We start from the raw sequence: 53,730 nt of genomic DNA on the forward strand, positions 1-53,730 counted from the left end.
GAGTCAGGTAACAGACTCGGTGGCCCGCCTTGCCAAGGGCCGCCGCGAAGGCGCGCATGGCGGCAAAGAAGGCCAGCACCTTCTGACGGTGGTGGCGACAGTAGTCGGTCTCCTGGCGCAGCTCCGCCATCAGATAGCAGATTGCCGGATCCAGGGTGCGAAACCAGCTGTGACCGGCATTCAGCTGATCGCCGAGAATCAGGCGCAGCTCCATCAGACTCGCTCCCCCTCAGGTTGCTGGCTGCTGTGACGAGCGTGGCGACAGCGCTCGCTGCAGTAGCGAACCTCCTCCCAGCTGCGCGCCCACTTGCGCCGCCAGCTGAAGGGGCGCTGGCAGACGGGGCAGATCTTCTCGGGCAGATGGGGTTTGCGATGCATGATGGCTTCCGGCCTTGGCTGATGGGGGATGTGGCGTGTGGGTAGGGAGAATAACGAACCGGGGGCGTGGACGGATCAACCTCACTGCCAGTTTGCCGCGCAGATGTGCACTTTGTGAGCGGGCGCACAGCCTGTCAGAGCATCTCTTGTTTGCAAATTAACCAGCCGTTAACGTGGCGAGGCTGCCGTTGGCAGCATCCATCAATGGATCTTGTTGGCCACCGACTGTCTACAACCGATATGGAGGGGAGTGATGCCAATCATGACAGCTACGCCCCGGGCAGCTTGCCTGCTCGCCCACTGGTATACCCGGGATCCCATTCTCACCTTCGACTTTCCTCACCGCTGATTGGCGGCACCCGCCGTTTGAATGTGTCAGCCGGACGACCCTGATCGCCCCGGCCTCTTTGCCAATCCCGATTTCATACACACTGGCCTAGCGCCGGTGAGGAGTCTTTTATGCGTCGTATACCCGAGCCGTTTCGTATCAAGATGGTCGAGCCCATCAAACAGACCACTGGCGCCGAACGCCGCGCCGCCCTCGAGGCCGCTGGCTGGAACCCCTTCCTGCTGCTGGCCGAAGATGTCTATATCGATCTGCTGACTGACAGCGGTACCGGTGCCATGTCCGATCGTCAGTGGGCCGGCATCATGATGGGGGATGAGGCCTATGCGGGCAGCCGCAACTTCGTCGAGCTGGAGCGCACGGTGCGCGACATTTTTGGTTACCAGCATGTGATGCCCACCCACCAGGGGCGCGGGGCCGAGCAGATCCTCTTCCCCGAGCTGGTCAAGCGCTGCAAGGGCAAGGCACCGGTCTTTATCTCCAACTATCACTTCGACACCACCAAGGCCCATGTGGAGTTGGCTGGCGCGCGGGCCATCAACCTGCTCACCCCGAAAGCCCTCGACACCACGGCCCTTTATGCCTGGAAGGGGGATTTTGATCTTCCTCGCCTGAGCGACACCATCGAGACCCTGGGGGCCGACAACGTGGCCGGTGTCATCATCACTGTGACCTGCAACAGCGCCGGTGGTCAGCCGGTCTCCATGACCAATATGGAGGCGGTCTCCGAACTGGCCCGTCGCCACCATATTCCGGTGGTGATCGATGCCGCCCGCTTTGCCGAGAACGCCTGGTTTATCAAGGAGCGGGATCCGGCTTATGCGAAGTGCGGCATCAATGAGATAGTGCGCCAGATGTTCGCGCTGGGGGATATCTTCACCATGTCGGCCAAGAAGGATGGGTTGGTCAATATCGGCGGGTTGTGTTGCTTTAAAGAGGATCTCGACCTGTTTCGCGCGGTGCAGGTGCGCTGCGTGGCGATGGAGGGGTTTGTCACCTATGGTGGCCTTGCCGGACGGGACATGGCGGCGCTCGCCATTGGCCTGCGCGAGGGGATGGATGAGGAGTATCTCACCTATCGTATCAGTCAGGTGGCCTATCTCGGCGAGCGGCTGGCCGAGGCGGGTATCCCCATTCAGACCCCCACCGGCGGCCATGCGGTGTTTGTGGATGCCAAGAAGCTGCTGCCCCATATTCCGGCCGAGCAGTTCCCGGCCCATGCGCTTGCCTGCGAGCTCTATCTGGAAGGGGGCGTGCGCGGGGTGGAGATAGGCTCCTTGCTGCTCGGGCGCGATCCCGCCACCGGCAAGCAGGAGGCGGCGGACTTCGAGTTGTTGCGGCTCACCATTCCGCGGAGGGTCTATACCCGGGATCACATGGACTATGTGGCCGACTGTCTGATCGCGGTGAAAGCGCGGGCCAGCGACATTCGCGGGCTCACCTTTGACTACGAGCCGCCGCTGCTGCGCCATTTCACCGCACGGCTGAAACCGGTCTGATCAGCAACCGGTCAGACGGGGTGATCAACCGCGCCAAACCGTGAGAATCACTGGCCGCTCCCGGTTAAACGGCACAGTAAAAAAGCCCCCGCACCAAGGTGCGGGGGCTTTCGTTTATCGAAGCGAAGCGGGGGTCAGACCGCCTGATACTCCAGCTCGACCGAGCCCAGCGCCTTAAGAGTGGACTGGGCGGAGTCACGCTGGCTGATCTGGCCGTTTTTATTCTCCAGCAGCACGGCGCGGCGGATGGTGGCGAGATCTTCGCCGTTAAGCACCGCATGGGCGCAGGCCATCTGCATCGGCGGCAGGCTGGGGTTGAAGGCGGCATTCTCGGCGTAGCGGCCAGAGAAGATGCGGCCATCGGCAAACTGCAACGCCACCGCGGCATAGCCTTGGCTATAGGGGGCATAGCTTTGACGGGCGGCGGCCAGCGCGGCTTGCCACAGCGGGTCTTCGCTTTGAAGCTCAAGCTCTGCGTGATCCTGCGGGCTCATCAGCGCATCCGTGATGTCGAGATCCGCCGGGCCAAACGAGTGGGGCAGGAAGGATTGCAGGGCACTCAGGTCATCGGGCAGAGAGACTTTCAGGATCTTGGCGGTGCTCAGCTCGTTCATGAACTGACGGCAGTGGCCGCAGGGGGTGTAGTTGACGGTGATTTCAGAGATCCCGGTCTCGCCGCCCAGCCAGGCGTTGGAGATGGCGGACTGCTCGGCGTGGACCGAGTGGAACAGACCTTGCCCCGCAAACTCCATGTTGGCACCGAAGTACCAGGTGCCGCTCAGGCCGCAGGCGATGGCACCGACGTAAAACTTGGAGATGGGTGCCACCGAGCAGGCAGCAGCCAGCGGCAACAGGGCGAGGCGCAGTGCGCGATCATCGAGACCTGTGGCGGCTTTCAGGGTGGCGACTTGCTCCGGCGTGAAGCGGGCGTTGAAGTCGGCACTATCCAGCATGGGCTGCACGGCTGCTTTGAGCGGGGCAGAGAGGGTATCGAATGGCTTGGCAAAACGGGGATGCATAGTGTGTCCTCAAAGGCCAATTGGGCGGCCATTGTAGGGAGCAAGCTCGGGTAAATGTGTGAGCAGGCTCACGCCCTGACGGGCAAACGGAGGGGGATGGTAATGGAAACGTTTGTCTTGTGCAAATTGTGCGGCAGGTCGCACCCCGACAGCGCTGCAGAGCTGTCGGGGTGGCTAATCATCGGTCAGGTGAGCCAGTGATAGATGGCAAAGAGGAGGGGAGCGACGGCAGCGGTGAGAATGCCGCACACCACCATGGCGAGCGATGCAAAGGCGCCCTGGGTGATCCCCTTCTCGGCGGAGGTGGCGGTGCCGATGGCGTGGGCACAGGCCCCCATGGCGAGCCCTTGAGCTTCCGGGTCGGTCACTTTCAGCAGTTTGAGCAGCGGGTAGCCGATCAGGGCACCGACAATCCCCACCACCACCACCACGGCGGCCGCGATGGCGGGAATGCCGCCGATGGACTGGCTGACGCTCATGGCGAGCGGGGTGGTAATCGATTTGGTGGCAAGCGAAGCGAGCAGTGCCGGATCTGTGCCCATAAAATGACCGATCAGCAGAGTTGTGCACACCGAGATCAAGACGGAGGCGAGGGTACAGATTAGGATAGGCTTGAGCTTGGCCTGGATCTGGCGCGCCTGCTGATAGAGCGGTAGCGCCAGCGCCACCACGGCGGGCTCCAGCAGCATGGTAATGGGGCTGCTGCCGCGCTCGTACTGCTCAAGGGGCAGATCGAGCCAGAGCAGCAGGCCAATGATCACCGCAGTCGGCACCAGCACCGGATTGATGATGGGCCAGGGCAGGCGTCGATAGAGGGCGCGGGTGGCGAAATAGAGCGCCAGGGTCAGGGGAATTGCGAGCCAGAAGATCATTTGTTCATCCTCTGGTAGAGCCGACCGACGGTGGCGAGGATCAGGACGATCCCGAGCACGATGCAGAGCATGATGACGCCGAAGGATTGGCGCAGGGGCTCAAGCCAGGCCACCAGTCCGACCGCAACCGGCACGAACAGCACACCCATGTGGCGCAGCAGCAAGCCTGCCCCCAGCTCAACCCATTGCAGCTTGATCAGTTGCAGGGAGAGCAGCACAAACAGCAGCAGCATGCCGATGATGCTGCCGGGAAAGGCGAAAGGCAGGATGGCTGCCACGGCTTTGCCTGCCAGCAGGCAGGCGACGATGACCATAAAGTCACGAAAGTACAGCAAGGCGCGTTGCGCGATCACGTGAACCTCATCGACTGGGAAGAAAAACCGCAGTTTACCAGAGAGGCCGGGTCGCGGCATTAAAACAATAACAACTGAAATCAGTTCGTTTGAAGCTGATTTGATTGGCATTTTTTGAAAAGTGCTTGATAGAACCCTGTTCGAACTACAAGGAGTAGTGATGACATCCCTCTTGTCCCGAGTTCGCCAGCTGGCGAACGATACTGCGTTGCCACCCCATCTGCTGCAAACCCGTCAGTGGGAAGGGCCCCTGTGCCGGGTGCGACTCGACAACACCGGCGCTGATGCCACCCCGGTTGAGCGCTGGGTGCTGTTTGACGGCAAGCTTGGTCTGCCGGTGGAGAGCGCCATCTATGGCGAAGGATTCCAGATGCTGGCCCAGACCATGGGGTGCTGGCAGTCACCACAACATGTCGGCCGTTGCCCCGATGCCAGCGTCTATCGCATTACCGATGACAACGGCTATCACACCATTCACAACCTGTTGCTGGTGGAGCATGGCAAGGGGTGGCTGCTGCTCGCCTTTGCCAGCTGCCACCGTTTTGGCGGGGAGTTTCGCCTCTACCCCGATGGTCGCTTGCAGATCCTGATGAACTGCGAAGGGCGGGAACTCGCGGCCGGTGAGCACTGGCAGAGCGAGGCACTGATCTGCCTCGAAGGGGCGGAGCGCGAGGATCTGCTGGCCGAGCTGGCACGGCTGATCGAGGTCGAACATGGCTCGCTGATCGGCAAGGTGAGTGAGCGCCCGAGCGGCTGGTGCTCCTGGTATCACTACTACGCCGAGGTGAGCGCCGCCGACATTCGCGAAAATCTGCAGGTGCGTGCCGAGCGTTTCCCGGCCCTGCGCTATGTGCAGATCGACGACGGCTATCAGGCCAAAATGGGCGACTGGCTCACTCCGTCGGCCAAGTTCGAGCAAGGTGTAGCCTCACTGGCTGCGGAGATCAAACAGGCTGGCTGCGAGCCCGCCCTCTGGGTCGCTCCCTTTATCGCAGAGCCCGGTTCGCAGGTGTTTCAGGATCACCCCGACTGGTTTGTGAAGGGGGATGACGGCCTGCCGCTCCCCTCCGAGCGTGTCACCTATGGCGGTTGGCGTTGTACTCCCTGGTATGTGCTGGACGGTACCCACCCTGAGGTGCAGGCGCACCTTGAACAGGTGTTTCGTACCCTGCGCGAGCAGTGGGGCATCCACTACTTCAAGCTGGATGCCAACTTCTGGGGCGCCATCCACGGTGGTCGTTTCCACGAGCCGGCAGCCACTCGGGTTGAGGCCTATCGGCGCGGCATGGCCGCCATCCTGTGTGGTGCAGGTGAAGGGGCCTTCCTGCTCGGTTGCAACGCCCCCATCTGGCCAAGCCTTGGCTTGGTGCACGGCATGCGGGTGAGCGATGACGTGGAGCGCAATGGCCACCGCTATCGCCAAATTGCCCGCGAGGCCTTCTGCCGTGCCTGGCAGAACGACAAGCTCTGGGCCCTCGACCCCGACTGCATCTGTCTGCGGGATCTGCCAAGCCAGCAGGCGAGCCAGGCTGAATACAGCTTCCATCTGGCAGCGCTGGTGGCGAGCGGCGGCATGATGCTGGCGGGTGATCGGCTGCAAGATCTCGATGAGGAGCAGGCGGCGCAACTGCGCAAGTTGCTGGCGCTCTGCGCCGCCCGGGCACCCTCTGCCCGTTTCGAGTCGATGGACTTTGCCTGTGGCGAAGTAAGCCTGCCCGAGGGCGGCACTCTGCTCTGCCTGTTCAACTGGGAGGGGCAACCACAGGAGTTTCTGCTGCCGGAAGGGGGAACCGATTTTTGGCATGGGCAGGCAGTCGGCACAACCGTGACCCTGCAAGGGGGCGAGGGGCGGGTGATCCACTACACCTGATCACAGCGTCACCATAAACAATTCAGGCTCCATCACGGAGCCTGAATTGTTTCAATCAGCGGTTATCAGCCACGTTTTTCAGTAACGCCACTCAAAGCCGACGGCGTATTTGGCTGAGCCATAGCCCGGGATATCGCTGCCGGAGGCGATCGCCTTGAGGGTCAGCAACGGGGTGATGGGTACCCCCAGACCAAAACCGATGGCCAGCTGATCATTGGGGTTCCCCATCAGATCGACCCGCATCACCCGATAGAGGGACATATCCTCGCTCAGGTGCATATAGGCTTGCGAAGCGCGGTTATAGACCTGACCAAACACCTCCAGCTGGAAACCTGACTGTGCGCTGATGGCCAGCGGTACCCCGACAAACTTGTAGAGATGGGAACCGTTGAAGTAGCTGTTGGTGATCAGGGGAGTGAAATCAGTCTGCTGATAAAGGGTGTTGAAGTTCTGTTCTACGATGCGATAGGTCTGCTCGGGCAGGCGAGCAAGATAATCCGGCACATCGAACCGGTATGCGGCGTTGGCTGCCAGCGGCAGCAGGGCCAGTAATCCGAGCAGTGCGTGGTGACGAGGCATCAGCAAATGGCTTCCGTTCGGCCAAAAAGATCTCTTGCTTGGGAGACATCCGCTCAGGATGTTGCAAGATATTGGTTTTTGGGGAAATCCCCTTCGTCATTATGACCTGAAGAAGGGGATGAGAGGGAAGGATTTATTGTGAAACTACTCACAACTCATAAATCTTCCAGATAGTGGTAGAGACTCTTTAGAATCGCAAAGTTCCGTTCGTTACTCTGGTTCTGCTCGGCCAGCGCCTCGAGAAGGGGCACGTAGTCCGGCAGACGGCGGCTGAAGTAGTCGCTGCAGTGCAGGCGCCAGCGCTTCTGCTCTGCTTCGCTCAAGGTGTGTGGCCAGTTGCGGGCACGATAGCGGAACAGCATCTCCGGCAGCCGGGAGTCGGTAAAGGCGAACTCCCGCTCACCCAGCAGATCCGCGGGGGTGGCACGCACCAGATCCATGGTGGACTTGTCGCCATGGCCAAAGAATCCGGCGTAGAGCTGGGTATCGGGGTCGCTCTCATTGCTGCCGGCGAACTCCTGATTGAACACTTCCACCAGTTTTTCCCGTACTTCGGGGTGGGCGCGCAGCAGATCCAGGCTCTTGCGGCACTGCTCCCGATTGATGCCGAGCTCGTCGGCGCGCTCCGCCGTCAGGGTGGCGGCCGGCGCCAGTACCGGGCACTTGTTGATGTGTACCAGTTTCACCGGAATGCCCGCCAGATCCCCCAGCTCCTCTTTTTTGGTATAGAGGCGCTCGCGGATCTCCTCGCTGGTGAGCTCGATAAGCGGGGTGGGGTCACGGGTCAGATCCACCATGATCACCGCGTTCTGGTTGGTGGGGTGCCAGGCAAGTGGCGAGACCCAGCTTGCACAACCCTGCCAGGGGGAGAACATGCCGGAGACGTGCACCAGCGGCTTCATGGTCACCACGTCAATCAGCGCCTTCACCTTGTTTTTGTTACGCAGGTCAAAGAGATAACCAAACAGCTTGGGTTGGGCTTTTTTCACCAGCTTGGCCATCTCGATGGTGGCCAGCACGTCCGAGAGTGCATCGTGAGCATTGGCGTGGGCGACGCCGTTGGCGACCGTCAGCTTCTCCAGCCGGAAACTCGGCTTGCCCTCATCGTCAAACGCCCACTCGATCCCCTCCGGCCGCAGGGCATAGCAGGCTCGCAGCATGTCGAGAATATCCCAGCGGGAGTTGCCGTTCTGCCAGCTGTAGGCATAGGGGTCATAGAAGTTGCGATAGAGGGTGTAGCGGGTCACCTCATCATCGAAGCGGATGCTGTTGTAGCCAAGCACACAGGTATTCGGCGTGGCGAATTGCTCGTGGATCTGGCGAATGAAATCCGCCTCGCACAGCCCATCCTTCATCGCTTTCTGTGGCGTGATACCGGTGATAAGGCACGCCTCCGGATCTGGCAGGTAATCTGCCGGAGGCTTGCAATAGATGACCAGCGGCTCGCCAATGATGTTGAAATCCGCATCGGTACGAATACCGGCAAACTGCGACGGCCTGTCCTTGGCGGGGCTGATGCCGAAGGTTTCGTAGTCGTGAAAGTAGAATGTGGGCTGTGTTGTTTGGTTCTTGGGTGTGCTCATGTGTTCTTGTTTTATCGCCTAAGCTTCTGATTATATGGTTCTTAATGATGTGTTCAGCTTTGTCTGAGCACCCAATAAATTCTTTGCTGTTTGTGTCTGTCTGCCTATGTTCACCATCCAATTAGTACAACTCAAAGTACAAAACATGGTATTTTGTTAGTACAAAATTTTATTGGGTGAGCTATGGCAATTACAGACAGCTGGCTGCGAGGCGTCAATGGTAAACCATACTCCGGCCAGAGCGAAGTCACTGACGGTGATGGGCTTGGCATAAGGGTGTCACCTAAAGGTCTGATCACCTTCCAAGTGCGTCATATGCGTGATGGGAAACAAGTCAGAACCACGATTGGCCGTTACCCTACGGTGACTCTTCGGGATGCCAGGATCAAGGCCGCGGAAATCAAGGCAGGCCCTGAGCAAATTGTTAAAACCAGTGAAGAGCCTACACCAGCTGCTCTCTTTGAAGAGTGGTTCGAGAAGTATGTGATGCGGGAGTGTCGTGAAGGCACGCAGAAGAACTACCGCTACACCTTCTCTTCGGTTAAGAACCGGTTACCAGACAAGCCACTCAATCAGATTTCTATGGACATGTGGCTGAGCTATTTCGATGCCATAAGCGAAAGAGCACCTGGTGTTACCCGTTCGGTCATTACCGGGTTGAAAGCATGCTTCAACTGGCATATCCGCCGCGGCACGATCAACGTGCCCAACATGATGAGCTTACGGGCTCGGGATGTCGGGGCGCCTGCTAAGACCGGGCACCGGGTGTTGACGGTAGCCGAGGTTGCCAAGATCTGGCGAGCTATTGAGGCGAGCAGGGCAGGCACCGGTAACAAGGTGATCCATTTACTTTGTCTGGTCTATGGGTGCCGCCTGTCCGAGGCCAGAATGCTCAAGCGCCAAGACCTGGATTTCGAGTCTATGGTCTGGACGGTGCCGGCGGAGATCAGCAAGACCGGTAAGCCTATTCGTCGCCCCATCACATCAGTAGGTAAGCAACTGTTCGAACGGGCTGGGATGGCGTCGGTGGACTCTGTCTATCTGTTCCCTGGGCAAGGGGAGGGGAATAGTCCTCTGGAGATCCACTCGTGTAATCGGCTGGTGAGCCGCTTACGCAGCAACTTGGGGATCCCCCATTGGCGCATTCATGATGCAAGGCGCACCCTGTCGACCAGGTTGTCAGAGCTTGGCGTATCACCGCACGTTACTGAAACCATGCTGGGGCACGCATTGCTTGGTGTGATGTCTGTGTACAACAAACATGACTGGCTGGAGGACCAACGGGCTGCATATGAGCTTTGGTGGTCAGTCCTCCAGCGCGAGTTAGGAGTGGCTGTGAGTCCGGTTATGGCTATCAATCCACGCCATGACGTGTGACTTGATCCAGCGCAGCGGCTGGTGGTCGATTGGCTTGGGAAACGTGGCGTCTTTATTGCGCAGGTGATAAAGCGCGGTCCGTCCCTTGCCAAGCATCACCAGCAGCTCTTTCTGCTCAATTTTCTCGATTGGTTCAATCATAATGCCTCCATCGCTTGATAGCGTTGCTGGTACTCGGAGTTCACCTGCTTCCATTGCGGGTCATTAGCCATCTTGAGGCAATGAATACGGCGAGCCATGGCGAACCGGGCTTTGCCCAACATGCTGGCGCTTGCGGCGTGATGCTGGGCCTTCTTGTAGGAGAGGGCGGCATCGATGTAGCTAGCGCTCTGCTCCTGTTGGATGGCTTGCTTGAGGTCATCCCGGTAATTGCGTTGGTAGAGTCTGATATCCATCGTGTCCTCCCGGACAGTCGTTGTTACATCACAGCCAGAGTGGCCAGAAACAATGTGGTGCTAACCAAGATGGCCAGCCGCTCAATCAACTCCCCCTTCACGTTCCTGATATTCCAGTTCGTTGAAGTTGAGATATTGTGCTGGCGCTTGCTCTATGGCCGCCAACCTGATCTGTTGTGGGGTCATAGGGTGGTGTGCCTCGATGGTGCCGGTCAGACGATCCGGCGCAGACCCCAGTTCGGTCGTGGCGCTCAGGATGTAGTTGTAGCGGTGCATTTGCCTGCTCCTTTGGTGGTGTCTATCTGCCAGCGGTACCCTCCATGTTTCTCCTGCTGGCCGGCAAGGCAGCGAGTGATGCCAACCCTAACAAAGCCGCCCTTGTTCTCGGCGTCGGTGACGCTATCGAACCGGACCACCTGATCCCCGCAAGTGCCAATGACTGGGGTCTTGCGCCACTGCGGCGGCTTCACTGCATCCACATAGAGGCGGCGGGTATGTCGGCCACGGCCGTTATCTCCAACGAGACAGAAGTGCTCAACCCGGGTAGTGAAGCGGGACTCTCTGTGGATCTGTCCCATCACAACACTGGCCTCGCTGACAGTAAGGGAGAACTCGATCGCCACTTCAGGGCTGATAGCGCCCCCAGATCTAGCATGTACCCATTCTGCAACCTGCTGGATTAAGCTCATGCGACCTCCCCGTCGTTCAGTGCCAGCATGAGCTGTTCTTCATTCGGATTCAGCAGATGCTTTGCCATCCGGGTAGCGTGGCTGAGCGTGTGCTCTTCATCGGTACCATCATCCAGTAGATCTCGAATGTATCCGGCGAGCAGTCGGGTGTGGGCTGGAGTGAGCAGCTCGGCCTCATCAATCTGATAGATGACTGCCTTGATTGCCGGGAATTGCTGCCAGTCCTGGAGTGGCTCAATACCTGTAATGAGTGTGGCGAGTTGCCCCGATGCTGTTGGTTCAGCAATGACTTTTGCTTCTGGCACTGGAATTACTGGGCTGGTGGACGCGATCGCCCGGCTTGCCTCTTCGTTGAGTGCTACTGCCTGTCGGTGGATCATGTCGAGGATGAGTTGACCGGTGGTAACCAGGTCGTCACGGCGCAGGCGGGCCTCTGGGCGGCGTTCCCCCTGCCAGCTGGTATCGAATATCACCACGGCGGAGGCGAAACCGCTGGAGCTTGGCTTATCTTTCTTCGGATCCCGTGGGACGTACCAGCTCGGCACCTCAAAGCCGATGCGACCGCTTATGAACTGGATAAAGTCGGCATCCTCCGGCCACCATGTTTCGCTGGTAGCGGCCTTGATAAGCAGCATGATCTGGGCACCAAGAGCCCGCTGCTCGCGGCAGTAGTTGAGGATGGACTCCATCCCAGTGATAGCATTGCCGTCGCTATCCACGCAGGGGCGTGAGTAGGGGGGGTTGGCGAAGGCTGCCCCCCCAAGGCGGCGCAGGTCTGCAGCTAGGTCCTGGATGAGTGCGTTGTCCTCGGCATCGTAGTAGTTAGGCAACAAGGAGTTGCAATCGTCGGCGAACATGTCGAGCACCACCGGCCCCAGAGTAGGGGCGAATTGGTGGAACAGGCCCCATGCCAGCGCCTTGGGGGTTTGCCACTGGTCACCAATCTGCTTGAGTTCGTGGTCTGGCTGGGCTTGCAAGAGAGCCAGAGCCTCGGCGTAATGATTCATGTGTCCCTCATCAAACAGTTGTAATCCGTCCCCCGGATCATGGTTTGGTCTTCTTGGCCGATACCGCCTTCTTTGCAACCCTTGCGACCTCACGGGCTGCTTTGAGGCACTCATCAAACACCTTCCCCTTGGCAAAGCTGGGTGTCCGATCGAAATGGCGTGTTGCTTCAGTAACACCAAGCGAGATTGCATGGGGAGGGAATTGTTCTTTCTCCAGCGTTTCCTTGATGTGTTTGGCAATAAAGTCGTTTGGGTGCATTGATGCCTCCGCCATTTCTTAAATTGGTCTCATCACACAAGCGACAGGCAATGGGAGTCCGTGACCCGCTGATGGGTCGCTATCGCTTGTGGGATAAGGGCCTCGTTGTCGAGACCAGGAAAGAGCGTTTACCACATGCATTGCGCTGGTGGTGGTGGCTTGAGCACTTCACAGTGAGTCAGCCGTTCTGGTTATTGGCACGTGTATGCCCTCACGGGCAGATCTACCTGTCGAAAATGTCGCCTCTCGGCGAGGGCCTTGGTGACGATTCACAGCATGACCAAGGCATCCGCTTAACCCAGCGGTGGGGTATTGTGATGGGTCTTCCCATCAGCTACCTGCTGCGGGTCACCACACCTCAGTTGGCCTTGGTCACCGGTTCACTCGCCAACCACGTTGTCTGCGGTCGTCCCCTGCAATACCAACTGAGTTGTGTCCTGGCTTTTTACATCGCCAGGGCGGATGGGTTTTCGTACCCCATGGGGCCTACCGTGGTCGGTTTCCTCCCTGCTGATGCTTTTCCTCGGCATGGAAGGCGGGACTGTTGCTGTTAGGCATGCTGGACATTGGATCGGCGATGCAGACGCGTTTGTGATGTTGTTGGTTCGACATAATTCATCCATGCAATGATGTGCTGAAGCTTAATATAAGCATTCTTACCGGCTTGGTGCAAGTTGAAATATAAGAATGCTTTCATTTTGGGGTGTATGATCACCAAGTATGCTGGTGAGCTTGTGCTAGTAAGTTAGAGCAGTGCGTTTGTGCGACTTAGACATTCCCTATTTCTATCGGGAACAGGGGATTAACCTATTTTTGGTTTAACCACTTGCAGTAAACCATTTTCAGGTTTAATGTATGTACATCTAGTTGGTTAATCGGAGGGCTGGTACTGCTTTAGTAAATGGCTGCTATTGTACGGATCGGCTCCATTTTAGACCATTGATAGTTGTAATACGGAGTTAACGAGGGTATTGGCATGAAAGCAACAGCATTTGGTAAGTATCTGAGGGGGTTAAGATTAGAAAATGAAATTTTGTTAAAAGATATGGCAGATGTACTGAACGTTAGTTCTGCCTACTTATCTTCCCTCGAGCTTGGAAAAAAGAGCGTACCGGACTCGTTTGTGTCGAGGATTGTTGATGAATACGGTTTGAATTCAAGCGAAGCAGCCGAACTGCGACATGCGGCTACTTTGTCTCAACCATCAGTAAAGATCGATTTGGTGGGTAAGCAAAATGATGACAGAGAGATAGTGATGTCGTTTGCTCGACGTTATGAGTCTTTATCTGAAGAAAGTAAGAAACAGCTTAAGAAACTGTTAGAGGTATAAGCCGATGCAGCACCGTAAACTAGGACATAAAGTGAAGCCTCGAGCGACGAATGCCATTAATGACCTGGCAAAAATGCATCGAGATCTTTTCCAACTACACAACCCTAAGGCCAACATGGCTGCACTTTACGAAGTGCTCCAGAGTGAGGAGATCCTCTCGTTTGAGATTGTGGAGGATCATGAGCTGGGACAGGAGGAGGCAGTTGCCTACCCAGACCAAAAGCATATTAAATTGAAGAAGTCGACGTATGACGATGCATGTGATGGTGTGGGGCATGCAGTCTTCACGCTCGCTCATGAGCTTGGGCACATAATCATGCATCGTGGTGAACGCCCCTCATACGCTCGAGGTGAGCATAAAATTTATGAAGACAGTGAATGGCAGGCTGATACATTCGCGTCACTGTTTTTGATGGATGAGCGTCACATTGACGTAAAGAATGATACCCCAGATGATTTGGTTGAACGTTTTGGGGTCAGTATTGAGGCTGCTTATGTTCGCCTTGGTAAGTTAAGAAAACAAAACAGCAAGTAGGCTGCGACCCCTACTTGCTGTTTCAGTCTTTGAGGTATACCTCCACCTCAAAAACCCTAAGTGTGTTGCCACACCGTAAACTAGACACTTACAAAGTAGCATACATTTTGGGATTGCAACAAGGAGGCTCACTATGATAAGGAGCCGAACTCATGGCTACTCAAAATGCAGAAACTGAAGATGATGTGGTGGTGATCTATACCAAATGGATCACTGTAAAAGGAAAGCGTGTTTATGCCCACCAACGTGGACTGACAGCGTTCCGATTAGAGATCCCGAAGTCTAGGTATCAACCCAGGTAAACTAGCCATCAAAATCTGTGTTTTCACAGTTTGAGGTAAGGGTAGTCGACTGTTGGCGCAGAAGACTATGGGTTTACGTGGGAGGTCTCGACCCCTGTATATTGGCGTACTACCAGTTAAGGCGAACTGATTATAGGCCAATTACTAGCTTTAACTCAATAGATGAGGTCCCTCCCAGGCAAAAATAGGGACAAGATCATGTCATCTACAAATAAATGTGTTCATGTGAACGCATACCCACGCTTCCGCTATGGTCGTTGGGAGTATGTGTGCTCACACTGGCGTTCTCTGCCAAACTGAGTTAGTGATCAATAAATAGACCTAATTTCAAGGGACATTTTATGTCCCTTTTTTATGATTTTGATTTATCTTTTTTTTCGCCTGCGACGATGTTCCACCATAGTGCCGATAATCTGGATATGCTGACGGTCTGATCGCATGGTGGGATAGTCATCATTGAGAGGGGCTAGCTCGAAGATCTCCTTGCCATCTTCGCTGTAACCACGTGGGCGATACTTCTTGAAAGTAGCCTCTTCCTCGCCGTTTTTAGCCACAACAAAGTCTCCTGGGTGAAGCGGCTCATCTGGGTCTATCAACACCAAATCCCCTTCGGTGAATTCCGGCTCCATGGAGTTGCCCCGGATCACGATGGCGAACGCGCGCTGACCCAAATTGAGATCGGTGGTGATATACGCCATGTTGCCGTCACACTCACGGATCTCGCTGGTTTCAGTCCAAAACCCGGCTTGTACGTAGGTGATTACTGGTATCCGATGTATATCCGGCAGAGCGAACTCCATATTGGCAGCGGTATTCTGCTCTCTATTACCACCGTAAAGGATGTAGTCAGGAGTTACGCCGAACAGCTTAGCAGCATTTAGTAGGTTCTCTCCGCTCAGGTTTGTTTTGTCACTTTCCCATTGGACCACGCTTGGCGCTTTGATACCGAGCATTGATGCCAGCTTGACTTGGGTTAGGCCAAGGCTCTTACGAAGCCTCCTGATTCGATCTCCTACTGATTCCACGTGTATCCCCTGAAAAACAAAATATAAGCTATCTTACACCCCCTTGATGTAAGCATTCCTTCTATGTACTATAAGAATGCTTTTATTTGGGGGCTATATGACCAAGAGTGATGCATTAAGTAAGTTTGGCAAAAAGCGGGCTGAACAAGTCCAGACAATGGCCGAAATGCTCAACATCAAACGAGAGGCAATTTACCAGTGGGGAAGTAAGATCCCGGCACTGCGGGCCTATCAGATTGAGCAAATGGAGCGTGATGGCCTATTACCTGTTGGTTCTGATCGCTCTAACTAATCAACTTGAGAACCATCATGACAAAAGCCACCAGAACAACCATGAGAGGGAAGCAGGAGCACTCCCACCTTTCTGACCCTATTGATGCCGCTTACCAGTTGAGCCGCAGGTACAACATCACTGATCTGGCACGCCTGATGGGCTCCAAGCGCCCGACCACTCTGAACAACAAGTTCAATCCGGCTTGCGAAGATCACCACCTGACCTTGTCCGAGGCGATGGCGGTGACCGAGCTGACCGGTGACAACGCCATCCTGCAGGCCTGGGCGCTGGCCCGAGGTCATACGCTGGTTGCCCTGCCGGATAGCACAGTGACAGAAGAAGAGCTGGCAGACCAGGTGATGTTGGTGAGTGAGGTGGTCGCGGCGGTGTTTGGTGAGCTGCGTGAAGCGCGACAAGACGGGGTGATCGACCCGGTGGAGCGGCAGGCCATCACAGCGGCAGTACACCGGGCCATCAAAGAGCTGCTGAGCCTTGAAGAATCGGTGGGCAGCCAGGTGCGCCTGTTCCCAGTTTCACATGTTCAAGGAGAGAAGTAATGAGTAAACGAGGTTTCGATGTTAATCGGCAGATGCTGGATGGGGAGCGCAAAAAAGCCTATCGCAAACTGCGTCGGCGCCTTCAAGGTGCGCTGGCTGTGCTGCAGGGAGGGACTGAAGGTACTGGAGTCGCATCACACTCGTTATGCCACCCCTTTGTCCCTGGCCCTCAGTGCCGGGTTGAACGGCTCGCTCAAGAACAGCTGCTGTTGGTATTGACCAGTTTAATCAAAGCCGTTCCTCGAGACGTGATGGACGAGATCATTACGGACTCCGAGCACGTGTTGTGCGATACCCGATTCGTTGTGAGCCAAGGGCAAGAAGAGGCAGCCAAGGAGATGAGAGGTCGTGCCAGAGTCAATCTGGCACACCTAAATAGCCTTGGTTGAAGGCACCTGAGTGGTTAATAAGTGCCGTTTTGCCATGCGATTACCACATCAAGTGGTTCGGTCGATTCATGGTCGGGATCGGGGTTGGTGAACTCTGGTTCGCTGAGCAGCAGGTCTGCGATGTTTTGCCCCTTGCCGGATAGCCACAGGGTTAAACCGGAGGGTGAATGGGTAATAAGGCGTACCAAGTGGAATTCGCCGTCCTCTTCTAGTTGGAGGATTTCACCCACTTGAAGGGGGTGGCGAAACGTGACGGGCTCCTTGGGGATGAGGTCCCGGTCGTACGGGGTTAAAAACTTGATGCGGTAGTCATAGGTCATGGCCTTCTCCTTGTGAAGTGGGACTCTAGCAAAGCCACTTTATCACATCGGGGAGGCCACCCAAAAAGAGCGGCCCCGCGCTGCTGTAACAGCCGGGACCATGGTTCAAACATCGAAAGGGATGTGAACATGAAAGATCTTATCCAACCGAGCTCAGTCAGGCAAGTAATGCCGCAACTGCAGTTTGTTAACGGGTACCGGCTGGTGGTGATGGGACTGTCGTTACCCATCAGTGCTGAACAGGCCAGGATGGTGTTTGCCCAGTTGCAGCACATGGGAGGTCGTCATGGGTGAGGTAGTAAGACTGGCGACCTCATCGGAACCAGCACCAGTTCAACGAGGTTGTAACGTGACGGACAATCGCCGTAGCGGGTTCGTGTTGCTGTATAAAAGCATCAAGGATACGCCGTTCTATCGTGATCCATCGCGCAAGGCGCTGTGGTTGCACCTGTTGATTGAAGCTGCCCATGAGCGCACAGAGGCCTCCTTTAATGGCAACCGGTTGGTGCTAAGTCGAGGACAGGTGGTGGGTTCTGCCCGTTCATTGGGTGAAGCGTGTGGTGTCTCAGAAGACAGTGCTCGCCGCTCGCTGGATGTATTCGAGCAGGAGGGGATGATCACTCGCACCAGTAAACAGGGGACCCGCGGGTACACCCTCATAACTGTCCTCAATTATGACCCGTACCAGCGCGGAGTTTTAGAACACATTAGCGCGGAGTTAGGCGTGGAGTTTGAACCCGCATCGGATAAGGGGTTAGAGGGGGATCGCTTACTCCGCGGCGCGGAGTTAGCCGCGGAGTTTCACGCCGAAGATCTAAACAATATAAACAATAAAACAAACCAAGATCTTAATGATCTTTCGTCGCAACTCGCTATCGCGACTTTCGACCAGAAGGGGGAACAGCTTCCCATCGTTGACGCTGTATCTGCCGAGCCCAAGGCTCGGGTCATACCAGGCGCCGCCATTCAAACCCCTAATGGCAAGTCATGGGGAACAGCTGAAGACCTTAAGACCGCGCAGTGGATGTTCAAGCGGGTGCAGGTTATTGCCCCCACGGCTCTGGAGCCGAATTGGACACAGTGGGCCAACGTGATCCGGCTGATGCGCGAGCTTGACCAGCGCAGCCACCGGGATATCTGCGAGCTGTATGACTGGGTGAGCCGAGATGCCTTTTGGTGTACCAACGTGCTCTCACCGCAGAAACTGCGTCAACAGTGGACCCAGTTGACAGTGAGGCGCAATGCTCCTGCTCATCGGCCCACTGGTGGCCAGCATACCGACCTGACCAAGTCCATGACTGCCGGTGAGCTGAACCGCCTGATGCAGGAGGGGTTCTGATGAGCATGAAACCATTGAACGCAGTTCTGAATGCGATGACTGTTGGCGACTCTGTTAACCCGATTACGGCTTCCCCACAGCGTGCTTTGACTGACCACGATTCGCAGATGGTATCGCTGCTGTTCGAGCAGTTGAAAATCGTGTTCCCCGCCTGGAGGCATGCTTTCCCTAGCGATGACTCCCAGCGGAGAGCTTTGGCTGAGTGGACGCGTGCGTTGGTTGATGCGGACTGCACCAGTCGTGAGCAACTGCAGCTTGGCATGCGGGTCGCTCGTGAACAGGAGATCCCGTTCTTCCCCAGCACGGGCATGTTCATTAAGTGGTGCCAAATCACACCCGAGGCCCTTGGTCTGCCGACCGTTGATCAGGCATTGGTCGATGTCGTTCGTCACCGTAAGAGCCATCCAGCCGTGGTTATTGCAGCCCGAGCTACTCGCTTCGAGCGCCAGACCCTGACTGCAGATGAATACCGGAAGGTGTTCGCTCAAGCCTATGACCAGGTCGTGCGGCGGGTGATGGCTGGCGAAGATATCGAGGCCGAGGTACTTAAGGGGCTACCAACCCGTGAGCAGATCCGGCACAACCCTGAGTTCTACCAACAGGCAGGGCAGCGCGGAGTGGCGCAACTGAAGGCTTTGTTCAAGCGGGGAGGGGGGCCTCATGACCAGTCAATTCAGTGAAGTCGCTGAGCGTGATGTGCGTGAAGCACCGTTCTGCCGGGTTGCCATCTATCCACCAGTGCGCGGCTGGGTTGGGGAACGAGTTCAGCTTGAGGTTGCCATATCACCAGATAAGTTCGGTGAGACCGAATACCTGACTGATACCGGCTACTACTTGGTCGTGGGTAACCCTGAAGAAGTACGAGCAGAGGCGGCGCGGATCCGGGGCAAGGCGGTAGAGCTGGTGAGGGTAGGGGCATGATGCACTACTACGCCCAGCATACAGCGACCAGAAACTGGTTTGCGCCGGTATTGACCATCGATGAGGTGGAGAAAGCGAGAGAGGCGGGGATCCCGATGTTCATCGCGCTCTACCTGATCGGTGAGTCTGGCTTTGGTTCGGTCGCTGAGCATGCGGCCCAAATCGTTGGGGATGCGCTTGAACGCGCCGCCCATCACACCACCACCGGGAGGGGGAGGATCTGATGAGTATTGGATGGATGTTTTTGGGGTTGGCATTGGTCTGGTTGGCGTTTCTGGTGATGTTAGTGGTCACATTGCGCCAGTGGTTGGCAGAGGATGTGGGGCCGGAGCTGGATTGGGACGAGTTCGAGGATGAGCCGCGCCTGGTGTCTACCTGCCGTGAGCTTAGCGAGCTGGCAGCAAAGACCAAGGAGGCCAGTCATGGTTAAGGCCTTCTTCCTGTTGATGTATGTGTTTGTGGCGCTGTTTGTTCTGGCCCATGTGCCCTATGAGGGCGGTCTGGGTTGGCAGATGCTGCAAGCGCCGGTGGTATGGGTGATCTCGGCTGGTTGGGTGCTGGTGATATTCCCCCGTCAGATCGTCCGTCTGCTGCTGGCGCCACTGCGGACCGTTCTGCTGGTGTTGGTGTGGTGCGGCACCCTGTTATTGGCGTTGGCCAAGGCAGTCTTGGTGATGCTTAACCGTATGAATCGCGATCTGGCCGGGGAGGCCCATCATGACCGTTAAATCGAAAGAGCTGACTGAGCAGGGCCTGATCGACCTGGCCGGAGTGAAGGTGTATATCGCTGGGCCGATGAGCGGATTTGCCATGCTAAACCGGCCAGCGTTCTTCGCTGCTGAAGCCTATTTGCATGGTCAGGAAGCGCGGGTGATGAACCCCGCTGTGCTGCCAGATGGCTGGGATCATGATGCCTACATGCGGATCACCATACCGATGATGATGGAGTGCGATGCAGTTGCCTTCTTACCTAGCTGGCAGCAGAGCAAGGGATCGCGGCAAGCATTCACTAGGGCACGAGCCTTTGGGCTGGATCTGCTGCAGCTTGATATGGAGGTGGTGGCTGACGATGCATGGGTGAAGCGGCATTTGCCGCTAGTGGTATAGCTGAGATCCTGTTTTGCATTACCGTGAGGTAAAGGTTACATGAGCAAGTTTACTAGCCGCAGTGCGGCCAGAGCACACCATTTACAGCAGCAAGCCAGCAACCCGGCTGGTGCGGCACTTAACGAGAGTGCTGCGCTGTTCCGTTCCATCGACACGTCTTGCCCGGGCCTGACTGCAGCAGAAGCGGCCCGCCGGGTCATTGCTTCTGAATCACTCGCCGTGCGTCGCAGCGCAAGTTACCAGTTGCTGGCTCGCCTGGGCCCGTTGCTCGATAAGCTGGAGATGGTGGAGAAACTGGGATGATGCCAACTCATCCTGTGTTTGTGCCAGCCATGGGATTGGTGCTGCTGGAGGTGGGAGAGGGTCTGGTTGCGTTGCGCTCCTCTCTTGGTAATCGTCCGGCGGTGCTGGTCCCTGCCTGCGAAAGGGGTGATTTGCTGGTGCAGTTCCCTAAGCTGGCCAGAGCCCTGCTGGAGCCAGCCATCGTTAACGCTGCCGGCGGTGAACTGGCCTTGCATAGTCTGGGTCAGTGCTTGATCGGCGAGGGCTGCATTGGCGAGTCGGTCACCGCCCAGATAGGTGGTCTGCCACTACCCCTGTGCTGGCATCACGATAACGAGTTCCGTGACGGCCAACTGCCGATTCACCTTGCCGAGCACACCACCACTATTGCGCGAGCGGTGTTAACCCGGGTAGCTGGCTGGTGCGGGGTGTCGCTTCCCCAGTTGCAGGCGCGGGATCTCTGTTGGTGGGCCAGCGTGTTCAAGGTGCAAGGGTTACTGCCGACCGAGGTGGTTCGCCATGCCTGTCGCTTGTCACCTCTGGAGCCAGAGCGGGTGCTGCTCCCCGGGCGTGGTTATCGAGAGACCGATGCTCGCTATCGGGTGAGCCGCCCTGAGCTGATGGAGCAAGACCCGCTCGCCGAGTTGCGCAGCCGGATCCGCGTCAAGCCAGCAGTGAAGGCTATCGACCCAGACCCGCCGATGTTGCATATCCCCAGACCGAAGATGAAGCGCTGGGAGTCTGCCGCCTATCTGGCGTTCGTGCGCCAACTACCGTGTGTGGTGACCGGCCAAACTGAGGGCATCGAGGCGCACCACATCGTGGGCCATGGGCTGAGCGTGATGGGGAGCAAGGCCCATGATCACCTGACCTTTCCACTCTGCCATGACGCACACATGGAATTGCACAGCAAGGGTTGGCAGCAGTGGGAACAAGCCCACGGCAGTCAGCTGGAACACGTCGTGATGACGTTAAACAAGGCCGCCGGCCTGGGAGTGTTTGGATGACGCCATACAGTGGAAAGCGTGACGCGGGGCAACGGGTGAAGGCACGGGCCCGCCCGCAGCCAATACCGGGCACTATGAACAAGACAGAGCAGGCTTATGCAGATCATCTTCGGCTACTGATGCTGGCGGGGGAGGTGATCTCTTATGAGTTCGAGCCACTCAAACTACGGCTGGCGGACAAAACCTTCTACACCCCTGACTTTATGGTGGTGCGCAAGGATGGCCTGATCGAGCTGCACGAGGTGAAGGGATTCTGGGAGGATGATGCCCGGGTCAAGATCAAGGTGGCGGCCAAGTAGCACTGGATGTTCACCTTCGTCGGGGTACAGCGCAAAGGCGCCAACTGGTCACTGGAGGCATTCTGATGCGGCTTGAATATGCACTTTCAATCGGGGAGCCGCGTTCAGTGATGCTGCAGGCTATTCAGTCGCGCTCTACCGGTCCTTCTCACCTTACCCAGGCTGATGTGCTGGGGGCGCTTGGGCTGGTGCAGAAATATGAGGGCGTGGGGTTGGCGCTGATGATGGCCCGCTACACAAAAGATAAGGCCAGTTATCGCAAGGCGGTGATCGGGGTGATGGCACACTGCAGCAAACAGGCCCCCAAGTATGTGGGCGCCATCAAGTCACGAGGTCATGCCATGGCCCTGAAAACCATCACTGCACTGGCTGTGGAGCACTACTGCCGCACCGCAGACACCCCGGATGCGGCTTGTCAGTGCAAGGGGAGGGGGAATGTGCGGGATATGGAGGCATCCCGGTTGCACGGCAAGCCCATAGACAAGATTTGTCCACGTTGTGGCGGTACCGGGCTGCGACCCATTCCAGGTACGCAGATCCGGCGCGCTATTGAACCGTTGCTGGGCAACCTGAGCCGTGGTGAGTGGGAACGGCAGTGGTACTTGCTCTATCAGGCAGTGCTGGCGTGGTGCCATGTGCAAGAGTGCGAGGTGGTTGCGCTGTATAGGTGCGTGACACGAAGTGAACCATAATCCCAGTTTGCTCTCAAGAATGAATAATAGCTCGAAATCCATCATATATCCCTAGTGTGCGCGCTTCTCTAGGACGTGTGTGTGGTGAGTCCTCATACGATACTCAAAACCTCTTTACATTACACATCGGCGCATCTTATTATAAAATTATTTTGCTCTTTAATGCTTGGTGTGCTTTTCAATAAAAATCGGTTTGGTTGTCATTGGTGTAAATGTGATTGAATGCGCCAAGAAATTAATAATGCGTTGGATTGAAGAAGTTTAATATTGTTTTTGAAGGGGAGGGGTAATGAATAAGGAAGAGATGTTTAATACATTGCTTGATAATTTGAAAATTGATTTAAAGCAAGCAAAAAAAATAAGCTTTCATTATCGAAAAATCACTCGCGCTCTTAATAAGAAATTTCGATCTTCCAATTCGGCCATTTCAAATAGACTGAAAGTTGGATCTGTAGGGCGTCATACTGCCATAAAAGGTATTTCGGATTTAGATATGCTTTATATTATGCCTGGCTGGATGTACGTTGATTACAATAAGATGGATAATGGCCAGAGTAAGCTTCTAACCGATGTCAGAAATGTATTGGCTGAAATATATCCTGAGCAAGAAGTTAAAAAGGACAGGTTGGTTGTACAAATCAGTTTTAAAAACTTTCAGGTCGAAGTTCAGCCTGTATTTAAGCAGCCAAATGGAGATTTTATTTATCCTGAAAGTTACTATGGTGGTTCATGGAAAACAACAAAGCCTAGCGCAGAAATATCTGCAATGAAAGAGTTTAGTCGTACAAGAAATGATAACCTACGAAAGTTATGTAAGATGGTTCGTGCTTGGAAAAATCGTAATGGTGTAAACATGGGGGGATTGCTAATTGATACACTTGTCCACCGCTTTCTTTCCTCAACAGATCAATATGACTCAGTTTCCACTAGCTCGTTTGATTGTTTATCGCGTGATTTTTTCTATTATCTATCTCGTGAGGAAAAAAAAGAGCGTTATCATGCGTTGGGTAGTAATCAACATGTGAAAGTAAAGTCCCCTTGGTTTGGAAAGGCGGCTAAACAGGCCTATGATACATGTGTTGAAGCTATCAACGCAGAAGGAAAACTTTTGGCTCATGATAAATGGCGGAGTATATACGGCCGAGCTTTCCCTGCGAAGCCTAGGCTTATTGCGGAATCTTCTTATTCCGGCATGGAGTCAAGGAGTCTGTGGCGGAACACAGAAGAGTTTATTGAAGATCGTTTTTCTGTCGATATCAGGAGTTCCGTCGAGGTTGATTGTGTAATTTCACAGGATGGTTTCAGGGCTGGGCGACTTATTGATTTTATACGTTCAGGCACTCGTCTCTCTCATAAAAAATCACTTAACTTTTCTATCGTTAAAGAGTCGCTCGATGACCTTGAATCCTATCATGTCTACTGGAAAGTATTGAATATTGGGCCGGAGGCTGAGCGACGAGATAATATTCGCGGGCAAATTTTACCAGGTAATAAAGCCATGACTCATAAGGAAACAACAAGCTTCAGAGGTGATCATTTAGTTGAGTGCTATGTTGTAAAAAATAATGTGGTTGTTGCTCGTCAAGCTATTCAAGTCCCTATTGAGTGATATTAATATGACTAAAGATGAAATGCTTAAAATGATCGCGCGATACGGTTATAATGTTGGGTTTGGAGCTAAGAAGAATTTTGCCACATTTGATATTGTAAGTAAAATGCCTGGTTGGGTCAGCCTTTTTTCTCTCACAATTGGTATTTTTGCTCTTTTTATCCCTGCACTTACCAGTAATGTAATATCCGCGGCGTTAATTATTATTGGTGTTGCGACTATGTACATTCAGTTTTATGATGGGATGAAGGATGCTTATAATAATGTTGGAATTAAACATACAAAGATTTTCAATCAACTTGAAATAATTTATCGGAATGTGAAGTCAGAGAGCAACTTTGATTCTGTTGAAATACAAAAACAGGTTGATGAGCTAATGGCTGATTTTTATGATCATACAGAAAGCAAACAAATATTTGGTAGTAATTGGTATGCTCATTATAAATTTTTCCATGAGATGGAAAAAGAGTGGGTTGAGCAGGAACTTGGGTTGAGTATCAAAGATAAAATCCCTCTTTCACTTATTTTTTGGATTGGGATTGTTGTTATTGGTGCTATTTCCTGTTTTTTAAATATTTACTTGGCTGAAATAGTAGCATTTTTCTTAAAGTTGAAGTGCAGCAATTGAGCTGCCATTGGATAACTTTGGACCTTAGCCATCCCCTTATGTGGGCGAGGAAAACACGATATGAATAAAGTGGTGAACGACATACAGCCGCTGTTGGGTGAAACAGATCCACAGCTTCATTACTATTGCTTCAGTTTCCTTGAGGCTCCATTAAGTGCCTCGATCTATATTGGCTATCGGGATCAACAAGTGACACTGAGCAAGATTAGCACAGCTAAGCAAGAGGCGGGCGTCAGCCAACAAGCCGTACTGTTAGCCGTGAGCTACTTGGGGTATATGACCTACTCCAAGATGACGGACAGTTAGAGGGGTTTTCCGGATAACAGGTTATGAACGAATGATGGCACAAGAGCGGCTTGCTACTTGAATAAAAGGAATGGTCATGGCTGAACGTATTGGATACGCAGTTTACAGCGAGATAGAAGGTGGCTATCTGGTCACCGCATCACCAAGTAATTATATCTGGGATCCGGCAGCAGCTCTATTATACGAGACCGCGGCTAAGGCGTGGGCGTCAGCGAAGCGCCGCGGGCCTAAGTATGCGGTCGCAGTTGCCATCGTGCGTGATGAGAGCGGAAAGTTGCAACATGAGGAATTGCCTTTTCCAATGAAGGCAGCTCCTGGTAGTTGGATCGTGCGCATCGAGGATACCGGATTACCAACGGGTCCCCTCTATGTCACAAGCCTGAGTCGAGATGGAAAAACTCGTGCTTCCACAGAAATTCGTGATGCTAGAGGTTTTAGCCATGAGCAAGCTCTTGAGTTAGCAACCCAACTCCAAAGTAAGCCGAATCGCACCGCCAAAGTTGAGCAAGTATTGGCTTAAGGGGGAGTGTTGGCCCATTGCCGATTGTATCGACTATCTTGATTCTCATATGAGCCAAGTAGGTGAGGTCGCATGGATAGCAAATGGAAATGGCCGGCGTTGAAGGTCGCAAGGTGGGCTTTCAAGCATGGTGAGTTCTTTGACCTTTACGATGTGTCATATCTGCTTGGTATTCCGACCAGCGATGCGGGTAAAGTGGTTCTCTATCTGAGGTCATTGCGCTGGATAGAAAAACTGGCCGAGACTCGGCGTTGTAAGCCGGAACCAGGGCGAATGGCACGTCGCCGGGTCTTTCTCAAGGTTCTGGCCATTTATCCGGAGCCAGTAAAGCCAGAGGCTCCGGTGCAGGATGAAAGTGCTCTTACTCAATGCCAAACAAGATCAGCAACTATGTGAAGACGGTCGGTATTTCTGTGACACTTGTGGTGTATCGGGGGCTGAGCTGCTCCCGCTTCATCATCCATTCGCTGGTATCCCGTCCCCTTGTGCCAAAGTAGACCCTCCCCAACCTTCCCTGATTGATCTGGTCAATTACCTTCATCAGCGTCTCGCTACGGGGATCTTGCTGCCGGTCAGCGAATAGATCGCCCTGGTGCATGTTGGTCGGGGTGAAATCGGCCAGCATCACGCCCCCCTTCATATAGCGGACATCATCCCGCCAGATACGGCGCAGCAGCGGTTCAACCAGGGCAAGCAGGTCCCGGGTGTCTGAGGTGGGGATTTGTAGCTTGGTCGATACCTGGTTGCCGTAATAGGTCTCTCGTTCCGAGAAGGGACTGCTCCTTATAAAGAGGGTGATGTGTTGGCACCGTTGCCCCTCGGCCCGCAGTTTCTCGGCGGCCCGCTCCATGTAACCGGCCAGTGCCTGCCGCATAGGGCCAAGTTCGGTGATGCGATCGCCGAAGCTCCGGCTGCAGATGATCTGCTGCTTGGCCCTTGCCATCTCTTCCAGATCGGCGCAGGGGATCCCCCGCAGTTCCTGGACAGTTCGCTCGACAACTACCCCATATCTCCGCCGCAGGCTCTTGGCATCTGCTGACACCAGATCTGCCATGGTGTTGATACCCTGGGCCGTCAGTTTGGCTGTCAGTTTTCGCCCGATCCCCCAAACTTCCTCGACCGGCGTGATGGCCATCAGCCTAGCCCGCCTTGCCTCATCGCGCAGATCCACTACTCCGCCGGTGGCTGGCCACTTCTTGGCAGCGTAGTTCGCCAGCTTGGCCAGCGTTTTGGTTGGCCCAATCCCGACTCCTACCGTGAGGCCAGTCCACTGCTGCACCCGCTCACGGATCTGGCGACCGTATGCCGTGAGGTCACCAGCCCATAATTCACTAAGCTCGATAAAGGCCTCATCGATGCTGTAAACCTCTACCGCTGGAGCCATACCTTCCAGGGTAGTCATGACCCGTTGCGACATGTCGCCATAGAGGGCGTAGTTGCTGGAGAACCAGACGCCGCCCATGGCTTCAAAGAACTGGCGGATCTGGAAGTAGGGAACTCCCATCTTGATCCCCAGCGCTTTCGCCTCTGCCGAGCGGGCCACAATGCACCCGTCATTGTTGGAGAGCACCACGATAGGCCGCCCCTTCAGGTCTGGCCGGAACAGGCGCTCGCAGGAGGCGTAGAAGTTGTTCACATCGACCAGGGCAATAGCCTTCGGCATGGTTTACCCCAGCTTGGTCTTGTGGAGTACGAAGGTGACGACGCCGAATATCTCCAGCTCCTGGCCTTCCTGCAGGGTGATCGGCGGGAAATCTGGGTTGGCAGGGAGCAGGGCTGGGAATGGGCGCTCTTGTAGCCGCTTGACGGTGAACTCCCCATCGAGGCAGGCCAGCACGATTGCGCCATGGCAGGCTTTGAGTGCCCTATCTACGATGAGCAAGTCCCCGTCATTGATGCCAGCTTGCACCATGCTATGTCCACTGGCCCGGACATAGAAGGTAGCAGCGGGGTGCTCAATGCAGAGCTGGTTTAGGTCGATGGTCTGCTCTATGTAGTCCTGTGCCGGGCTGGGAAAACCGCATACGACGGGTGACAGAAAGAGGGGCAGCGCAAGGCTGTCTGGAGTTGGGTGTGGGATGGCAAACATGGTTGCTCGCTGTTAACTGTGTTTTTATACAGTATAAAGGAAATGCTCAGGTATAGCACTTGTAGTCAGTCGGGTGTTTAGTGGCTTTGGGATCATTTTTGACGTGGGTACAAGGCGTGTTGGCCTGGTGCCATATGCAGGAGAGCGAGGTAGAAACCATTTACAAAAAGTGACTACGGTGTGATGTCTGCCCTCCGCAACTTCCCATAGACGACTCCCTGCTTGTGTTTTTGTGTAGTGGTAATGGTAGAGCCAAAAGGAGTCAAGCGAATATTTATAGACATCAGAGATGCTCTGGTAATATCATGATTTAAAGGGGTTTCCCGTGATGGGGTGGAGTTATAAGGACGGCTCTAATATCGGATTAGTACCGCCTTCCATCTAATCACTGTTATATTTTTCGAGGAAGTGATGAGTTCAGTTAGCGTTCAATTAGAAGATATATTCAAGTTCTTGAAAGACAATAGGGATTTTAATCTGCGTTTACAGGAGCAGTTCTTTCTCCCTGTATTATCTGTTGATGGCAGCATTAACCCTAAAGTAATCAACCTGCTATACCATGTTGCGAACACTCAGAGTCAACCTAAAATCGACCCATTATCTGAGTTTTATCAGTTAGTATATAAAAATATCGACAAAACACAGACTTTTGAAAGTTTTGTAGAGCTACTAACTGGAAAGAAAAGCACATCGTTTAATGACCTTTACCAAGGGCTACGAGCACAAAAAGGTTGGGGGAAAAAGACTGCAGCTCTGTTTGCTAAGGTGGTTTACCAAGCTCACAATAAATTGAGTGAAAATTGTAGTTTTTGGGCAGATACACCCAAGCAAATAGTAGAAAGTGATGAAATATGGTTACCTGTTGACGCTGTTATCATCCACATATTTGAACGGCTAGGTATGGCAAGACCTAGCTTCGATAAAATCAATAAGTTAATAAAGCAGCACTACGCTGGCAATGACTTAGAGGTGTGGGATGATCTGTGGTTTTGGGGGTTCATTACTCAAAAAGGAACGGGGGATACTCGGGAGATGGAATGGAACGAGAATAAGTATTGGTCGTTAACTCATTCTGATAAAAACCCATTAGTGATTAATAAAATCAAAGAAAAATCAATAGAATTTATAGGCTTGTTGGAAAAGTAAATATAACAAGCAATTTAAGAGTGATTCAGCACGCTTGGCTTTTTTGGCTAGGGTCTAGTTTAGTGATTACGGCGTCCACTTTTACTGTCGTGGTAGCGTGCTTCACACCTTAATTGAGCATTATATGCTCGAGCAGGTTTGTACTAATAGGTAGATTTAGATGAATTTCTTGATTGTCGGATTAAACGGAAATGTGATTTCAATCTGTCCATTTAGCGGTGAGGAAATTTGGCGGACAAAAATTGGCTCAGGACATGTTTCAACTCTTCAGAAAGAAGGTGTTGTCATCGCCGGTTGTAACGGACACGTGTTTGGCCTTCGTGCAGAAAATGGCGAGGTAATTTGGGAAAACAATTTGCCTGGTGCGGGATATGGCGATGTTTCGCTGAATCTCGAAAACAGTTCAGTTCAATATCTCGAGACTGAAGTTGTCAAAGAAGTAAGAGTTTATCGGTAGCCAAAAAGCATATAACAAACAATTTAAGAGGGATTCTCAACGCTTGGCATTTTTGGTTCTACTTCAAGTTAAGTGTTTATGGCACAATCCTTTAGGTTAGGTGATTGCGTTGCTCACTACCCCTTAAGCGGGCGTTTTATGGATGGCAGGTTCTGCTTTGACAACAAATTACATTTATTGCTAACCTGCGTCCTAATGATGGAGGACTGCACCCTAACGGGTACGGTCCTTTTTTCATTGGACGAAAAACAAAGCCCGCGCAGCAATGTGGCGGGCTTTTTGTTGCCTGAGAGATAGTGGCGGCCTGGTTGATGCGCTAACACCACCAGGCCACCTAGCCACATGCACTCGATCACGGGCTAAGCCAAGGCCACCATTGCTCTGCAGAGCGGGGTGAGCTTATCACGCTTAAGGACCCCTGATCATATGTACGAATTACGATGCGGCCATTGCGGCAAGAAATTGGCAAATTTTGTGGGGCAGATCGACATTAAGTGTCCCCGTTGTAAGGTCATCAACAATGCGAGTGCCTCTGAGCCCCTGCTTGGAGGTAGTCATGGAAAAACAATTACAGGACGGGTGGTTGCGGTTGGTGAACGCGGACTCGCTGGAGTTTATCAAGACGCTGCCGGCGGCAAGTGTTGATCTGATTGCAACTGACCCGCCCTATTTCGGGGTGAAGCAGGAAGCGTGGGACAACCAGTGGGAGAGTGGGGTCGAGTTTTTGGCCTGGCTCGATGCCTTCCTGGTGGAGTTTCGGCGGGTGCTCAAGCCCAATGGCTCTGTGTACCTGTTCTGCTCACCGCGGATGAATGCGGATGTGGAGATGCTGATCCGGGATCGCTTCCGGGTGTTGAACCATATCGTGTGGGCCAAGCCATCAGGAGTCTGGAACCGGATGCGGAAGGCCGATATGCGAGCCTTCTGGCCAGCGAGCGAGCGGATCATCTTTGCTGAGCAAGTAGGGGCAGAGGGGAGTGCCAAAGCGGGATCGGGTTATGCGAAGGCATGCCATGATCTGCGCCGTCAGGTGTTTGCCCCGCTGATTGAGTATTTCCGCTATGCCCGGGAGGTGGCCGGTGTCAGTGCTGCCGATATCAACCGGGTAACCGGCACCAAGATGGCTGGCCATTGGTTTGGTGCCAGTCAGTGGCAGTTGCCGAGCCGAGAGCAGTATGCCCAGTTGCAGGCTCTGTTTGCTGAGCGGGGTAGGGCACTTGGGCAGGATTATGCCGGGTTGAGTGAGACCTATCAGGGGTTGCACCAGACTTACAGCAATCTGGTGGCATCCTATGATGAGTTGCGGGGGGAGTATGAGCAGTTGCGCCGGCCGTTCTCTGTCACCCAGGATGTGCCGTTTACCGATGTGTGGATGTATCCATCGGTGCAGGCCTACCCGGGTAAGCACCCATGCGAGAAGCCATTGGCCATGATGGAGCACATCATCCGAACCAGCAGTCGTCCTGGTGATGTGGTGGCGGACTTCTTTATGGGGTCAGGCACTACCGGCAAAGCGGCGATCAGGTTGGGGAGGCGGTTTATCGGGGTGGAGCTTGAGAGGCCGCGGTACCTGCAGACCTGTGCGGAGGTGGAGGCGTTGATAGGCGCGGGTAAATAGCGCTAAGAGGCTGCCTGCCGACGGGGACGTGTCGGCAGGCAGCGCAATTATTGAATTTCATGTACAGCTAACCAGTTGATGAGCTTTTTGTTGAAGGCATCTGAATCAAGAGCATGGTGCGCTCTGCGATGGCAATTTGGGCACAATGCGATCACATTTGCTGGATGGTCAGGTCCACCATCTGAAAGCCGAAACACATGATGAACCTCAAGATACGGGCCCTTCTTACTGAGAAATGGGGCTGGTTGTGTGCAACCTTCACAATTGCCGTTAGACCTTGCAAGGGCATAGCGCTTAATGGCTTCAGAACGTAACGCTACATTGGTTACCTTTTGCTGTTGAGGGGCATTACTCGGTGCATCTGTCAGCGCAAGAGCCCTGAGCTGTGCCAAAGAGAGTTTGGATGGTAGCTTCTGGAGTGCTGTGTAGCTGGCCTGTGGCGTTTGAATTTGGTTTCCATTTTGTATGGGAGCGAGAAACCCAAGGTGGAAGATGATTGCCACTCTTGGAACCCCATTACGGTCTGGTCGTAGTTCAGTATGATGTCCTAAACATTCGACTTCACCGAGAAAACGGACATTGTTGTCTGGCTGATATTCGAACAGAAGAATGATCTTGCCATGTGCTGCATGACTGGCAATGGCTTCGTTCCCACGAACCATTTGCATATCGCCCGTTTGCCCTTCACCCGTGTACCAGAACGTTCCGTCTGGTCCTGGCTTGTCGTGATATCCATATGCGGCTCCAGAATCGCTGGTAAAGGCAAAAATATAGGGCACTGAGGCCGGTGTGGATATCCCGCCTTGTTGCTGTCCCTTGAAGGGCCCATGGATATTTAGTCGTCTGTTGTAAATGCCACCGATGATGAATGGATGAGTTGGGACTATCACGTGGATTGCTCTCAGGCTGCTTAGTGAAGGATCTGATTTATCAGATATTTTTACTGAGGTTACGTGAGTCTGAATGTCGATCGCAAGCCGGAAAGTCGTCAATTGTGACTTGCCCTGGATAAGTCGCGATCACGTTGGGGTGGAGCTGGAGAACCACGTTACTTGCATGCTCCTGGAAGAGGTGGTTAGGAGTAACGCTGGAGCAGCACTTATGGTGTGGCTTTCATCTGAAGGGACTATTCAACAAGCCATATCGTTCTAACATCATCGAGTTATACCAGTGCCTCTTGATGTTTTTCTGGGTTCTTGTCTCGTAGCTTTTGCAAATTCTGTAGTTTCCATCGAATCGCGGGTAATTGCTCTGCGGTGGGTGCATCAAACAGTATCCAGTTGGCTTCTCTCCGTTTGAATGAGACTTTGTGACATGTGGCACACTCGTGCTGCTGTCTTTCAACTATGTGTTATTCAGGATTCCTTACGAATCCTCTATGGAGGCATAAGAATGGACGCTCACTTTGTAGGTGAAGTAGATGTTCGTTGGTTAGTTGAAAGCGGTGAAGACCGGAAAATGCAATTATTATCAGATTTTGCTTTTGTGGATAGTAATAATGTTCGATGGGAAGCAAAGAAAAATGATGTGATTGATGGCGCAAGTATCCCAGAGGTTATATGGTCACAAATCGTTGGTACGCCATTTATTGGTGATTATCGGCGGGCGAGTGTAGTGCATGATGTTGCATGTGATAAACGAATGCATACGTCAAAAGATGCGCATCGTATGTTTTATGAAGCTATGTTAGCTGACGGTACTCCTCAACCTAGAGCATTGCTATTTTATACTGCAGTTAGGCTTTTTGGTCCACAGTGGGAAAAAACTGTTGGTCCAACATCTATAAAGTTCAAAAGTACATTGTTATCTTCTTCTCCTATAGCGATGCTCGACTTTAACCGGCTCGAACAAGCATTAGATGAAGTGCTAGGCGCAGATAATAAGTGATAGCGGGCAGTATTAATTCTATGCAAAAGTTTTTGGGAGAATGGATAAATGAAAATCATACACTTAAGTGATTTGCACATACATGGTAGTAATGATGATAATCAGGCGCTAATTTCGGCATTAGAATTTATATCGAAAACCTATACTGAACACATCTTGATAATTACGGGTGATATTACCGATGATGGTTCACCAAAGCAATATGAAAAGGCTATTGAACTTCTTAACGGGTTTAAAGGAAGAATTTATATCTGTCCTGGGAATCATGATTATGGTGCCGTTGGGAACTTGTATAGTGAAGAAAGAGCCCTTCGCTTCGATCAATATCTATCTATTCCATTAGAGCAGGGAGGGACATTCAGAGGTGATTGCACTCCAGTAGTTAATATAGTCAATGATGGAAAAAGTAAGGTGATGCTCATTGCATTGGATTCAAATCTTGAGACATCTAGCCCGTTTGATTTTGCTTGTGGTGAGATTGGCCCTTTACAGTTACAGGCATTGAATACACTACTGTCCACATCTTCACAGGACATGATCAAGGTACTTTTCTTTCACCATCACCCGTTCATGGTTAATGATCCATTCATGATGCTGAAAGATGCAGAAGCACTTGCGCGCACGATCTATGGGAAAATAGACGTTGTCTTATTTGGACACAAACATGAAATGAGTCAATGGGAAAACCGGTGGGGCACTAAGTATATCCTTGCATCAGACAACTCATCAGATAAAAACTATGCTAAAGAAATAACAATTGATGGCGATGCGGTGTCTGTGGCAATAGTTCCCATTAGAACCCAAAAAATATAGGTTGCTTTGGGACAAAGAAAAAATCTTGGAAGTTGCCTGCAGTTTTTGCTAACGTAGATTCCAATGATGGAGGACTGCACCTAAACGGGTGCGGTCTTTTTTGCATTCTACGTCTAGACCTCTGCTTTGCAGGGGTTTTTTCGTTTCTGGGGGGGGGGCGGATGAGCAAAGAGGAAAGCATGGCTACTGCAGCAGCCCTTGGTGGCACCGCAGTGAAGTCTGGACCTCCGGTTTTAGTATCCAGCATGACGCTTGCCGGCTACTCGCTCAATGACTGGGTGCTGGTGGCTACGCTCTTGTGGATTGTGGTCCAGATGGGCTGGTTCTTGTGGCAAAACATCATTCGTCCCCGTTCTGGGCAGGGTGGTGAGTGATGAGCAAGGTTCGCATTGCCATTGCTGCATTGACGCTCAGTGCAGCCGGGTTTGTGGGGATCTTGAATCGAGAGGGCTATGAGCCGGTGGCTTATCCCGACCCGGTTCACGGGACTGCGTTGCCGACGCTGGGATTTGGTAGCACCGAGGGGGTGAAGATGGGTGATGCCATCACGCCGCTACAAGCTATCAACCGGAGCCTGCGGGAGGTGCGGTCGTTCGAGATCGCCTTGAAGGATTGCATCTCGGTGCCGCTCTATCAGCACGAGTACGACGCCTATGTCGAGCTCGCCCATAACATCGGCCCAAGGGCCTTTTGCCGCTCCACCATCGTGAGGCGCCTGAACGTTGGCGATTACGCTGGTGCCTGTGAGGCCATTCTGCTGTTTAAGCGTGCCGGCAGGCAGGATTGCTCGGCGCAAGGGAACCGGGTATGCCCAGGGCTCTGGAAAGACCGGCTGCGCCTCAACGCCAAGTGTAAGGGGATGTGATGGCACTGTTCCCGCAAAGCAACGCGCTCTCCTTCCTGGTCGGCGCACTGGTGATCGCTGCATTGGCCGGTGGTGGCGTGGCTCTTTACCAGTCAGGTCATTCAGCTGGTGAAGAGGGTGAGCGCAAGACCTGGCAAGCAAAATGGGATAAGCAATCTGCCGAGCTGGCAGAGGCCAGGGCTCAGAACGTTCAATTGGCGCGTGAGGAAGAGCAGCGTCGCCAGCGTGCTATCGACAAGGTGAGGCAAGATGCGGAACAACAAATCGCCCGGGTTGAGACTGATGCCGCTGCTGCCAGTGCTGTTGCTGCTGGGGTGCTCGAGCAAGCCCGCCGCTTGGCAACCAGAGCCAGCCAGTGCGCCAACCATTCCCGAGTTACCCAGTCAGGCGATGCAGCCAGACAGCCCGCCGTGGTGCTCGCCGACGTGCTCGGCCGGGCTGATGCGCGAGCGGGAGAGTTGGCAAGAGCGTATGACCGCGCTCGAACAGCAGGGTTGGCCTGCGAAAGAGCCTACTTCTCCCTGACTCAGTCCCATTAACCGAATTGCTGCACCGGAGTCACGCTCCAAGATGGCGGGTCGTCCCGCGTTAATGTGTGCCGGTGTGGCACCAATCAGGTAACAGCCATGCCAGCACGGGTACCCAAGGTGTGCCGCGACCGGACCTGTCACCAGCTGACCACCGAGCGCCATGGTTACTGTCCTGCCCATGTTCATCTGCTTGATGGCTGGAAGAAGGTGGCCAAGGTCAGCGCGGAAGATCGCGGCTATGACTGGGCGTGGCGCAAGTTGCGCAAGCGGATCTTGGATAGGGATAACTACCTCTGCCAGGTGTGCCTTGCCCTTGGCATCGTGACACCCGCAACCCAAGTGGATCACATCGTCAACAAGGCTGCAGGCGGTACCGATGCAGAGTCAAATTTACAGGGCATATGTGACCACTGCCACGACACCAAGACTCGCGCAGAGGCGCTGGCAGCCCGCCAGGCCGGGCGTCAGAGGGGGTAGGGGGGAGCAAATCCTTCCAGCTTTTTGCTTCCCCCACTGCTCCGCCTCGCAAAATTTTTATACCCGCGAAATTAAAAATTTAAATGGAGGGCGCGATGGCCGGTGCAGCTGCCGTGCCCGGGCGCGGTAGAAAGCCCAAGCCGACAGCTCTGAAGCGCCTGGGTGGTAATGCCGGCAAGCGGGCACTGAATAAAGATGAACCTACATTCACCCCATTGATCGGGGTTGCCTGCCCTGAGTGGCTGGCAGAAGATCAATGGGCCCCCACGCTATGGGACATGGTGATCCGCGAGCTCTGTAGTGCGGAGGTGTTGTGCATCACCGACCTGCACAACCTCGAGGCATTCTGTGCGGCCTACTCGCGGTGGCGCAGAGCAGAGATCGAGATTTCCAAGCACGGCCTTGTTGTCGAAGGCGCAACTGGTGGGCCAGTAAAAAATCCGGCCTGTACCGTGGCCAATGAATCACTTAAGCAAATGACAACTTATGGGGCCCTGCTCGGGCTGGACCCGTCCAGCCGTTCACGCCTGATCGGCGGCAATAAAAAGAAGGGAGGGGGAAACCCGTTCGCGGCTTTGTAGGGATGGACTATGGCAGCACGCAAAAGTTATCCCTATGTCAACGTAGCGAACGGCTACGCCCGCGACGTTGTGCGCGGCAAGATCCCCGCCTGCCGCTATGTCATCCAGGCCTGTCAGCGCCACCTCGATGATCTGGCCAAAGAAAAATCCACTAAGTTCCGATACCGCTTCGATAAGGACAAAGCCGAGCGGGTAGCCAAGTTTATTCAGCTCATGCCCCACACCAAGGGGGAGTGGGCATTCAAGCGCCAGACCCTGAATCTTGAGCCGTGGCAGTTGTTCATCGTCTGCTGTGTATTCGGCTGGGTGCGCAAGGGCAGTGGCCTGCGCCGTTTCCGTGAGGTCTACAACGAGATTCCCCGCAAGAACGGAAAGTCGGCGCTCTCTGCGCCGGTCGGCCTCTATTGCTTCGCTGCTGACAACGAATTCGGTGCCGAGGTTTACTCAGGCGCCACCACAGAAAAGCAGGCGTGGGAGGTGTTCCGCCCAGCTCGCCTGATGGCCAAGCGTACCCAAGCGTTGATTGTTCACTTCGGTATCGAGGTGAACGCCAGCAACCTTAACATCCCATCAGACGGGGCTCGCTTCGAGCCGCTGATTGGCAACCCGGGTGATGGTCAGTCGCCATCCTGCGCCATCGTGGACGAATACCACGAGCACGACAGCGATGACCTCTACACCACCATGATCACCGGTATGGGGGCTCGCCGCCAACCGCTGATGTGGGTGATCACAACCGCTGGTTACAACGTTGATGGCCCCTGCTATGACAAACGGCGGGAGGTGATCGAGATGCTGGCCGGCACGGTGCCGGATGATGAGTTGTTCGGGATCATCTACACCATTGACGAGGGTGACGACTGGGCGGATCCGGCAGTGCTGGCGAAGGCTAACCCCAACATGGGGGTCTCTGTCTATGCCGAATACCTGCTGGCGCAGCAGACCAAGGCGATCAAGTCGGCGCGCTTTGCCAACATTTTCAAGACCAAGCACCTAAACGTCTGGGTCTCGGCCAAGACGGCGTTCTACAACATGCAGCGCTGGGCGGCCTGTGAGGACAAGAGCCTCACCTTGGAGCAGTTTGCCGGTGACGAGTGCATCCTCGGTTTCGACTTGGCTCGCAAACTCGATATGAACTCCATGGCGCGGCTGTTCTGGCGAGATATTGACGGCAAGCGCCACTACTACTCGGTGGCGCCCCGCTTCTGGGTGCCGGAGGATACCGTTTTTGATAACGACAACCGGCGACTGGCAGAGCGCTACCAGAAGTGGGTCAACCTTGGGGAGCTCAGCACCACAGACGGAGCCGAAATCGACTATCGCGAGATCTTCGAAGAGGCGAAAGAGGCCAACCTGAGCAACAAGGTCTTGGAAACCCCGCTCGATCCTGCTGGTGCCATTGCCTTGTCTCACTCATTGGCGGACGAGGGTATGTCCCCCATCACCATCACCCAGAACTATCAGAACATGTCCGGTGCCATGAAGGAGCTGGAGGCAGCCATCACGGCTGGTCGTTTTCACCATGACGGCAACAGCCTGATGACATGGTGTATCGGCAACGTGATTGGCAAGTTCCTCCCTGGTAACGATGACATGGTGCGCCCCGTAAAGGAGAGTGCGGATCAAAAGATCGACGGCGCGGTCGCGCTGATGATGGCTATCGGTCGAGCCATGGTGCCTGACCGGGAAGAAGAGAGCTCCATCTACGAAACCTCGGACGTCTTATGTTGACACAACTTTCAATTTTCATCGTGGGCCTGATCGGCGCAGCGGCGCTGGCATATGGTGCCAGCCTCTACTCACCGCCTTTGGGGTGGGTTGTCGGCGGCATGCTCTGCTTGGTCTGGTCATTTTTGATGAGCAGAGCCGTTGCCGCAGCGGACTATGCCAAGCGTAACAAGGGGGATAGCTGATGTTCCTGCCAATCATGTTCGGCAGCGGGCGCAAGGGGGGGAACTTCAGTCAGTGGATCAGCAGCATGGGTGGCAGGACAGCAAAGTCCGGCGTGCTGGTTACGCCAGAGACGGCTCTGACCCAAGGCGTAGTGAGAGCCTGTGTCACGTTGCTGGCCGAGTCAGTCGCTCAGCTACCCTGCGAACTGTATCGCCGTGAAGATGACTCACGTAAACGCGCAACCGAGCACCCGCTCTACGATATTGTCCACGCCAGTCCAAACCAGAAAGATACCTCGTTTGAGTTCAACGAACTGCGAATGGGGCATCTCGGCCTGCGCGGTAACAGTTATAGCCTGATTGACAGGGACGGCAGTGGGTACATCACCGAGCTGATCCCGGTCAATCCGGACAAGATTGCAGTGCTCAAGGGGCCTGATGCGCTGCCCTACTATCAGCTGCTCGATGGCAGCAACCAGATCCTGCCGATGCGGATGATGCATCACGTCAAGGGATTCAGTCTTGACGGCTATCTGGGGCTGTCGCCAATCCAGACCAACCCTGACAGCATCGGGCTGGCCATGGCAGTGGATGAGCATGCAGGGCGGGTGTTTGCCAATGGCACCACATTGTCAGGTGTTATCGAACGACCACACGAAGCAAAGGCGATCGGCGATCAGAAAGTCGTCAACGCCATTCTGGATAGCTTTACGTCCCGCCACTCCGGGCTGCGCAACTCCTTCTCTGTTGCAATGCTTCAGGAAGGAATGCAGTACAAACAGTTGGCGATGAATAACGAACAGGCCCAGCTGCTTGAGTCGCGGAAATATGGCGCCATCGAGATTTGCCGGTTGTACAAAATACCGCCGCACATGATCGGTGAGTTGGAGCGGGCGACTAACAACAACATCGAGCATCAGGGGCTGCAGTTCGTTATCTACACCCTGCTGCCGTGGGTCAAGCGCATCGAGGCCGCCATGATGCGCGACCTCTTGTTGCCCAAAGAACGAAAAGACCTCTACATCGAGTTCAACCTCTCCGGCCTGCTGCGGGCAGATCAGAAGTCCCGTTACGAGTCATATGCGCTCGGTCGCCAGTGGGGCTGGCTCAGCGTCAACGATATCCGCCGGTTGGAAAACCTGCCCCCGATCCCGGGCGGTGACATCTACCTTACCCCGCTCAACATGGTCTCTACCGGCAAGCTGCCGCAAGGCATCAGCCAGGCGACCCCGGAACAAATCAAAGAAATCGAGGCCATCCTATGCCGAAGCTGATGATCAACTACCCGCACCTGGCCAGTCAGGTGTTCGGTGTGCCGCTCTATGTCACCCAAGAGGTGCTGGCAGGGGTCAAGAGTCTGCTGATGCCGCGCATGCTGGGCAACCAGATCGAGGTGATGGCGGCTGATGACTTGCCAGATGGGCTGGAACCCAAGCAGCTTGAGGCGCGGAGCGAATCACAGTACCGCGTCGAGGGACTGGCAGTGATCCCGCTGCACGGCATCTTGGTAGCGCGGCGCGGTCACATCGATAACGCCTGCACCGAGCTGACCAGCTACGAGTGGGCGCGGGCGCAGATTGCCACAGCGTTGGCTGATGAGCGGGTCAAGGAGATAGTGCTCGATATCAACTCCGGCGGCGGCCATGCGGTCGGATGCAAGGAGCTGGCCGACTACATCTTCAGCAAGCGCCCCGTCAAGCCGATCACCGCGCTTGTCAACTTCTCAGCCTATTCGGCCGCTTACTTCATTGCCGCAGCCTGCAGCAAGGTGGTAGTCAGTGAAACCGGCGGCTGCGGCTCTGTCGGCGTCATCATGGAGCACATGGAGGTGAGTAAGTGGGAGGAAGAGGTTGGGCTCAAGTTCACCACCTTCTACCGCGGCGACCGTAAAAAGGACGGCACCCCCCATGAGCCGCTCAGCGATGGGGCCATGGCGGCCATCAATCACCGCATGGATCAGGCCTACGACCTGTTTATCAGCTCGGTAGCCCGCTATCGCGGCCTGTCAGTCGAGCAGGTGAAAGCCACCGAAGCCACCCTCTACAGCGGGGATGAGGCGGTCAAGAACGGGCTGGCCGATGAGCTGGCCAACCCGCAGGACTATCTCAACGGTCTGGCTGCTCGCGTGGCCAAGTCAGCCAAACCGGCTCAAAGTATCGGCCTTCGTGCCCGCGCCATCGAAATGCAGAACCAACTCTAGCCCAGCGGCGGAGTCCATCCCAACAAGCCCTGAAAGGGGCTTTTTTTATGTCCAAAGGAAACCAATCGATGAAGACTATCGAAGCCCTCCGCCGCGAGCGTGGCGAAATCGCCGCCCAGGTCAAAGCCTTGGCAGAACTCGAAGCCAGCGGTACCGCCCTCACCGACGAGCAACTGCAGCAGTTTGCTGACCTGGAGAGCGAAGCAAACAAGATCAGCGCAGCCATCGCCCGTCAGGAGAGCGCCGAGCGCCTGATGGCTCAGCAGGCTGTGCCGGTCAATGCTCACGGGTCCCAGGCGCCACCGGCTGTCCATGTGAAGCAGGAGCTTAAACAATATCAGGGCGCAGGCTTTGCCCGTATGGCGATGGCAGTCGCGGCCGGCAAGGGCGATCTGCAACTGGCAGAGAAGTTCGCCGCCACAGAGATTGGCGATAAGCAGGTGGCTATGGCCATCAGCACCGCCGCCGGTTCCGGTGGCGCTCTGATCCCCGAGAATCTGCACTCCGAAGTGATCGAACTGCTGCGACCGAAGACCATTGTTCGCAAGCTTGGCGCCCGCGTGGTGCCGCTGCCCAATGGCAACCTCTCAATGCCGCGCATGACCGGCGGTGCAACATCCAGTTACGTTGGTGAGGGGCTCGATGCTCGCTCTACCGCCAGCCAGTTCGGTGATGTGAAACTGGCAGCCAAGACCATGATCACCCTAGTGCCAATCAGTAACCAGCTGATCGGTCGCTCCGGCTACAACGTCGAGCAGCTGGTGTTGAGCGACATGATCGCCGCCATGGCGGTGCGCGAGGATAAAGCCTTCCTGCGCGATGACGGCACCAACAATACCCCGATCGGCTTCAAGAAGGTCGCGATCGATGCAGGCCGCACTGTTGAGTGGGCCGGTACTGCTGACCTGCCGACCATCGATGCTTACCTCGATTTGCTCATCCTCAAGCTGATGAACTCCGACAGCATGATGGTCTATCCGGGCTGGGGCATGAGCCCGCGCACCTGGATGAAGCTGTACGGCCTGCGCGATGGCAATGGCAACAAGGTGTATCCGGAGATGTCGCAAGGTCTGCTCAAGGGCTACCCCATTGCGCACACCAACACCATTCCGACCAACCTCGGCACCGGAACCAACGAGTCGGAGATTTACTTCGCCGACTGGAATGACGTGGTGATCGGCGAGCAGGACAACATGACCATCGACTTCTCCACCGAAGCTGCCTATGTGGACAGCAACGGCGACATGGTCAGCTCCTTCTCCCGCAACCAGTCGCTGATCCGCCTGGTCGGCAACCACGACGTGGGCTTCCGTCATCCGGAAGGCCTGGCACTGGGTACCAAGGTCACCTGGTAAGGCCGCAGCAGGGCGCCGCACTGGCGCCCTCTCTCATCCCCTTGTAACAAGGAGCCGACATGGCCAAGCCACCGAAAGGCGATCGCGCAGGGCAAACACCTGCCACTGACGCCGATCACCAGCAGCAGAGCGGTGAACTGCCGCAGGAGCCGACCAGCAATGCAACTGACACCCCCCAACCCGATGCCGATGCAGGCCTTGGGCAAGATCCCCACGCCGGAACTGGCGAAGGCGATGAATCAGATTCTGACCACCCCGCAGCAGGTCAAGCGCCAGGCGATGCAACCGGCGATGCAGCCGGAGCTGGCACCGCGCCGCTGACCGGTGAGCAGTCCACTGGCGCAACTGACGCCGATCACGAGCAGCAGAGCGGCGATGAGCCCGCGCCCCTTCCTGATGAGCGGGTGCTGGTGTGCTTCACAGGCCCGTGGAAGAACTACAGCCGAGGCGATATCACTCGCCTGTCGCCTGCAGAAGCCGAACTTGTGTTCAAGAAAGCGCTGGCGGAAGCAGTAGCAGAACCAGACCTGGAGTAAACATGTTGCTGATAACCGTGGCGGAGGCCAAGGCACAATGTCGTATTGAGCCAGATGAAGTTGACGAAGATGCGTTGTTGACTGGCCTGATTGAAGCGGCGATCAGCCACATCCAGTCTGATATCAACAAGCCGCTGGTGGCTGAGGGGGAAGAGGGACAGACCCTCACACCGGCGCTGAGGTTGGCGGCATTGCTGCTGATTGGACACTGGTATACCAATCGCGAGGCGGTGGTGACAGGGACCATCGCCACCACCCTGCCGTTGGCGTACGAGTCATTGATCCATCCCTATCGTGAAATCGTGGTTGGCTAGGGGGAAGCATGGTTAAAAGTGGCGAACTGAACACCCGGCTAATGCGCTTTGGCGCAACGACCGGATCGCCCTCCGGATGGCCTCCACTGGGTAAAATATGGGCAAAGGTTATTGACCCAAAGGCCGCTGGCCGTGAGGCGCAAGCCAGTATTTATGCGACCGGATCGACCATGATCACGGTACGTGACCGTTATGACCTGTTGCCAGGTCAGCTGCTTAAAGGGAGAGCTTGTTGGTATCTGATTGAAGATATCGCCAGCGAACCTGGGGCCCTGCAGATCTCGGCCCGCAAACTTTCAGGCGAACCGGCCACCTACACCCCAAAACATGGGGTGGCCTATCCGGTAACCGTCTTTATGGCGGCTGAAAACCTGATGGTGGGGGCGCGTAGCGAACCGCGCCGCCAGATAGACCTGATATTGCCTGAGCTGATCTGGCCGTTTGCACGCCAAGGTGACCAGATCACCCTGCGCGGACGCAGTTACAGCATCGATGGGGTAGTCGAGGGCAGCGACAACGGCACCACGCTGCGAGTGATGGTGGTCTGATGCCGGGGGGACTGAGCCGTAAGCGCAGGGCCAAGGCGATCAACGTCACTGGCCTGAGCGAGAGTAAAGAGGCCTTTGAGGCGCTCCCTGCCAAGATCCGCAAGCAGTTGGTGGCGGTGGTCAATGAAGTTGCCCGCGATACACGCAATGACATGGTAAACCGGATTGCGGCAGATGGTTTCAATACCGCATCGGTTAGAGCCAGGATCAAGTTCGACAAGGCAACGGCAACCCATGACGTGGCGACCCTGAGCCTTGACTTGAAAAAGGTGCCGTTCAGTCGCGTCAAATTCTCCTCAATTCGAACTGATGGAACTGGAACACGAGCCAGCGTCTGGGTGCTACGCGGTGGCAAGCGCGTGCAGGTCTACGGCTTTATTAACCCCTATGGCAAAAAGCGCCGCCCGATGATCCGCTATCAGAAGGCGGGCAAACCGCGGTTGGTGATGGCCGGTGGGGTAGGGCTGCGGGGCTGGTGGAATGACATCATCACCGAGCAGTACCTGGCCGCGCTACAAGCCAAGCTGGCCAGTACCTTTACCAGGGCAATGACATGAAAGAAGCGACCCTCATCAGTGATGCATTGTTGGAAAAGCTGGCCAGCGTGACCTCGTTATCTGGGGAAGCGCAGATATGTGACAGCGATCCGCAAATTGACCAGTACACCCCATTACCACTGGCTCACTTTCGAGAACTGAGCGAAGGCAAGCCTGAACGGAGGGGGCGTGAATGGAAACGTACCCGCAATATTCAGGTGGACCTCTATCAACCCGCGAGCGCAGGCCGTGCCGGGCGTGACCAACTGTTATCGGAGGTGCTGGCGGCATTGGTGCCATCGACGGCAGGGATCCCGTTACCCGGCACCTCATTGCTTACCATTGCTGTGGGCAACATCAACCTCGAACCCGAAGAGGTCGGCAGTGACACATTGTTGACCTCGATCCAATTCAGCCTCACCTATACCGCCAGCCTCTAGGTTGGCACCATCATCTGGATACCATAGGAGCATCCAAGCATGTCATTTACCGACAAAGGCCTGCTGTTGGCTGGTGATGTCTACATCGCCGAAATCAACAACGGCGTGAAAGGGCCCCTGATTGGCCCCATCAACGTCAACGAGATCACCGTCACCCCGCCGACCACCGAGGAAAAGTCGCGCATCTCCAAGAAGCGCAGCACCTTCGGCCAGGCGCTGGACTCGGTTCAACTTCCGAAGGACCCGGCCAAGCTCTCCCTTAAATGGGACTCCATGACCAAACAGCTGCTGGCCGATGCCATCGCCGGCAAACAGGTGGCCTTCACCCAGGCCGAGGCACCAGTGTCGGATGAGCTGGTCACGCTCAGCAAAGAGGGGTGGGTTGAGCTGGCGAACGCCTACATAAAACCTGGCTCGATCACCGTCAAGTTGAGTGCTGGTGGTACGGCGCTGGTACTGGATACCGATTACAAGGTCAACTGCAACATGGTGATGGCTATCAGCGACCAAGCGGCCGCAGCCTGCAAGGTCAGTTACACCAAAGCAGCGGTGACCGGCACCACCTACACCGGCACCACAGAAACACTGAAGCCTCGCTACTTCCTGATCGACGGTGAGAACTTGGCCAACCCTGGGCAGCGAGTGCGCGTCACCATCGACCAAGCCATGCTGGCAGCCCAGGGTGCTCTGGCGCTGATGAGTGGCGAGTTTATGGAAGGTGAGCTAGAGGGCTCACTGGTGACCATGCCAGGTAAGTCTGAGCCATATCGGATGGAGATCCTGAATTGATATCAAGATGACATTAAAATTCATGTCCGAATTTTAATGCAATCAATATATATTTTAGCTCAAGTATTCTTTGAGTCAGAGCTAGAGAATAGTGCTGTTCCCAAGAATGGTATTTAGTGAGTTTATTATCCTTCATGGGAGCAGCACATTAATCACTTCTTAGTTGTTGTTAAATTAATATCCTTTTCAAAGGCGAGTTGTAGGAGCATTGTGGTCAAGTCAGTTTGGATATAACCATTATGGGTTGAAAAATCCATGAAAGTACTGGGTTTCGCAAAATCGAATACGCTAGCATCTACACGAACGTTCCACATGCGCCCGTTGGCGGGAATTCTTTTGTTGGCATTAGTCGCTTTGTCATAATCGTATTCAAAAACACCGCGGCATAGATTTTTGTTTTCCATCTTGATTTTGCTATCCAATACTTCTGTTCGAGGGTAGTCCACCATAAATACACAATGCCGAATGAGAGATGATGGTGTAGATGGATCTCCATATTTCAATGTGAAAAGTCGGTAGTTACTCATCTTCCAGTAATCAGTATATGACATGGCATCTAGTTCTGAAATTTTCCCGCATGAAGACTCACCATGTACTCCATTTGGTTTGCAGTTCTGGATAGTTATTTGATGAGTAATATATGGTTGATAATGACCTATGGTTACATTAGTATCTTGCTTATTGTCAGGGTAGTCCGGAGAGAGCAAGTGTAGATTAAGAGCTAGTGGATAAATTGTGTTAGTAGCAGTATCGTCTTTTGCTGTGAAATTTATCCATGTTGGAGTCCGTGCTTGTGTCGATGTTTGGGTGGATTCATATAATGGGCGATATGCATCTGCGCCAATAGCTGCATTGGCAGTTATAATAAGTGTCCCAGCCCCCAGGGGTTGATAATTTCCGGACTTAATTGATGGTAGAAATGCCCGACTCAGTACGCGCCCCCCTAGTGAGTGGCCGATGACAATCATACGGCTTTTTGAATTGATAGATTGCATTTTATTCGCAATATAAATTAAATCATTAGATAACGGACCATTTTCTCGGCCAATTTTATCAGCAGTTTTAGCTCGACCTCCTATTGTTAACGTACTAAATAAACCATCGTATGACTCACCTCGCCAACCTATATATATCCCGAGAACATCATAATTAGAATGTCCTGATTGTTGCAATGCGTACGAGTAACGTGCGAGCATATTTGGGAATTTGCGAAAATTATCATCATCACTTGATGCGTTATGATGCCAACCGTGAACATATACAGGGATTAGAAGAGGTCGCTTAGAACTGCGCAATTCTTTGAGGATTAATTCCAGCTGTTTGGGGTCGAGTAGTGAAGTTTGGGTGCGGTTAACACTGTCTTCTGGGTATTCAAGATAAGCAATTTTAAATGAATGCTGTTTCCCATGGGCGGATTTATTGCTCGTGCAGTCGATGTTTCTTCCATTTTGGGGAACGAAACAGGATTTCTCTTTAAGCGTTATGGCCGACAAGTCACATTCATTACCCTCTGGGCAAACTGGTTGCCATACTTTGTCCGGAACCGTACAACCAGAAATTAGTAATGTCGCAAGAAAAATGTGTGCTCGCATAAAAATCATCTCCGTTGCATTGGCTAATAGTTAATCTAATTGTGTCGCATATTTAATATAGTGCACTATTAATATTTATGCCGTTCAACGTGATTCTATACCGCTATCTCTGCAGTTTTTTCTTTCTAAGGATTTCCCCCATGGCAAGCTACGATACCGATATCCAGTTGCGGATCCGCGCCGCTGTTGAAGGGCTGGCCGAGATCAGCAAACTAATTGCCGAAGTGGATACCCTCGGCGGTGAGACAGAATCAAGCAGTGAACAGGTCGGCTCCCTGGGGGATGAGCTGCAGCGCCTCGGTGAGCAAAATGCCACCTTAACCCAGTTTGCCAACCTCAAGCGCAGTACCGCTGATTTGGGTGATGGACTGGAACAGGCTCGTACCCGGGCAACTGGTATGGGTAAGGCACTGGCCGAGGCCAAGAAGGAACTAACCTCATCCAATGCGGCCTACAGTGCCAGCCGGCAGGAGACAGAACGGCTGGCCACGGCCCATGCAGAGGCCAGGGCCAAAGTTGATCTACTGCGCCAAGCCAACAGCGAAGCCACCACCGTCACCAAGGAGCATCGACAGGCGCTCAAGGACGCGCGGGAGCAGGTGCGTCTGCTTGGCGAGCAGTACAAAGAGAGTTCAGGCCAAACCAATGAGCTCAAGCGTGGACTCGAATCCAGCGAGAAGGCACTGCGGCAGCAGACTCGGGAGTTCAATTCGGCCCGCCGGGAAGTTCAATCCCTGGATACTCAGTATCAGCGCCAGAACGTGACTCTAAACGGACTGCGCCGATCGCTGACCGATGCTGGCATCGATACTCGCAAGCTGGCCAGTGAGCAGAAGCGGGTAGAGGCCGCCAGCCAGCAGGCAGCTAATCAGATCACCTATCTGAAAAACCAGCTGACCGGACAGGCCGGCGCCCTGCGAGCCAATGCCAGTGGCTTGACAGAATACAGCCAGAAGGCCAAGCAGGCAGAGCAGAATACCGAAAGTCTGCATAGCGCTGTCGAAGATGGTGAGCAGGGTTGGGCGGCATTGGCCGCCAAGATCGGTGGTGTTGCCGCTGCATATTTGACCTTTGACCAGTTGGTGGCAAGAACCACAGGCATGGTCAGAACAGCGGACGAGATTGAACGCCTTGGTGTATCACTCAAGAGTGTAGAGGGCAGTGCTGCAGGCGGTGAGAAAGCGCTGGCCTGGCTGCGTGAGTTCAACGAAAAGACGCCCTTTCAACTCAACGAGATCACTACCGCCTTTATCAAGGCGAAAAACTATGGCCTAGACCCTTACAACGGGGTACTGCAGGCCGCCGCCGACTATACCGCCAAAACGGCGGGAACCTACCAGGATCTTGAAGGTGTCATTGTCGCGCTTGGGCAAGCCTATGTTAAGGGAAAGTTGCAAGCCGAAGAGATGAACCAGCTCAACGAGCGATCTGTTGCAGCGGCCCAGTTGCTGGCAAAAGCGATGGGCAAGACAACGGATGAGATCATCGCGATGGCCTCGGCTGGGAAGCTTGGCAGGAATGAAATCTACCTGCTGATCAAGGCAATGGGAGACGATGCTGCCGGGGCGTCAGAGGAAATGGCGCAGACCTTCAGCGGGATCTGGTCAAATTTTCAGGAGCAGCTGAATAAAGTCGAGCTCGCAATTGCTGATGCGGGCATCTTCGCTTTCATCAAGTCAGAACTTGCTGATGTCACCGCACAGATCCGAGCGGCTGCAGATGATGGAAGTTTGGCTGACTGGGCCAGAAGTGTTTCTGACGGGATGAAAACGGGAGCAGTGGCCATTCGCGGCATCACTGAAACCATCATTGAGCTCAGTGCTGGGGTGGGGATCCTCGTTAAAGCTTGGGGCACCATGAAGGTGATCCAGTGGAGTGCTCAGCTACTCGGTATCGGGCAGGCCATGAAGACCGGTGTGGTCATGCCGACAGTAGAAGCTGGCAAAGAGATGGACGTTACCAGCAAGAAGGCGGTCAAGCTCAATGGTGTACTCAGCGCCTTGACCATGGGTAACGGAGCCTTGTTGGCGGGGCTGTCAGTGCTGGTTTATGAAGGTGGTCGGGGTCTAGTCAAGCTGGCAGAGGATGCCGGTGTTTGGGCTGCAAAGATGGGGGAGGCGGGAGAGATTGAGCAGCGGGTTGCTGAACAGTCCAGAGCCTTCTTTAACCAACTGCAGCGCCAAGGGATGACCACCATGGCGCAGTTTGACGAGTTCAAAAACGTTCAGGTCCTCACTGCCCAGGAGGTTGCCAACCTCTCGGAAACAGAGCGAGCAGCCTATGAGCAACGGCTGCAGGGACACCGTGAATATCTGACCGGTCAACTGCAGGTACAGAAGGCTCTCGAGGCATCAGGCCTCAAGGCCGAGGCTATGCAGTATCAGGCCGATGCCGCGCTGGCGAGCATGCGCCAAGGGTTTATTGACCTTGCTGCCGGTGCTGATATGGCTGGGCAAGCTATTGATGCCAGAACCCGCCCTGCAGTGGTGAAGCTGGTTGCTGATTTCGACATGCTCAAGGCAAAAGGCAAGGAGACTGCCACCGGCATCAACGAGATATTCAAGGGGCTGCAAATGGGGGACCCCACCTCTTTGCAGAACATCACCTTGGCTCTCGACTCTCTGCGTGAGCAGGGCAAGGTCACACAGACCGAGATCGACGCCGGACTTCGCAAGAGCCTGCAGGATATGAGTCTGCAGGAACTCGAGGTGCTGAAAGTCCAGTCTATGGCTGCTTTCGAAACCATGAAAGGTGGTGTGATCAGCACAGCTCAGGTAACCGAATCAGTACTTGCTGAAAAGTTGCGTCGTCTCGGGCTGGACTATCAAGAGCTGCAAACCGGGATTGATGCGGTAGGGAGGGCCACTATTGACACCTTTCGCGCTATCGCCACAGATGCATCCGCCACCTCGGTAGAAATCGCCGCGTCGATGAAAGCCGCAGTGAACAAGGCAGACACCGCGCAAGAGCTGGAAGAGTTGCGGAAAATCTGGGCACAGTTGGGTCAAGCCGGGAAGTTGTCATCTCAGGAGCAAGCTCGCGGACTTGGTTTCCTCGATGAGAAGATCAGGGATACCCGCCGTAAAGCGGCCGAGATTGGGGACGGTTTTAATACCGCCGCCGACAAGTCCAAAGCGGCCGCTGACACCATGAAGGAAAGTCTGAAGGGTGTGCAGCAGGAGGCACAGAAGACCAAGAGTGACGTTGAAGATACCATGGCGAGTGTCAACGCTATGAACTCTTCATCTGGCCGTGGGGAGGTAACCCGCACCGTCAATGCCGGCTCCTTCTTCTACAAGACAGTAGATATCAACCAGCTGCGCGGCAATGCCGATGCACTGACCAATACCTTGGCCGGTGTCGAAGAAGAGCTCGCCCGCTACAGCCAGAAGGTCAAAGACATTCCGGCCTATAGCGAGTGGAGCAAGTATTACGGCGAAAAGTTCCAAAAGGAGATGGAGGCCATGCGGGCACAGCTCCAGAAAGAGCTGAACAAGGCGCAGCAGAAGGAATTGGATAAAGACAAGTCGTCACAGCAGACCAATGATTCCCCCCCTCAAGTCCAGAAACAAAATGACCAACGCCGCTCTGCGAGCGACAAAACAGTCACCATCCATCTTAAAACCCCCAGCGGCAATGCAGAGCTCCAGTCTGATGAAGAGAATCTGGATGCGCTGCTGCGCGTGCTGAAACAACAAGGATTAAGAAGCTGATGATCAAATTGGCTGGCATTGAGTTGCCTGATGACTTGGATTGGGGGGACGAGTTCGAGTGGGAGCCTATCGGGCAAGTGATCACACCAACATTGTCTGGCGCGATCATTGTAGAAGAGGCTGTTCAATCGGAAGGGCGGCCGATCACATTGCGATCTGATGGTGAGGCTTGGGTGAAGCGTTCGACTGTAGTTGCACTTCATGCCTTGGCATCAGCTCCATCAGCCAAGATGCCCCTCGAGATAAATGGACGTCACTTCACAGTACTGTGGCGCCGTGAGAGCAGTGGCGGACTCGAGGCCAAGCAGCTGTATCGAATTGCCGACCCTGATGAGTATACCCCCTATGAAGTCACCCTTCGCCTTATCGAGGTAACACCATGACCATTCTATCTGGCGATATCAAGCTGATGGCCAGCCAGCGGATGACGGACACCGAGGACGGTGGCGGGCGCATCACCGGCAAGGAGATCGTCAGCGGCGAACATAACAGCATGTTTCCCGATATCAGCGATCTGGATCGGGCCTATGGGGTGGTGAACCTGCGCAAGGTATTTCTGGCGGTGCAGACGGACGACACCGACACCTACTATGGTGCGAATGCCGCCGTGCTGCTGCCGCCCTACGATCCGAACGTGGGCCTTGCCCTGATGACCACCAAAGACCACCACGACACCCGCAACAATGCCCGCGATGTGGTGGAGCGCTATCTGGCGCGCGGCCCCAAGTGGCAGGGTTTTCTCTACGATACCCAGCTGGAAGGGCAGCGGGCGATCCGCTTCTTCCAGCGGGTTGAGGCGCGATTGCCGGAGGTGGGCGAAACCCTGGTGATGGTCGGCAACGAGAACAAGGCCGGGGAGTTCGAGCAGTATGTGCGGGTGCTGGATGTAACCCAGAAGCTGACCAAGTTCCAGGTACAAGGTCTGCCCGAGTTCACCCGCAACGTGGTCACCTGCACCCTGGCGGATCCGCTGCGCTTCACCTTCGAGGGGGAACAGCCGACCCCCTATGATGTGGTGACCAACCCCAAGACCGCCCTGCGCGAAACCGTGGTGGCGGATGCGGCCAACTACTTTGCCAGCACCAAGATGGTGGATGATGCCGCCTTTGGTTCGATGCAGGTACGGGCCAAGACGATTTTTACCCAGCTGGTGCCTGCTGCCCGCAGCGAGACCCCGGCGGTGGATCTGACCGCTGCCGGTGAGCTGGCCAGCCTGGTGGATTCTGGCCGTGGGCTGGTGAGCATCAACACCGCAGCGGTGATCGCCCCGAGCCGTGGCCTGTTCCTGGGCAGCGGTGCCAAGCCTGGCACGGTGACCATCACCATCGGCGCGGCCACCATCACCGACAAGGGCGGCGAGCTGGTTGTTGCCGGGTCGGTGGTCGGCTCCATCGACTATGGCCGTGGCCAGCTGGAGTTCAATGCCCAGTGCCCGAACTACGGCACCCAGAGCAAGACGGTCTCTTTCTGGCCAGCGGCCCGCCCTGCCCGTATCGCTGACACGGCGCGGATCGAGGTCAAGGCGAACAATCGGGGATATGCCTACACCATCACCCTGCATCCGACCCCGGCGCCTGGCACCACTACCGTCAGCTTTATGGCGCAAGGCAAATGGTATGACCTGAAAGACAACGGGCGCGGGGAGCTGCTGGGCATCGACCGCTCTTATGGCTCTGGCACCATCAACCTGGCCACCGGGTCGGTGATGCTGACCCTTGGCGCCCTGCCGGATGTGGATACCTCCATCATGTTCAGCTGGGCCACCCCTGTGAACTACACCAACCGCAGCGGGCAGGCCATCAGCATCGGCAAAAGCGCCTGGCAGCTCCCCCACAAGGGGATCACCCCCAAGAGCGTGATCCTCACCTGGGGCGATGGCAAGCGGGCCACCGATGTGGCGGGGGACGGCAAGATAAGCGGCGATATCACCGGCATCATCAACTATGCCGAGGGGATCATCGATCTGGAGCACGTTACCTTGCCCGCCTTGGGTCAGGAGTACGCCGCCCAGTACCAGTACGGTGAGCCGGTGACCGAGCGCCATATCGAACCGGGGCGCCTCAATACCCCCGGCCAGGTGGGGCACCTCTCCATCACTCTGGACGGCAAGGACGGCGGAGGCGCCCACAACCTCACACCGGGTTCGGTGCGGGTCAAGTTCAACGCCCTCTATCACAAGTTCGATGTGGACGATCAGGAGCTGGTGATCCAGACCCGCGATCCCATCATCACCCTGCGCGATGACGGGCTGGGCAAGCTGATCGATGCCAGCGGTGTGGTGCTGGGTGCCATCGACTATGCGGCGGGCACCCTGCACTTTATGCCGGATGGCTCCAGCCCCTTGCCCAAGCCGAAATATGCCTGGGTGACCGTGGGCACCCGCTGGGAAGGCAACAACCAGATCGCGGTGCAGCGCTGGACGATGACCGGTATCGAGTACCACAACACCGCCTATACCTTCCCTGACGGGGAACAGGGGTGGGTGGATGTGACCTACCGCAACAACAACAGCGCCGAGGCCCAGAATGCCACCCTGACCGCCCAGGCGCTGCGCATAGACGTTACCCCAGGCTTTGCCGAGGCGATTCTGGAGGGGTCGATGCGCTTCACCCTGGGGGGCTCTACCTACGTTGACCGGCAAGGGCTGCTCTACCGCGACCCGGATCCATCAACCGGGGCAGGCATCCAGGCGGGCACCATCGACTATTCAAACGGGTTGGCGGTGCTGGCCGACTGGGCAGCCGGGCAACCGGCCCAGCCATCGCTCCAGAGTCTGGCCACTTCATTCAGTGCCCAGTCAGTGGATGCGGTGACGTTCCGCACCCCAGGCGCCCCCTTGGCACCGGGCAGCCTCTACATCAGCGCCAACACCGCCAGCGGGCGCCGTATCGAGGCCACGGCAGACGGGGACGGTTTTTTCACCACCACCGACATGGATGGCAAGGTGAACTATCAGACCGGCATCGTTACCGTGCGCTTTGGCCGCAAGGTCACGGCAGCGGGCAACGAGACCCAGCCATGGTATGACGCCGAACAGGTGGGGGAGGATGGCAAGATCTGGAAGCCGATTAGCGTGGTGGCCGACTCCATTCGCTTCAACTGCGTGGTGTTCAGCTATCTGCCGCTAGATGCCGACATTATCGGGCTGGATCCGGTGCGGCTGCCGTCTGATGGCCGGGTGCCGTTTATCCGCAAGGGCAACATCGTGGTGGTGCATAGCACCAAGCGCGGTGCCTACCCGATGGGGGTGACGGCTGGCCAGCAGTTCAACACCGGGCGCCAGCGACTGGCTTACTGCCATGTGGAGGATAAGAACGGTAAGCGGCTCGATCCTGCGCTCTACAGCGTCAATCTGGATAGCGGGGTGGTCACCCTGGCCACCCCGTTGAACCTGACCGGCTACATAGAGCCGTTGGCGGTGGTTCACCGGATTGAGGATATGAGTCTGGTCACCGATGTGGAGATCTCTGGCCGCCTGGTGCTGGCCCGCCCCCTGTCTCACGCCTATGACGCTGCTGACACCCTGGTGTCGTCAGCGCTGATCATGGGCGACTTGTGGGCGCGTTACACCAACCTGTTTGACCAGAAGGTTTGGACGAACAAATGGCAGGACTTTGTAGACGGCGACCCGACCACTGCGCAGTACAACGACACCGATTTCCCCATCGTGGTCACCAACCGCGC

Annotated in this window: 69 protein-coding genes (2 of these 69 running past the window's edge); 51 read left to right on the top strand and 18 right to left on the bottom strand. The window is 54.9% G+C overall.

The genetic code is table 11. The annotated features are described in order from the left end of the window. Together G5287_RS03080 and G5287_RS03085 are read right to left on the bottom strand one after the other, a co-directional pair. Positions 1–214: the beginning of a cryptochrome/photolyase family protein gene (locus tag G5287_RS03080; RefSeq protein WP_421230799.1), read on the bottom strand. 1,307 nt of this gene lie to the left of the window's left edge; the window shows 214 of its 1,521 coding nt (coding positions 1–214); the start codon lies at positions 212–214; its stop codon lies beyond the left edge, outside the window. Beyond that, the gene (locus G5287_RS03085; RefSeq protein WP_081849283.1) at positions 214–378 is read right to left on the bottom strand and encodes a DUF2256 domain-containing protein; all 165 of its coding nucleotides are present in this window, start codon (positions 376–378) and stop codon (positions 214–216) included. Before G5287_RS03085 ends, G5287_RS03080 begins: the two co-directional genes overlap by 1 nt. 459 nt (positions 379–837) lie before the next feature. Here G5287_RS03085 and G5287_RS03090 point away from each other — a divergent pair, with 459 nt between their 5' ends. Continuing rightward, entirely contained in the window at positions 838–2,223 is a 1,386-nt protein-coding gene (locus tag G5287_RS03090) for a tryptophanase (protein WP_421230800.1), read from the top strand. 134 nt (positions 2,224–2,357) lie between these two features. Here G5287_RS03090 and cdd read toward each other — a convergent pair whose 3' ends face one another. From cdd to G5287_RS03105, 3 genes are all read right to left on the bottom strand, one after another. Continuing rightward, a complete protein-coding gene (gene cdd / locus G5287_RS03095; protein WP_005333283.1) occupies positions 2,358–3,242 on the bottom strand; it encodes a cytidine deaminase in 885 nt (294 codons plus the stop codon). A 185-nt stretch (positions 3,243–3,427) separates the two neighbouring features. After that, on the bottom strand, positions 3,428–4,114 hold the full coding sequence (locus G5287_RS03100) for an LrgB family protein (protein ID WP_033112624.1): 687 nt from the start codon (positions 4,112–4,114) through the stop codon (positions 3,428–3,430). After that, positions 4,111–4,467 (bottom strand): CidA/LrgA family protein, encoded by a 357-nt coding sequence (locus G5287_RS03105; RefSeq protein WP_421230801.1) that lies wholly within the window; start codon positions 4,465–4,467, stop codon positions 4,111–4,113. Before G5287_RS03105 ends, G5287_RS03100 begins: the two co-directional genes overlap by 4 nt. A gap of 160 nt (positions 4,468–4,627) precedes the next feature. Here G5287_RS03105 and G5287_RS03110 point away from each other — a divergent pair, with 160 nt between their 5' ends. After that, entirely contained in the window at positions 4,628–6,337 is a 1,710-nt protein-coding gene (locus G5287_RS03110; protein ID WP_421230802.1) for a glycoside hydrolase family 36 protein, read from the top strand. 78 nt (positions 6,338–6,415) lie between these two features. On the opposite strand, the gene G5287_RS03115 is transcribed toward G5287_RS03110, so the two are convergent. Beyond that, positions 6,416–6,916 carry a hypothetical protein gene (locus G5287_RS03115; protein ID WP_005360277.1) on the bottom strand — a complete coding sequence of 167 codons (501 nt, stop codon included), beginning with the start codon at positions 6,914–6,916 and terminating at the stop codon, positions 6,416–6,418. A gap of 155 nt (positions 6,917–7,071) precedes the next feature. Further along, positions 7,072–8,499 carry an exodeoxyribonuclease I gene (sbcB, locus tag G5287_RS03120; RefSeq protein ID WP_421230803.1) on the bottom strand — a complete coding sequence of 476 codons (1,428 nt, stop codon included), beginning with the start codon at positions 8,497–8,499 and terminating at the stop codon, positions 7,072–7,074. Between the two features lie 183 nt (positions 8,500–8,682). Here sbcB and G5287_RS03125 point away from each other — a divergent pair, with 183 nt between their 5' ends. After that, complete coding sequence (locus G5287_RS03125; RefSeq protein WP_139462677.1) at positions 8,683–9,876, top strand: tyrosine-type recombinase/integrase; 1,194 nt, start codon at positions 8,683–8,685, stop codon at positions 9,874–9,876. On the opposite strand, the gene G5287_RS03130 is transcribed toward G5287_RS03125, so the two are convergent. The 3 genes from G5287_RS03130 to G5287_RS03140 form a co-directional block, all read right to left on the bottom strand. Further along, positions 9,823–10,017: a helix-turn-helix transcriptional regulator gene (locus tag G5287_RS03130; RefSeq protein ID WP_139462675.1), complete on the bottom strand. Its 195-nt coding sequence runs from the start codon at positions 10,015–10,017 to the stop codon at positions 9,823–9,825. The genes G5287_RS03125 and G5287_RS03130 overlap by 54 nt on opposite strands. Then, on the bottom strand, positions 10,014–10,271 hold the full coding sequence (locus G5287_RS03135) for a hypothetical protein (RefSeq protein ID WP_139462673.1): 258 nt from the start codon (positions 10,269–10,271) through the stop codon (positions 10,014–10,016). The genes G5287_RS03130 and G5287_RS03135 overlap by 4 nt, the downstream gene beginning before the upstream one ends. Before the next feature lie 81 nt (positions 10,272–10,352). Then, positions 10,353–10,547, bottom strand: a complete 195-nt coding sequence (locus tag G5287_RS03140; RefSeq protein ID WP_075114497.1) for a hypothetical protein — start codon at positions 10,545–10,547, stop codon at positions 10,353–10,355. A 44-nt stretch (positions 10,548–10,591) separates the two neighbouring features. On the opposite strand from G5287_RS03140, the gene G5287_RS03145 reads away from it, so the two are divergent. Then, a complete protein-coding gene (locus tag G5287_RS03145; RefSeq protein ID WP_421230804.1) occupies positions 10,592–10,954 on the top strand; it encodes a hypothetical protein in 363 nt (120 codons plus the stop codon). A 2-nt stretch (positions 10,955–10,956) separates the two neighbouring features. Here the strand turns inward: G5287_RS03145 and G5287_RS03150 are convergent, their stop codons facing one another. Then, positions 10,957–11,967: a phage N-6-adenine-methyltransferase gene (locus G5287_RS03150; protein ID WP_421230805.1), complete on the bottom strand. Its 1,011-nt coding sequence runs from the start codon at positions 11,965–11,967 to the stop codon at positions 10,957–10,959. Between the two features lie 37 nt (positions 11,968–12,004). Next, positions 12,005–12,226, bottom strand: a complete 222-nt coding sequence (locus G5287_RS03155; protein ID WP_230599625.1) for a hypothetical protein — start codon at positions 12,224–12,226, stop codon at positions 12,005–12,007. Between the two features lie 976 nt (positions 12,227–13,202). Here G5287_RS03155 and G5287_RS03160 point away from each other — a divergent pair. Continuing rightward, entirely contained in the window at positions 13,203–13,556 is a 354-nt protein-coding gene (locus G5287_RS03160; protein ID WP_421230806.1) for a helix-turn-helix domain-containing protein, read from the top strand. Between the two features lie 4 nt (positions 13,557–13,560). After that, the gene (locus tag G5287_RS03165) at positions 13,561–14,091 is read left to right on the top strand and encodes an ImmA/IrrE family metallo-endopeptidase (protein WP_421230807.1); all 531 of its coding nucleotides are present in this window, start codon (positions 13,561–13,563) and stop codon (positions 14,089–14,091) included. 667 nt (positions 14,092–14,758) lie between these two features. On the opposite strand, the gene G5287_RS03170 is transcribed toward G5287_RS03165, so the two are convergent. Next, positions 14,759–15,418: a LexA family protein gene (locus tag G5287_RS03170; RefSeq protein WP_421230808.1), complete on the bottom strand. Its 660-nt coding sequence runs from the start codon at positions 15,416–15,418 to the stop codon at positions 14,759–14,761. A 97-nt stretch (positions 15,419–15,515) separates the two neighbouring features. Between G5287_RS03170 and G5287_RS03175 the strand changes: the two genes are divergently transcribed. The 3 genes from G5287_RS03175 to G5287_RS03185 are packed head-to-tail and all read left to right on the top strand — an operon-like array spanning position 15,516 to position 16,638. After that, the gene (locus G5287_RS03175) at positions 15,516–15,710 is read left to right on the top strand and encodes a Cro/CI family transcriptional regulator (RefSeq protein WP_421230809.1); all 195 of its coding nucleotides are present in this window, start codon (positions 15,516–15,518) and stop codon (positions 15,708–15,710) included. A gap of 41 nt (positions 15,711–15,751) precedes the next feature. Then, positions 15,752–16,249 (top strand): phage regulatory CII family protein, encoded by a 498-nt coding sequence (locus tag G5287_RS03180; RefSeq protein ID WP_421230810.1) that lies wholly within the window; start codon positions 15,752–15,754, stop codon positions 16,247–16,249. Beyond that, the gene (locus G5287_RS03185; RefSeq protein ID WP_421230811.1) at positions 16,249–16,638 is read left to right on the top strand and encodes a hypothetical protein; all 390 of its coding nucleotides are present in this window, start codon (positions 16,249–16,251) and stop codon (positions 16,636–16,638) included. The genes G5287_RS03180 and G5287_RS03185 overlap by 1 nt, the downstream gene beginning before the upstream one ends. Before the next feature lie 14 nt (positions 16,639–16,652). Here G5287_RS03185 and G5287_RS03190 read toward each other — a convergent pair whose 3' ends face one another. Beyond that, entirely contained in the window at positions 16,653–16,958 is a 306-nt protein-coding gene (locus G5287_RS03190; RefSeq protein WP_378014630.1) for a hypothetical protein, read from the bottom strand. A gap of 129 nt (positions 16,959–17,087) precedes the next feature. On the opposite strand from G5287_RS03190, the gene G5287_RS03195 reads away from it, so the two are divergent. The 17 genes from G5287_RS03195 to G5287_RS03275 all read left to right on the top strand — a co-directional run bounded on the left by G5287_RS03195 (position 17,088) and on the right by G5287_RS03275 (position 26,064). After that, on the top strand, positions 17,088–17,252 hold the full coding sequence (locus G5287_RS03195) for a hypothetical protein (RefSeq protein ID WP_155395835.1): 165 nt from the start codon (positions 17,088–17,090) through the stop codon (positions 17,250–17,252). A 55-nt stretch (positions 17,253–17,307) separates the two neighbouring features. Beyond that, complete coding sequence (locus tag G5287_RS03200) at positions 17,308–18,297, top strand: hypothetical protein (protein ID WP_421230812.1); 990 nt, start codon at positions 17,308–17,310, stop codon at positions 18,295–18,297. Beyond that, positions 18,297–18,977, top strand: coding sequence for a replication protein P (locus G5287_RS03205; protein WP_421230813.1), 681 nt, complete (start codon positions 18,297–18,299; stop codon positions 18,975–18,977). The genes G5287_RS03200 and G5287_RS03205 overlap by 1 nt, the downstream gene beginning before the upstream one ends. Continuing rightward, the gene (locus tag G5287_RS03210; protein WP_421230814.1) at positions 18,958–19,218 is read left to right on the top strand and encodes a hypothetical protein; all 261 of its coding nucleotides are present in this window, start codon (positions 18,958–18,960) and stop codon (positions 19,216–19,218) included. The genes G5287_RS03205 and G5287_RS03210 overlap by 20 nt, the downstream gene beginning before the upstream one ends. Beyond that, on the top strand, positions 19,215–19,442 hold the full coding sequence (locus tag G5287_RS03215; protein ID WP_314924083.1) for a hypothetical protein: 228 nt from the start codon (positions 19,215–19,217) through the stop codon (positions 19,440–19,442). The genes G5287_RS03210 and G5287_RS03215 overlap by 4 nt, the downstream gene beginning before the upstream one ends. Further along, positions 19,442–19,648: a hypothetical protein gene (locus tag G5287_RS03220; protein ID WP_421230815.1), complete on the top strand. Its 207-nt coding sequence runs from the start codon at positions 19,442–19,444 to the stop codon at positions 19,646–19,648. Before G5287_RS03215 ends, G5287_RS03220 begins: the two co-directional genes overlap by 1 nt. Then, positions 19,641–19,946, top strand: coding sequence for a hypothetical protein (locus G5287_RS03225; protein WP_421230816.1), 306 nt, complete (start codon positions 19,641–19,643; stop codon positions 19,944–19,946). Before G5287_RS03220 ends, G5287_RS03225 begins: the two co-directional genes overlap by 8 nt. Then, the gene (locus G5287_RS03230; RefSeq protein ID WP_421230817.1) at positions 19,936–20,325 is read left to right on the top strand and encodes a DUF4406 domain-containing protein; all 390 of its coding nucleotides are present in this window, start codon (positions 19,936–19,938) and stop codon (positions 20,323–20,325) included. The genes G5287_RS03225 and G5287_RS03230 overlap by 11 nt, the downstream gene beginning before the upstream one ends. A gap of 39 nt (positions 20,326–20,364) precedes the next feature. Then, positions 20,365–20,628 (top strand): hypothetical protein, encoded by a 264-nt coding sequence (locus tag G5287_RS03235; RefSeq protein ID WP_042080770.1) that lies wholly within the window; start codon positions 20,365–20,367, stop codon positions 20,626–20,628. After that, complete coding sequence (locus G5287_RS03240; RefSeq protein ID WP_421230818.1) at positions 20,625–21,614, top strand: DUF968 domain-containing protein; 990 nt, start codon at positions 20,625–20,627, stop codon at positions 21,612–21,614. The genes G5287_RS03235 and G5287_RS03240 overlap by 4 nt, the downstream gene beginning before the upstream one ends. After that, the gene (locus tag G5287_RS03245) at positions 21,611–21,913 is read left to right on the top strand and encodes a DUF1064 domain-containing protein (RefSeq protein ID WP_421230819.1); all 303 of its coding nucleotides are present in this window, start codon (positions 21,611–21,613) and stop codon (positions 21,911–21,913) included. The genes G5287_RS03240 and G5287_RS03245 overlap by 4 nt, the downstream gene beginning before the upstream one ends. Before the next feature lie 110 nt (positions 21,914–22,023). Continuing rightward, positions 22,024–22,605, top strand: a complete 582-nt coding sequence (locus G5287_RS03250) for an antitermination protein (RefSeq protein WP_421230820.1) — start codon at positions 22,024–22,026, stop codon at positions 22,603–22,605. Positions 22,606–22,894: 289 nt separating this feature from the next. After that, positions 22,895–24,214, top strand: coding sequence for a nucleotide-binding domain-containing protein (locus tag G5287_RS03255; RefSeq protein WP_421230821.1), 1,320 nt, complete (start codon positions 22,895–22,897; stop codon positions 24,212–24,214). 7 nt (positions 24,215–24,221) lie between these two features. Then, positions 24,222–24,842 (top strand): SLATT domain-containing protein, encoded by a 621-nt coding sequence (locus tag G5287_RS03260; protein ID WP_421230822.1) that lies wholly within the window; start codon positions 24,222–24,224, stop codon positions 24,840–24,842. Positions 24,843–24,902: 60 nt separating this feature from the next. Next, positions 24,903–25,148 (top strand): hypothetical protein, encoded by a 246-nt coding sequence (locus tag G5287_RS03265; RefSeq protein WP_421230823.1) that lies wholly within the window; start codon positions 24,903–24,905, stop codon positions 25,146–25,148. A gap of 76 nt (positions 25,149–25,224) precedes the next feature. After that, positions 25,225–25,668: a hypothetical protein gene (locus tag G5287_RS03270; protein WP_421230824.1), complete on the top strand. Its 444-nt coding sequence runs from the start codon at positions 25,225–25,227 to the stop codon at positions 25,666–25,668. Between the two features lie 72 nt (positions 25,669–25,740). Then, positions 25,741–26,064: a hypothetical protein gene (locus tag G5287_RS03275; RefSeq protein ID WP_323938199.1), complete on the top strand. Its 324-nt coding sequence runs from the start codon at positions 25,741–25,743 to the stop codon at positions 26,062–26,064. Here the strand turns inward: G5287_RS03275 and umuC are convergent. Continuing rightward, the gene (gene umuC / locus G5287_RS03280) at positions 26,057–27,331 is read right to left on the bottom strand and encodes a translesion error-prone DNA polymerase V subunit UmuC (RefSeq protein ID WP_421230825.1); all 1,275 of its coding nucleotides are present in this window, start codon (positions 27,329–27,331) and stop codon (positions 26,057–26,059) included. The two genes, G5287_RS03275 and umuC, sit on opposite strands and share 8 nt — an antisense overlap. A gap of 3 nt (positions 27,332–27,334) precedes the next feature. Continuing rightward, positions 27,335–27,757: a translesion error-prone DNA polymerase V autoproteolytic subunit gene (gene umuD / locus G5287_RS03285; RefSeq protein WP_421230826.1), complete on the bottom strand. Its 423-nt coding sequence runs from the start codon at positions 27,755–27,757 to the stop codon at positions 27,335–27,337. A 411-nt stretch (positions 27,758–28,168) separates the two neighbouring features. On the opposite strand from umuD, the gene G5287_RS03290 reads away from it, so the two are divergent. The 4 genes from G5287_RS03290 (at position 28,169) to G5287_RS03305 (ending at position 30,978) form a co-directional block, all read left to right on the top strand. Next, a complete protein-coding gene (locus G5287_RS03290; RefSeq protein WP_421230827.1) occupies positions 28,169–28,903 on the top strand; it encodes a hypothetical protein in 735 nt (244 codons plus the stop codon). Positions 28,904–29,063: 160 nt separating this feature from the next. After that, a complete protein-coding gene (locus G5287_RS03295; RefSeq protein ID WP_238117524.1) occupies positions 29,064–29,360 on the top strand; it encodes a PQQ-binding-like beta-propeller repeat protein in 297 nt (98 codons plus the stop codon). A 426-nt stretch (positions 29,361–29,786) separates the two neighbouring features. Then, positions 29,787–30,005: a Com family DNA-binding transcriptional regulator gene (locus G5287_RS03300; RefSeq protein ID WP_421230828.1), complete on the top strand. Its 219-nt coding sequence runs from the start codon at positions 29,787–29,789 to the stop codon at positions 30,003–30,005. Next, complete coding sequence (locus G5287_RS03305; protein WP_421230829.1) at positions 29,917–30,978, top strand: DNA-methyltransferase; 1,062 nt, start codon at positions 29,917–29,919, stop codon at positions 30,976–30,978. The genes G5287_RS03300 and G5287_RS03305 overlap by 89 nt, the downstream gene beginning before the upstream one ends. 47 nt (positions 30,979–31,025) lie before the next feature. On the opposite strand, the gene G5287_RS03310 is transcribed toward G5287_RS03305, so the two are convergent. Next, positions 31,026–31,970 (bottom strand): HNH endonuclease, encoded by a 945-nt coding sequence (locus tag G5287_RS03310; protein WP_421230830.1) that lies wholly within the window; start codon positions 31,968–31,970, stop codon positions 31,026–31,028. A 400-nt stretch (positions 31,971–32,370) separates the two neighbouring features. Between G5287_RS03310 and G5287_RS03315 the strand changes: the two genes are divergently transcribed. The 18 genes from G5287_RS03315 to G5287_RS03400 all read left to right on the top strand — a co-directional run bounded on the left by G5287_RS03315 (position 32,371) and on the right by G5287_RS03400 (position 44,741). Continuing rightward, the gene (locus G5287_RS03315) at positions 32,371–32,865 is read left to right on the top strand and encodes a DUF1353 domain-containing protein (RefSeq protein ID WP_421230831.1); all 495 of its coding nucleotides are present in this window, start codon (positions 32,371–32,373) and stop codon (positions 32,863–32,865) included. 48 nt (positions 32,866–32,913) lie between these two features. Continuing rightward, a complete protein-coding gene (locus G5287_RS03320; RefSeq protein ID WP_421230832.1) occupies positions 32,914–33,678 on the top strand; it encodes a metallophosphoesterase family protein in 765 nt (254 codons plus the stop codon). 161 nt (positions 33,679–33,839) lie between these two features. After that, positions 33,840–34,052 (top strand): hypothetical protein, encoded by a 213-nt coding sequence (locus G5287_RS03325; protein WP_042080756.1) that lies wholly within the window; start codon positions 33,840–33,842, stop codon positions 34,050–34,052. After that, positions 34,052–34,543, top strand: a complete 492-nt coding sequence (locus G5287_RS03330; protein ID WP_421230833.1) for a lysozyme — start codon at positions 34,052–34,054, stop codon at positions 34,541–34,543. The genes G5287_RS03325 and G5287_RS03330 overlap by 1 nt, the downstream gene beginning before the upstream one ends. Further along, entirely contained in the window at positions 34,543–35,082 is a 540-nt protein-coding gene (locus G5287_RS03335) for a DUF2514 family protein (RefSeq protein WP_421230834.1), read from the top strand. The genes G5287_RS03330 and G5287_RS03335 overlap by 1 nt, the downstream gene beginning before the upstream one ends. Before the next feature lie 87 nt (positions 35,083–35,169). Continuing rightward, the gene (locus G5287_RS03340) at positions 35,170–35,550 is read left to right on the top strand and encodes an HNH endonuclease (RefSeq protein ID WP_421230835.1); all 381 of its coding nucleotides are present in this window, start codon (positions 35,170–35,172) and stop codon (positions 35,548–35,550) included. Between the two features lie 95 nt (positions 35,551–35,645). Continuing rightward, on the top strand, positions 35,646–36,131 hold the full coding sequence (locus tag G5287_RS03345; RefSeq protein WP_005346900.1) for a phage terminase small subunit P27 family: 486 nt from the start codon (positions 35,646–35,648) through the stop codon (positions 36,129–36,131). Between the two features lie 9 nt (positions 36,132–36,140). Beyond that, positions 36,141–37,862 carry a terminase large subunit gene (locus tag G5287_RS03350; RefSeq protein WP_421230836.1) on the top strand — a complete coding sequence of 574 codons (1,722 nt, stop codon included), beginning with the start codon at positions 36,141–36,143 and terminating at the stop codon, positions 37,860–37,862. Continuing rightward, positions 37,856–38,044, top strand: coding sequence for a hypothetical protein (locus G5287_RS03355; protein WP_322861865.1), 189 nt, complete (start codon positions 37,856–37,858; stop codon positions 38,042–38,044). Before G5287_RS03350 ends, G5287_RS03355 begins: the two co-directional genes overlap by 7 nt. Next, positions 38,044–39,297 (top strand): phage portal protein, encoded by a 1,254-nt coding sequence (locus G5287_RS03360; protein WP_421230837.1) that lies wholly within the window; start codon positions 38,044–38,046, stop codon positions 39,295–39,297. Before G5287_RS03355 ends, G5287_RS03360 begins: the two co-directional genes overlap by 1 nt. Continuing rightward, entirely contained in the window at positions 39,285–40,223 is a 939-nt protein-coding gene (locus G5287_RS03365; protein WP_421230838.1) for a S49 family peptidase, read from the top strand. Before G5287_RS03360 ends, G5287_RS03365 begins: the two co-directional genes overlap by 13 nt. 68 nt (positions 40,224–40,291) lie before the next feature. Beyond that, on the top strand, positions 40,292–41,578 hold the full coding sequence (locus G5287_RS03370) for a phage major capsid protein (RefSeq protein ID WP_421230839.1): 1,287 nt from the start codon (positions 40,292–40,294) through the stop codon (positions 41,576–41,578). 59 nt (positions 41,579–41,637) lie between these two features. Next, on the top strand, positions 41,638–42,114 hold the full coding sequence (locus G5287_RS03375; RefSeq protein ID WP_421230840.1) for a hypothetical protein: 477 nt from the start codon (positions 41,638–41,640) through the stop codon (positions 42,112–42,114). A 2-nt stretch (positions 42,115–42,116) separates the two neighbouring features. After that, positions 42,117–42,428, top strand: a complete 312-nt coding sequence (locus tag G5287_RS03380; RefSeq protein WP_421230841.1) for a head-tail connector protein — start codon at positions 42,117–42,119, stop codon at positions 42,426–42,428. 170 nt (positions 42,429–42,598) lie between these two features. Next, positions 42,599–42,976, top strand: coding sequence for a hypothetical protein (locus G5287_RS03385; protein ID WP_421230842.1), 378 nt, complete (start codon positions 42,599–42,601; stop codon positions 42,974–42,976). Then, positions 42,976–43,533: a hypothetical protein gene (locus G5287_RS03390; protein ID WP_421230843.1), complete on the top strand. Its 558-nt coding sequence runs from the start codon at positions 42,976–42,978 to the stop codon at positions 43,531–43,533. The genes G5287_RS03385 and G5287_RS03390 overlap by 1 nt, the downstream gene beginning before the upstream one ends. After that, positions 43,530–43,952 carry a hypothetical protein gene (locus G5287_RS03395; protein WP_421230844.1) on the top strand — a complete coding sequence of 141 codons (423 nt, stop codon included), beginning with the start codon at positions 43,530–43,532 and terminating at the stop codon, positions 43,950–43,952. The genes G5287_RS03390 and G5287_RS03395 overlap by 4 nt, the downstream gene beginning before the upstream one ends. A gap of 39 nt (positions 43,953–43,991) precedes the next feature. Continuing rightward, a complete protein-coding gene (locus tag G5287_RS03400; protein ID WP_421230845.1) occupies positions 43,992–44,741 on the top strand; it encodes a hypothetical protein in 750 nt (249 codons plus the stop codon). 152 nt (positions 44,742–44,893) lie between these two features. Here G5287_RS03400 and G5287_RS03405 read toward each other — a convergent pair whose 3' ends face one another. Beyond that, on the bottom strand, positions 44,894–46,333 hold the full coding sequence (locus G5287_RS03405; protein WP_421230846.1) for a hypothetical protein: 1,440 nt from the start codon (positions 46,331–46,333) through the stop codon (positions 44,894–44,896). 140 nt (positions 46,334–46,473) lie between these two features. On the opposite strand from G5287_RS03405, the gene G5287_RS03410 reads away from it, so the two are divergent. The 3 genes in view from G5287_RS03410 to G5287_RS03420 are tightly spaced (each overlapping or abutting the next) and all read left to right on the top strand, a layout consistent with a single transcriptional unit that may run on beyond the window. Continuing rightward, positions 46,474–50,046, top strand: coding sequence for a tape measure protein (locus G5287_RS03410; RefSeq protein ID WP_421230847.1), 3,573 nt, complete (start codon positions 46,474–46,476; stop codon positions 50,044–50,046). Continuing rightward, positions 50,046–50,429 (top strand): hypothetical protein, encoded by a 384-nt coding sequence (locus G5287_RS03415; protein WP_236317037.1) that lies wholly within the window; start codon positions 50,046–50,048, stop codon positions 50,427–50,429. Before G5287_RS03410 ends, G5287_RS03415 begins: the two co-directional genes overlap by 1 nt. Beyond that, a protein-coding gene (locus G5287_RS03420) for a curculin (mannose-binding) lectin protein (protein ID WP_421230848.1) crosses the window boundary here: on the top strand, positions 50,426–53,730 show its 5' portion. The gene runs 313 nt beyond the window's last position; the window shows 3,305 of its 3,618 coding nt (coding positions 1–3,305); its start codon is at positions 50,426–50,428; its stop codon lies off the right edge, out of view. The genes G5287_RS03415 and G5287_RS03420 overlap by 4 nt, the downstream gene beginning before the upstream one ends.

Origin of the sequence: Aeromonas sp. 603079 (assembly GCF_049172135.1) — a bacterium.
Classification (GTDB): Bacteria; Pseudomonadota; Gammaproteobacteria; order Enterobacterales; family Aeromonadaceae; genus Aeromonas; species Aeromonas veronii.

Coding starts and splice junctions, on each gene's coding strand:
- G5287_RS03175 (WP_421230809.1), top strand. CDS start 15,516: ATGACCAAGAGTGATGCATTAAGTAAGTTTGGCAAAAAGCGGGCTGAA.
- G5287_RS03140 (WP_075114497.1), bottom strand. CDS start 10,547: ATGCACCGCTACAACTACATCCTGAGCGCCACGACCGAACTGGGGTCT.
- G5287_RS03375 (WP_421230840.1), top strand. CDS start 41,638: ATGGCCAAGCCACCGAAAGGCGATCGCGCAGGGCAAACACCTGCCACT.
- G5287_RS03190 (WP_378014630.1), bottom strand. CDS start 16,958: ATGACCTATGACTACCGCATCAAGTTTTTAACCCCGTACGACCGGGAC.
- G5287_RS03115 (WP_005360277.1), bottom strand. CDS start 6,916: ATGCCTCGTCACCACGCACTGCTCGGATTACTGGCCCTGCTGCCGCTG.
- G5287_RS03125 (WP_139462677.1), top strand. CDS start 8,683: ATGGCAATTACAGACAGCTGGCTGCGAGGCGTCAATGGTAAACCATAC.
- G5287_RS03145 (WP_421230804.1), top strand. CDS start 10,592: ATGTTTCTCCTGCTGGCCGGCAAGGCAGCGAGTGATGCCAACCCTAAC.
- G5287_RS03165 (WP_421230807.1), top strand. CDS start 13,561: ATGCAGCACCGTAAACTAGGACATAAAGTGAAGCCTCGAGCGACGAAT.
- G5287_RS03090 (WP_421230800.1), top strand. CDS start 838: ATGCGTCGTATACCCGAGCCGTTTCGTATCAAGATGGTCGAGCCCATC.
- G5287_RS03410 (WP_421230847.1), top strand. CDS start 46,474: ATGGCAAGCTACGATACCGATATCCAGTTGCGGATCCGCGCCGCTGTT.
- cdd (WP_005333283.1), bottom strand. CDS start 3,242: ATGCATCCCCGTTTTGCCAAGCCATTCGATACCCTCTCTGCCCCGCTC.
- G5287_RS03085 (WP_081849283.1), bottom strand. CDS start 378: ATGCATCGCAAACCCCATCTGCCCGAGAAGATCTGCCCCGTCTGCCAG.
- G5287_RS03315 (WP_421230831.1), top strand. CDS start 32,371: ATGGACGCTCACTTTGTAGGTGAAGTAGATGTTCGTTGGTTAGTTGAA.
- G5287_RS03405 (WP_421230846.1), bottom strand. CDS start 46,333: ATGCGAGCACACATTTTTCTTGCGACATTACTAATTTCTGGTTGTACG.
- G5287_RS03260 (WP_421230822.1), top strand. CDS start 24,222: ATGACTAAAGATGAAATGCTTAAAATGATCGCGCGATACGGTTATAAT.
- G5287_RS03150 (WP_421230805.1), bottom strand. CDS start 11,967: ATGAATCATTACGCCGAGGCTCTGGCTCTCTTGCAAGCCCAGCCAGAC.
- G5287_RS03100 (WP_033112624.1), bottom strand. CDS start 4,114: ATGATCTTCTGGCTCGCAATTCCCCTGACCCTGGCGCTCTATTTCGCC.
- G5287_RS03205 (WP_421230813.1), top strand. CDS start 18,297: ATGAGCATGAAACCATTGAACGCAGTTCTGAATGCGATGACTGTTGGC.
- G5287_RS03350 (WP_421230836.1), top strand. CDS start 36,141: ATGGCAGCACGCAAAAGTTATCCCTATGTCAACGTAGCGAACGGCTAC.
- G5287_RS03195 (WP_155395835.1), top strand. CDS start 17,088: ATGAAAGATCTTATCCAACCGAGCTCAGTCAGGCAAGTAATGCCGCAA.
- G5287_RS03110 (WP_421230802.1), top strand. CDS start 4,628: ATGACATCCCTCTTGTCCCGAGTTCGCCAGCTGGCGAACGATACTGCG.
- G5287_RS03215 (WP_314924083.1), top strand. CDS start 19,215: ATGATGCACTACTACGCCCAGCATACAGCGACCAGAAACTGGTTTGCG.
- G5287_RS03250 (WP_421230820.1), top strand. CDS start 22,024: ATGCTGCAGGCTATTCAGTCGCGCTCTACCGGTCCTTCTCACCTTACC.
- G5287_RS03180 (WP_421230810.1), top strand. CDS start 15,752: ATGAGAGGGAAGCAGGAGCACTCCCACCTTTCTGACCCTATTGATGCC.
- G5287_RS03135 (WP_139462673.1), bottom strand. CDS start 10,271: ATGGATATCAGACTCTACCAACGCAATTACCGGGATGACCTCAAGCAA.
- G5287_RS03255 (WP_421230821.1), top strand. CDS start 22,895: ATGAATAAGGAAGAGATGTTTAATACATTGCTTGATAATTTGAAAATT.
- G5287_RS03275 (WP_323938199.1), top strand. CDS start 25,741: ATGGATAGCAAATGGAAATGGCCGGCGTTGAAGGTCGCAAGGTGGGCT.
- G5287_RS03330 (WP_421230833.1), top strand. CDS start 34,052: ATGAGCAAGGTTCGCATTGCCATTGCTGCATTGACGCTCAGTGCAGCC.
- G5287_RS03300 (WP_421230828.1), top strand. CDS start 29,787: ATGTACGAATTACGATGCGGCCATTGCGGCAAGAAATTGGCAAATTTT.
- G5287_RS03265 (WP_421230823.1), top strand. CDS start 24,903: ATGAATAAAGTGGTGAACGACATACAGCCGCTGTTGGGTGAAACAGAT.
- umuD (WP_421230826.1), bottom strand. CDS start 27,757: ATGTTTGCCATCCCACACCCAACTCCAGACAGCCTTGCGCTGCCCCTC.
- G5287_RS03355 (WP_322861865.1), top strand. CDS start 37,856: ATGTTGACACAACTTTCAATTTTCATCGTGGGCCTGATCGGCGCAGCG.
- G5287_RS03240 (WP_421230818.1), top strand. CDS start 20,625: ATGATGCCAACTCATCCTGTGTTTGTGCCAGCCATGGGATTGGTGCTG.
- G5287_RS03305 (WP_421230829.1), top strand. CDS start 29,917: ATGGAAAAACAATTACAGGACGGGTGGTTGCGGTTGGTGAACGCGGAC.
- G5287_RS03220 (WP_421230815.1), top strand. CDS start 19,442: ATGAGTATTGGATGGATGTTTTTGGGGTTGGCATTGGTCTGGTTGGCG.
- G5287_RS03345 (WP_005346900.1), top strand. CDS start 35,646: ATGGCCGGTGCAGCTGCCGTGCCCGGGCGCGGTAGAAAGCCCAAGCCG.
- G5287_RS03390 (WP_421230843.1), top strand. CDS start 42,976: ATGCCGGGGGGACTGAGCCGTAAGCGCAGGGCCAAGGCGATCAACGTC.
- G5287_RS03185 (WP_421230811.1), top strand. CDS start 16,249: ATGAGTAAACGAGGTTTCGATGTTAATCGGCAGATGCTGGATGGGGAG.
- G5287_RS03320 (WP_421230832.1), top strand. CDS start 32,914: ATGAAAATCATACACTTAAGTGATTTGCACATACATGGTAGTAATGAT.
- G5287_RS03230 (WP_421230817.1), top strand. CDS start 19,936: ATGACCGTTAAATCGAAAGAGCTGACTGAGCAGGGCCTGATCGACCTG.
- G5287_RS03295 (WP_238117524.1), top strand. CDS start 29,064: ATGAATTTCTTGATTGTCGGATTAAACGGAAATGTGATTTCAATCTGT.
- G5287_RS03415 (WP_236317037.1), top strand. CDS start 50,046: ATGATCAAATTGGCTGGCATTGAGTTGCCTGATGACTTGGATTGGGGG.
- G5287_RS03365 (WP_421230838.1), top strand. CDS start 39,285: ATGCCGAAGCTGATGATCAACTACCCGCACCTGGCCAGTCAGGTGTTC.
- G5287_RS03270 (WP_421230824.1), top strand. CDS start 25,225: ATGGCTGAACGTATTGGATACGCAGTTTACAGCGAGATAGAAGGTGGC.
- G5287_RS03210 (WP_421230814.1), top strand. CDS start 18,958: ATGACCAGTCAATTCAGTGAAGTCGCTGAGCGTGATGTGCGTGAAGCA.
- G5287_RS03130 (WP_139462675.1), bottom strand. CDS start 10,017: ATGATTGAACCAATCGAGAAAATTGAGCAGAAAGAGCTGCTGGTGATG.
- G5287_RS03245 (WP_421230819.1), top strand. CDS start 21,611: ATGACGCCATACAGTGGAAAGCGTGACGCGGGGCAACGGGTGAAGGCA.
- G5287_RS03325 (WP_042080756.1), top strand. CDS start 33,840: ATGAGCAAAGAGGAAAGCATGGCTACTGCAGCAGCCCTTGGTGGCACC.
- G5287_RS03385 (WP_421230842.1), top strand. CDS start 42,599: ATGATCACGGTACGTGACCGTTATGACCTGTTGCCAGGTCAGCTGCTT.
- G5287_RS03160 (WP_421230806.1), top strand. CDS start 13,203: ATGAAAGCAACAGCATTTGGTAAGTATCTGAGGGGGTTAAGATTAGAA.
- G5287_RS03335 (WP_421230834.1), top strand. CDS start 34,543: ATGGCACTGTTCCCGCAAAGCAACGCGCTCTCCTTCCTGGTCGGCGCA.
- G5287_RS03235 (WP_042080770.1), top strand. CDS start 20,365: ATGAGCAAGTTTACTAGCCGCAGTGCGGCCAGAGCACACCATTTACAG.
- umuC (WP_421230825.1), bottom strand. CDS start 27,331: ATGCCGAAGGCTATTGCCCTGGTCGATGTGAACAACTTCTACGCCTCC.
- sbcB (WP_421230803.1), bottom strand. CDS start 8,499: ATGAGCACACCCAAGAACCAAACAACACAGCCCACATTCTACTTTCAC.
- G5287_RS03225 (WP_421230816.1), top strand. CDS start 19,641: ATGGTTAAGGCCTTCTTCCTGTTGATGTATGTGTTTGTGGCGCTGTTT.
- G5287_RS03400 (WP_421230845.1), top strand. CDS start 43,992: ATGTCATTTACCGACAAAGGCCTGCTGTTGGCTGGTGATGTCTACATC.
- G5287_RS03395 (WP_421230844.1), top strand. CDS start 43,530: ATGAAAGAAGCGACCCTCATCAGTGATGCATTGTTGGAAAAGCTGGCC.
- G5287_RS03155 (WP_230599625.1), bottom strand. CDS start 12,226: ATGCACCCAAACGACTTTATTGCCAAACACATCAAGGAAACGCTGGAG.
- G5287_RS03370 (WP_421230839.1), top strand. CDS start 40,292: ATGAAGACTATCGAAGCCCTCCGCCGCGAGCGTGGCGAAATCGCCGCC.
- G5287_RS03290 (WP_421230827.1), top strand. CDS start 28,169: ATGAGTTCAGTTAGCGTTCAATTAGAAGATATATTCAAGTTCTTGAAA.
- G5287_RS03380 (WP_421230841.1), top strand. CDS start 42,117: ATGTTGCTGATAACCGTGGCGGAGGCCAAGGCACAATGTCGTATTGAG.
- G5287_RS03360 (WP_421230837.1), top strand. CDS start 38,044: ATGTTCCTGCCAATCATGTTCGGCAGCGGGCGCAAGGGGGGGAACTTC.
- G5287_RS03340 (WP_421230835.1), top strand. CDS start 35,170: ATGCCAGCACGGGTACCCAAGGTGTGCCGCGACCGGACCTGTCACCAG.